Below are 57,671 nucleotides of genomic sequence, written 5' to 3'. Positions count from 1 at the left end.
TTCGCCGACGGCACCTTCTACTTCACCACCGAGTTCTGCACCGGCGGCAGCCTGGACCAGGTGCTCCGGCAGCGGCACGGCCGGCTGCCCGCGGCGCAGGCGGTCCGTATCGCCGTACAGGTCCTCGAAGGTCTGGACCACGCCCATGGCCGGAGCGTGGTGCATCGCGATCTGACCCCGTCCAACATCCTGCTGCAGGAGAACGCCGAAGGCTCCACGACGGCCAAGGTCGCCGATTTCGGTATCGCCAAGGCTTTCGACCAGGCCGGTCTCAGCGGCCTGACCCGTACCGGATCAACTGCGGGCAAACCGCACTTCATGCCCCGTCAGCAGGTCATCAACTTCAAGAAGGCCGCACCGGCCGTGGATGTGTGGGCGCTCGCCGCCTGTCTCTACCACGCGCTCACCGGCCACACGCCGCGGGACTTCCCGCGCGACAGGGACCCGTGGCAGATCGTCCTCCAGGCACCGGCCGTGCCGATCCGGCAACGCGACCCACGCATCGAGCGGCGACTGGCCGAGGTCATCGACCGGGCCCTGACCGAGCAGCCCGCCATCGGCTTCCAGAGCGCGGACGAGCTGCGCCGCGCCCTGCTGCCGCACGCCGGCTGACCGAACCGGGCCTCGCGGGCAACATCGCGGCGCAACTGAGCGACATTGCGGCGTACGTGAGCGACGTAGCGGCGTACCTGAGCGACGTGGCGGAGAAGCGGAGAAAGGGCGGGACTGTGACGCAGTGGCGGATCGGTGAGGTGATCGACGGCCGGTACGAGGTCACCCGCGTGCACGAGCAGGGCGCGATGGGTCTGGTCCACCGGGTACGGCACCTGCGCTGGGACACCGATCTGGCGGTCAAGAGCCCACGCGCCGATGTGTTCCAGGACGCGGCCGGGCGGGCGCGGTTCGTCGCCGAGGCCGAGGCGTGGGTGTCGCTGGGGCTGCATCCGCATGTCTGCGGCTGCTTCTACGTCCGTACGCTGGATGGTGTGCCGCGGGTGTTCGCGGAGTACGTCGACGGGGGCAGCCTGCGTGACCGGATCGTGAACCGGCGCCTGCACGAGGGCGGACCGCGCGCGGCCCTGGCCCGCGTTCTCGACCTCGCGTCGAAGTCAGCCCGGACGGCCGCCACGCCCTCGCGGGCGGAACCAGCGGCACCCTGTATCTGGTGAATCTTGCTGACGGCACCTCGCGCCAACTGCACGGCGGGGAGCACTCGTTCGTGTGGTCGCTGTGCTTCAGCGCCGACGGCAGACGGGCGCTGAGCGGACACAGCAGCTCGATCCACCTGTGGGACCTGGAGTCCGGCAGCACCTGCCTGCGCACGCTCATGGCGCCACTGCACGGTGTCGAATCCCTGGCCATGAGCACGGACGGCCGCTACGCGCTGTCCGGCGGGCAGGACTTCACCGTGCGCTATTGGGACCTGACCAGGGGCTGCTGCGTACGCACCTTCCGCGGGCGGCGCGGAACGGTGAGCGCGGTGTGGCTCTCGCCCGACGGACGCCACGGCATCTCCGCCGCGCAGGACGACACAGTGCGCTCCTGGCAGCTGCCCGGCCACTACACCGCGCCACCCCAGCTCAGCCGCCCGCTGCCGCCCGCCGAGCTGAACACCCTCGGCGGGCAGGTCGACGCCCTGGTGGGCGAGGCCGAACAGGCCCTGGCCGACGGCAACTTGCCGCGCGCCCTGGGCCGGCTCACCCAGGCACGCTCGACCCCCGGCTACGAGCGCGCGCCCCATGCACTCGCCGGCTGGCGGCGCCTGCAGCGGCGGGCCACCCGGGTGGGACTGCGCTCGGGCTGGCTCGCCCGCGAACTGACCGGGCACGCCGGCTACGTCACCCAGCTCGACCTGTCTGCCGACGGCAGGCTCGCCGCGTCCGCGAGCGCCGACCGCACGATTCGGCTGTGGGATGTCGAAAGCGGGGCCTGCACCGGCGTATTGGAGGGTCACACCCACCTGGTGGAGGAGATCAGCCTCAGCCCGGACGGACAACGCCTGCTGTCCCTGGGCCGCGACCGCAGGGCCGGGCTGTGGGACGTCACCGACGGCGCCTGCCTGCGCGAGTTCGACCCGGACGCGTACGGCTCCGCGATCCGTCTCCTGCCGGACGGCCGACATACCCTGATCGGCGGCCCTGGCCACCGGTTGCGACTGTGGGACCTGGAGGCGGACCGGCAGGTGCGCGCCCTGGAGGGCTTCGACCCGGCCATCAACGCGGTGTGGACGGCCGCCGATGGCCGCCTCGCCGTCTCGGGCGGCGACGACAAGAAGGTCCGCCTGTGGGACCTCGACAGCGGCCGCTGTCTGCGCACTATGACCGGGCACGCCCGTGCGGTGAGGTCGGTGTGGCTGAGCCCCGACGGCCGGCACGCCCTGTCCGGCGGCGACCACGAGGAGCGCACCGTACGCCTGTGGGACACCACGACCGGCGCCTGCCTGGGGACGTTCGCGACCTATACGTCGTCCGGTGCCCGCCTCACCGCCGACGGCGCCTTCGTGATGTGCGACAAGTCGGGCGGCATCGAGATCTGGGACGCCCGCACCGGGCAGGGCGCGCTACGCCTCGACGCGAAGGGACAGGGAATCGCGGCGTTCACACCGACGCCCGACGGGCGTCATGTGATCTCCGGGGACTTCGACGGGACGGTACGGGTGTGGGAACTCGACTGGGAGCTGTCCGTCGACGGGCGGGGCTGAGCCGGGGCATCCGCCTGCTGGGCTGTTCCGTCCGTGCCTGGTGCTCCTTCCGTCCAGCTCACCCCGGCCGGCAGCTCGTGACCGGTGACGCGGAGTCTTCCCAGTAGCTCCAGCACATGCTGGGACGCGGGAGACAGGGCCCGTTCGGCACGGATGACGATATCGAGCCTGCGCTCCACGACCGGGTCCCCGATCGGCCGGTGCGTGAGGGCGGCGAAAATCATCAGCGCCTGAACCAGCGCGGGCAACACGGTCACCCCCAGTCCCGCCGCGACCAGCCCGCCGACAGTGGCGACACTGCGGGCCTCGACGACGCCCGCCACCCGTACATCAGCCTGTGCGAACGCCGCGTCGGTGAAGAACCGCACACTGGAGTCGGCCCCGATGGAAACGAACTGCTCACCGGCCAGGTGGGACCAGCGCAGCTCCTGCCGTTCGGCGAGCGGGTGGCCGGGGGGCACCGCGGCAAAGAAGCGGTCTTGAACGAAGGGCCGGGCGACCAGGCCCTCGGGCAGCTGCCGGGGCACGGTGATCGCCAGGTCGGCCTCGCCGGCCATGACATGGTCGAGCACGCCGCGGGCCAGCCCGTCGAGTATGCACACGTTGATCTCCGGGCGCTCGGAGTGCAGCGTCGAGATCACTGGTGGGAGCAGTACGGCCGCCACGGACGGCAGCGTGGCGATCGTGACCGTTCCGCGCTCCCCGGACAGGTAACGGTCGAGCTGTTTCATCTCCGCGCGGTGGGTGGAGAGCACACGTTCCGCGACCGCCAGCAGCTCGGCTCCCTGGGGTGTGAGTGCCACGTTGCGGGTGTCCCGCACCAGCAACTGCACCCGCAGCGTCCGCTCCAGTTCAGCGACCGTCCGGCTCAGCGCGGACTGCGAAACATGCAGCTCACCCGCCGCGGTGGTGAAACTGCCGGCCCGGGCGACCGCCGCGAATGCCTCCATCTGGCGCAACGACAGATCCATGACGCTGGATTGTAGATCAGCCTGGAATTAATGCGGAGGGGTAGCGCAGAGGGCACAGCAGATGCGGAGCACTGGCAGCTCGCCCGCCAGGCCAGTCCCCCTGCCGGTCCCACTTCCATGGAGCCGAGCCGACATGACCTCACGCGGTGCGACAAGCCGGTGCAGATGCTCCCGCGCCTCGACCTGCGCGGGCCGCAACACAGCCCATCATTGATGCACATTGCTCATGTATTGCTGCAATTTTGTTGCTGGACAGGAATTTCTCCCTCTCGGCATGCTGAGGTTCTCCCCAGCTGCGTCCGGGACGCCATGGCGGAGAAGAGAAAGCACAACATTGCCGAGGGAGCGCGTCGTGCCGGATCCGAACACCGCCGGAAGCGGGCAGTTGAGCGGCCTGAAGGTGGTCGAGTTCGCCCATGTGGTCGCCGGCCCCCTGGCAGGCTCGTTGCTTGCCGACCAGGGAGCCGATGTGGTGCACGTCGAGCCACCGACCACCGGGGACGCCGCCCGCGCCATGGGCCCTCGACGTGACGGGGTCTCCCTGTGGTTCAAAGTCGCCGGACGCAACAAGCGCTCGGTCACCCTGGACCTGCATCGAGCGGAGGGTCGGGCCGTCGCGGAGCGGCTCGTCGCCTGGGCCGATGTCGTCATCGTCACGCTGCGCGCCCGTCGGCTGCGGAGCTGGGGACTCGACTGGGAATCGGTGCACCGGATCAACCCGAAGGCCGTGCTCCTGCAGATATCCGGGTTCGGCGCCACCTCGTCACTCGCTGACGCACCCGGCTTCGGGAAGATGGGAGAAGCCCGCAGCGGCGTCGTCCATCTGACCGGGTTCACCGACGGCCCTCCGGTGCACACCGGTTTCTCGCACGGTGACGCGGTGACCGGCCTGATGGGTGCCTACGCCGTGCTCGCGGCCCTGCACCGCCGCGAACGCGACGCCGATTTCGACGGTGAATGGATCGACCTCGCCCTCTTCGAGCCGTTGTTCCGGCTCGTCGAATGGCAGGTCATCATCCACGACCAGCTGGGGAAGGCCCCCGGGCGGTCCGGGAACCAACTGGCGGTCGCGCCGGCAGCCGTCATCAACACCTACCGCTCCAGGGACAACGACTGGATCACCGTGACCTCCGCGACACCGCGCTCGGTGCGCAATGTGGCCGCCCTGCTCGGGTTGCCCGAAGAGGAGTTCACGACGACCGAGCAACAACATGCGCGCCGCCAGGAGCTGGACGAGGGCCTGCGGAGCTGGATCGCGGCGCGGACGACCCCCGAATGCCTGCGAGAGTTCGCCCGCGCCGAGGTCGTGGCCTCCCGGGTGTTCGACGCCGCGGACATCGCCGCCGACCCCATCTACGCCGAACGCGGCGACATCGTGACTGTCGACGACCCCCAGCTCGGACCAGTGCGGATGCAGGCGGTGCTCCCGCACTTCCGGCAGCAGCCCGGGAAGGTGTGGCGGACCGGACCGGCCCTGGGGCAGGACAACCGACTCGTGTACCACGACTGGCTGGGAATCAGCGAGAAGGAACTGACCGACCTGGAGAAGAACGATGTCGTCTGAGGCCCGCGAGCCACTCCCGGTCCGGCCTCCGCTGCGCTCCCTGCTCTTCGTCCCCGGAACCAGGACCGACTGGTTGCCCAAGGCCCAGGCGGCCGGCGCGGATGCGGTGATCTTCGACCTGGAGGACGCGGTACCCGAAGCGGACAAGCCGCTCGCCCGTGCACACGTGTCCGACACTCTCGCCCTCGCCGCGGAGGACCCCGGGCAACGGACGGCGCTTTTCGTACGGATCAACCCGCTCGACGGCTGGGCGCAAGCGGCGGAGCTCCGCACGCTGGCACGCCCCGGGCTCACCGGACTCATCCTGCCGAAGGTACGCTGCGCCCAGGACATACGGATCGCCGACCGGCTGCTCAGCTGGTGCGAACACGAGCAGGACCTGCCCGAGGGCAGCATCGCCCTGGTCCCCCTGCTGGAGACGGCCCGGGGTCTGCGGGAGGCGTACCACATCGCCAGGGCGGCTCGTCGCATCGCGTACCTGGGCGCGCTCGCGACCTCCGGCGGCGACATCGAAGGTGCAGTCGGCTACCGCTGGAGCCCGGAGGGAACCGAGACACTGACGCTGCGCTCCCGCGTCCTGCTCGACGCCCGGGCGGCCGATGTGCCCAACCCGGTCACCGGGCTGTGGACCCGTATCACCGACCTCGCCGGGCTGCGGGAATTCGCCGTCCAGAATCGTGCCCTCGGCTATGAAGGCATGATGGCGGTCCACCCGTCCCATGTCCCGGTGATCAATGAGGTGTTCTCCCCCACACCGGAGGAACTCACCCGCTACGAACGGCTGATAGCCACGGTGGAGGCGGCACAGGCCACCGGATCGGGCGCCGTGCTGTTCGAGGGCGAGATGGTGGACGAGGCCATGGCTGCCACCGCACGCCGCGCCTTGCTGCTCCACCCGCGGAACCGGCCGGACGCAGACCGGAAGCAAGGCGAACGGCGGTAGTCGGTATCGACGATCGGTCTTGGACTGCCGAGATCCGACGTAGGAGTGTTGAGTCCCCACAACCGCACCCAAGAGGAGCCCATCACCCGCCCAGGGACACCCGAGCCAGGGCTTCGCGACCGATCACTCACCACAGGAATCCGAAATGAGCGATATGCCAACTACCATCCGCTATACCAAACATGGCGTACCCCACGTCACCGCCGACTCTCACTTCGAGCTGGGACGTGGTGCCGGCTATGCGTCTGCGGAGCAGAATCTCGGACTCCTGGCGGACAGGTGGATGACTCTTCGTGGCGACCGTTCTCGCGTGTACGGGCCGGATCGGCTGCTCGAACACGGTCCGATCAAGGGCGTCACCAACCTGCAGAGCGATCTCTTCTGGCGCTACCTGCAAGAATCGGGGACACTGCGGCGGATTCTCTCCCCTTCGGTGTCGTCGGGTCCGTCGGAGCCGGTCCGGCAGATGTGCGACGGCTATGCGGCCGGTTACAACCAATACTTGAGGCACGCCGCTGAGCACGGCATCGACGATCCACGGTTCGACCCTCGGACGTGGCTCATCCCGATCGACACCGAGGACGTCTTCAGGCAGGCCCTGCACTGGAACCTCTTCCGGAGCTCGGTCGCACTGATCCCCCAGATCATCGCCGGCACCGAGGGAGACCATGCCGAGTGGCTGAAGGCCGCTCCGCCGACCGACTCCGTTCCCGAGCAGAGCAACATGCTCGCTCTGGGCGGGGAGGTCACCGCGTCGGGCCGAGGCATGCTCTACGCGAATCCGCACTGGTACTGGTCCGGTCCGGACAGCTTCAGGGAGATGCATCTGACGATCCCTGGAGTGCTCGACGTGTACGGCTCAGTCGTGCCGGGCCTGCCGTTCGTCATGACCGGATTCACCCACCACATCGCCTATGCAGGAACCTCCTCGCTGAGCCCCCGATTCTCGGTCTACCGGCTGGACCTCGACCCGCATCGTTCGACCTCGTATCTCTACGACGGCGCCTCGCGACCGATGTCCGAAGTCACCGTCCAATGCCCCGTCGTGCGAGACGGAGCAGAAGACACCGTGCAGCGCACGTTTCTGAGCACGCATCACGGGCCGCTGCTCGGTGGCGAGCAGTATCCGCGAGACCACCGACATGCCTACTGTATGCGCGAGGTCGGGATGAGTGTCCGCTGGCTCGACCAGCAACTCGACCTGATGACCGCCCAGACGGTTCAAGAGGCGGACGAGCGATCGCAGAAACACCTCGGCGTCGGCTGGCGCAACCTCGCCGTGGCCGATCGGAACGGCGACGTGCTCTATGCCGACCGAACCGCGATCCCCAACGTCTCGGACGCTCAGCTGGATCGGTCACCCACGCTCCATGAGGGCTCCATCATGATGAACGGCGTTCCGGTGGCGGTCCTGGACGGTTCGACGTCCGCCGACGAATGGGCAACGGACCCGGATGCTCCGGTCCAGGGCATCATCGGCGTCTCACGACTCCCCAGGCTCTCGCGCCGCGACTACGTAGCGAACGAGAACGACTCGCACTGGACCAACCATGCCCATATCCGTCTGGAGGGCCACCCGAAGATCGTGGGCAACGAGCGACGCGCGCGCACGCTGCGGACGCGCAGCGGGCTCGCGATGATCGAGCGACTGCTGGCTGAGTCCAGCAGGTCGGTGACCCTCGCCGACCTCCACGCGGCAACGGAACGCGACGAGGTGTGGTCGGCCACCTTGTGGCGTGATGCCGTGTGCTCGGCCTGCGAAGAGGACGGCTCCGAGGAACTCGCCGATGCGGCGCGCGTACTTCGGGCATGGGACGGATGCGAACACATCGACAGCCGCGGCGCGATGTTGTGGCGGCGGTTCTACGCGCACTTCGCCGGCGCTGACAGCGTCCCGCCCGAGCAGTGCTTCTCCGTCCCTTTCCGGGTCGACCAGGCCCTGGCCACGCCCAGCGGCATCAACCTGGAGTACGGAATCGGCGTGCTCAAGGCGATGCGCCGGGCGATGACGGACCTCGACGACATCGGTGCGGACATCGCGGTCGGCAGTGCTCAGTACGTCACCAAGAACGGCCGACCGTACCCGGTCCCTGGCGGCCCGGGAGAGCCCGGCCAGTACAACAAGATCGAGACTGCTCATGGCTTCGTCCGCGGACAGGGCTATCCCGATGTGGTGCACGGAACGGGGTTCCGTCTCTGGATTGGGTTCACCACCACCGGTGTTGAGGCGTACAGCATTCTGGCGTACTCGCAGTCCGATGACCCCAGCTCCGCATACCACGCTGATCAGACCGCGATGCTCGCGTCCGGAGACGTGAAGGCCGTGCGGTTCAGCGAAGAAGACGTGGAGGCCGCCACCATCCGTCGGGTCTCGCTGTAGGGAGACGCCAACAGCGCCGCAGACACGCAGCCCATGTGCGGCAGCCGTGAAGCCGGCGGCATGTGTCACCGCCGTGCATGTCTTCAGGTGCCACAAGGACATATCCATGCGCCGCATCTATGGATCTATGCGAGATTGATGTTGGACACGCACTGATGTGCCACTCAAGATAGAACCCCCTTCCACGGACGGTCGGTGGTGTGCCGTTGGCCGACGGAAAACCCCACCCTCATCTCCGTAAGCAGCGACTACAACGCGGATTTCATCCAGCGGTCAGGGCACCCCGAGAACCGGGCGGCCGCCCCCTGCAAGCGGCCACGGGCAAGAAAGCACCACCCACACCCGGCCCCCTGGGCCGCCTCACCATGTACGGAGTAGCCATGACCGCACCGCCGAAGACGCCCCAGTTGGTTGCCCAGCTCAACGCGCGCATCGACCGATTGCCTCGGATGGGGCTGCGGCTCCCCGTCTTCGCCGTGGTCGGGCTGTCGTACTTCTTCGGGTTCTACGAGATCAGCACCTTCGCCTACACGCTGCCCACGATGCGCGAGGTGCTCGGGTTGACCGGAGCGCAGGTGGCCTACCCTGTCGCCGCCAACCTCGCCGGCTATGCCGTCGGCTCCTACTTGCTCGGCAGACTGGCGGACCTCCGGGGACGGCGCGTGGCCATGATGGTCACGGTAGCCGCCGTCGCCGTCTCCGCCCTTTCCACAGCACTGTCCTGGAACGTCTGGTCCTTGACCGCGTTCCGGTTCCTGTCAGGAGTGGCGACCGGGGCGGAGATCATCCTTGCCGCGACCTTGATCTCCGAGCTGGCACCGGCCAAGAAGCGAGGTCGCTATGTGATGCTGAACTATCTCTGGGGAGCGGCGGGACTCGCCGCCACGCCGTTCATCGCGATATGGCTGCTGGGCACCGGTACCGTCGGCTGGCGCCTGGTCTACGGCGTCGGCGCTGTCGCAGCCCTGCTGATCTTCGTGATGCGTGGCCGTTACCTGCCGGAGTCCCCACGCTGGTTGGTCCTCAATGGACGCGGGGCCGAGGCGGAAGCACTGGTGGTGAGCATGGAGGAGCGGTGCCGTACGCAGCTCGGCCGCGACCTGCCACCGGTGCCGGAGATCCCCGCTGAGAAGACCGATGAGCGGGGAAGCGTCTCGGAGCTGTTCCGGCCTCCCTACCTCCGCCGGACCGTGGTGGTGCTCGGTTTCTGGTTTCTGATGTATGTCGCCAACTACATCTACCTCAGCTACTTCCCGGCCATCCTCATCGACGCCGGCCTGCCCGAGCCCAGCGGATTGCTGTACAGCGGGCTGGGACAGCTGGGCCTGCCCCTCGGGGCGCTGATCGCGTTCGCCGTGGCGGACCGGGTGGAGCGCAAGTACTACCTGGTCGTGGCCACGACACTGTATGCGATCGGCTTCGTGGTCGTGGCGGTGAGTTCCAGTGCCGGGCTGATCACCCTTGGCGCGGCGCTGATCTCGATCATGTTCGCGGCGTGCGCGGTCGCCTACGTCTATACCTCCGAGCTCTTCCCGACCCGTATCCGCTCCACCGGTTCCGCGCTCGGCAACGGCGTCGGACACCTGGGCGGTATGGTCAGCCCATTCGTCGCGATTGCCCTGCTGGACGGGCTCGGCGGCCGCAGCACGCTGTGGGTGATGGCGGCGTTCGTTGCGGCTGCGGCGTTGCTTCTGCTCTGGGGCGGCGTCCGGACCAGTGGTAAGGAACTGACCGAGATCGCGAACTGACCACATCGGGGACCGCGATGGTCACCAGGAAGTGTGACTCATGAGCTGACGCGCGCAGGGCATCAACCGAGCCGCACAACCGGTCACACCACTACACGACTGCACGGCGCCACGGTCGTGCACCGATGATTTGAGGGACGGATGTCCGAGCGAACACTGTCTGTGTGTCTCACCTTCGACATGGATGCGATGTCCAGCTGGATCAACAAGGGTCATCGCAGCGTCGCCACGCTCTCCCGTGGCGAGTACAGCGCCTATGTCATACCGCGCATCCTCGACCTTCTCGCGCGCCACGATGTGACCGCGACATTCTTCATCCCGGGGCATTCCGCTCTGGCCTGGCCCGATCTCATCAAGTGCATCCGCGACGCGGGCCACGAAATCGGTCACCACGGATGGGTGCACGAGCGCACAGAGGGATTCAGCCTGCAACAGGAACGCGACGTCCTGTTGCGCGGATTCGACGCACTTGAGAAGGCGGCCGCGGTGCGTCCGGTCGGCTATCGGTCGCCGTCCTCCGGCTTCGGCGTGAACACGATCACTGCGCTGACCGAACTCGGCCTGCTCTACGACTCCACATGCTGCGCCGCTGATTTCGTGCCCTACTACTTGCGACTCGGCGATGCCTGGTCCGCCGATCAGCCGTACCAGTTCGGAGCACCGTGCGACCTGGTCGAGATCCCGTTCACATGGGTGCTCGACGACTACCCGCACTTCGAGTACGTCCCAGGGTCGAGCGGATACCAAGCATCACCAAGCGCGGTGTACGAGATCTGGACAGCCGAGTTCGACTACGCCATGACGAACTACCCCGGCGGCGTTTTTGATCTCTGCATGCATCCGCAAATCATCGGACGTCCGCACCGCATCATGATGCTGGAACGTCTTATCGAGTACATGTCCGAGCGAGACGTTCGATTCGAGTCAGTCGCCGCCTATGCATCGCGGTGGCGAGACGCAAACCCACTCACCGAATGGGTCGCCTCGAAGCCCGTACAAGCCGCTCCCTACGCCATCACCGAACTTTGACAGATCTTTCGGTCGACCTCGCGCTTTCCTGATGCGGGCTGTCCGACAGGCGGTCAGCTCAGCGAAAGGTTCCTCTGACCAGCGAGAACAGCGAAACGGTCCGCCGACTTTGTCGACGGACCGTCACGCAGGATGGCCGCGGGGACAACGCCTTCTGAGACGACCCGGCAGATCGGCGACACCGGTCTTGAGGGACAGGGGTTGCGTTGTCACAGCGATGCCTGCCGTTCTCCACTGGTTCGATGAACAGGCCGGCTCGGACCGGATCAGCCGACGATTTCCGCCGCCGCCCGCTGACCGCTGTCGACCGCGCCGTCCATCAGCGCGAAGTTGTCGTCACAGGTGTGCTCGCCGGCGAAGTGCAGCGGGCCGACCGGGCGTTGGAGGGCTTTCGCATCGTGGTCGCGGCCCGGGACCCGAGTGGAGTAGGCAGCGCGCACCCACGGGTCGTTGTCCCAGGTGGACAGCAGTGCCCGGGCAGGATCGAGATGCAGGTCCGGATGGATCTGTGCAAGGCGCTGCAGCAGGGCCTGCGGCCCCTGGGCGATCGCCAGCGTGGCCAGGGCGGTGTCCGATCCGACGAAGCAGTTCAGCACAGGATCGGGTGTCGTGCGACCGCGGGTGGCCGACCACGTCCAGAGGAAGTCCGGAACCGAGAGGATCGCGCTCGCCGGCAGCGGCTCGGGCAGTTCCACGGCGATCTTGGCCGCGTGGCCGTACTCGACGGCATCGAGAGCGGCGGCCTTCCAGTCCGGCAGCGCCGGGGTGAACTCGATGTTCCGCCACACGGATGCCGGCACGGTGATCACACAGGTGTCGGCCTCCACGGTGCCGTCGGCGGTGTGCACCCGCACCTGATCGCCCTCCCAAGCGATCGCCCGGACCGGCGTGTTCAGCCGGACCCTGTCGCCCAGCTCCTCGGCCAGCCGCAGCGCGATCTGCTGGTTGCCCTGCTCACCGCGCAGCGCCTGGTTGCCCTCGAACGACGCCGCGTGGTGGGTGAGCAGCACCGCCGAGTCGAGCCGTTCGACCGGCTGGGCGAAGGAGATCTGGATGCGGGCCGCCACCGCATCGCGCACACCCTGCTGGAGCGGGGTCGCCTCAAGCACGTCCCGCACGCTGGCGTACGGCTCGACGTTCTCGGGCTTGACCAGTGCTTCGGCACCATCCACGCACTCCCGCAGGGTGACCGGGATGCCGCCGCGGGGCTCCCGTGCCGAGTAACTCATCGTCGTCGGCGCCAGTTTCACGCCGAGCCGGTCCGCGACGCCGCGCACGGCGTGCTGGTCGTACTCGATACATGCTGGAGTCGCTCCACCGGAGCGACGGGTGGGAAGAGGCGGTGCGCTACGACTTCGAACTGCACCAGGCCCTGATCGACACGATGGGCAGCCTGCGGATGAGCAGGATCTACGAAAGTGTCTCGGCCGAAATCCGGTTGGCCCTCACGCAACTGCGCCCCCTCTACACGTCCCCGGCCCAGATCGCGAGCGAACACCGCACCCTGATCGACACCATCCTCTCGAAGGACGTCCGAGCGGCTACCGAGGCGATACAGGAGCACCTCGACTCCTCGGAGCACGTCCTTCTTGACCAACTCATGAAGTCACATGAGGAGAACGTTCAGTCCATTGAAGGGGCAGGGGTAGGTGACCGGGCCGCCCCTGGCCGTGGCGTTTCCCGCCGACGCCGCCAGTGATAGCATCGTTCCTTACAACGGAATTGGACTCGGTCAAGCCACCACCTGGGCTGACCGACCCGTCCATGACCGCCTCATCGCGCGGGAGATGCCTGAAGTGAACGTCGCAGTGGACCACGGCCGCAGCTCCGCGGCCGGTCAGCCCGCACGTGTCAGGGAACCGGTGACCCGGGCCTTGCAGTTGATCACCTTCATGGTCGACGACGGCAAGCAGAGCTATGGCGTCAGGGACATCGCCGAGGGTCTCGGCATGCCCGCCAGCAGCGTCCACCGGTTGCTTCGCCTGTTGCAGCAAGCCGCGATGATCACTCACGACGAACGGGGCACCTACTCGCTCGCGGCCGAGTTCTACCGGTTGGCGTGGAAGGCCACCTCCGGACACGGGTTGCGCGAGGCCGCGATGCCTCATCTGCGGCGGCTCGTCTCCCAGATCGACGAGACGGCCATGCTCGGCTTGTACGACAGCAGCCGGGAGCAGGTGATGCTGGTCGCCTCGGTCGAATCCACCCAGCAGCTTCGTTACGTCACGGAGTTGCACCAGTGGATGCCGTTGACACATGGCTCCACCGGACTGGGCATCTTGTCGTTCCTCCCCGAGCCGACCCGCGAGCAGATCATCTCCGCCGAGCTGGCCGACGCTTCGTCCGAGGAGCTGGCCCAACTGCGCACGGACGTCGATCAGACCCGGCGTCGTGGCTACGCCGTCTACCGGCGCCACCACGAGCCGACGACAGTCGGCATCTCGGTGCCGATCTGGGATTCCACCGCCCATGTGGTCGGCGATGTGTTCGTCGCCATGCCGGCCAGTCGTTACCAGCCCCGCCGCGAGCACACTCTGGCCGAGTCGGTGCAGATCGCGGCGGGGCATGTCACGCGGTCGATCGGCGGGCGGGTCGACGAGGCACTTCCTCTTGGGAGTTCCTCGTGGCGGCCCTACTGCTCGGCGCTGCAGGGCTGACCGTTCTCCGGCCCGCGGGCGGTCAGCCGCGTGAGCGCGACTCGGGCGGCCCGGCGAATTGGCGCAGCTCACCGAAGTAGGCGGCGCCGCCGGGGATCCGGCTCTCGACGGCCATGGCGACGATCTGCTCGGCGTCCAGTGCCAGTTGCTTGAACTCGATCGAGATCGCCTGATCCGTCGCGGTGATCACGGCGTACTCGGCGACGGCCCGGTACTCGCCCGATGCGGCCGCATCGGGAAGGTCGCGGGCATCGGGCAGCCAGGCCGGCCACGGGTACCGGATCGGCGCGCGGCCGACGCTCCCCACGTTGACCAGCGTGATGTCACGGTGCTTGCGCAGCATCTGCTGGTGTGAGTGCCCCGAGGCCAGCACGCTCGCCGAGCTTGCGCCGATCAGCTCGTCGATGTCGCGCGGGCGGGTGTCGGGGAGGATGAAGTCGTAGTTGTGGCGGGGCGAGCCGTGGAAACACAGCAGGCTGTGCCCGGCGGCGAGCGGCAGCTCGGCCGTCAGCGGCAGCCCGCCCAGGTAGGCGAGATCGTCGTCGGAGAGCTGGGCGCGTACCCAGGCCAGCGCTTGCACATGTTGGTCGCGGACGGGCCCCAGCCGCCGATGGCGCAAGGCAGGTTCGCGCTCCACGGCGTGCGGGTCGGCCAGCCACGTGTCACCGTTGCCGGCGACGACGGTCGAGCACACCTCGCGTATGCGCTTCAGTGTCTGCCGTGGGCAGGGGCCGTAGGCGATGTCGCCGAGGCAGGCGATCTGATCGACGCCGTCGGCGCGCAGCGCGTCGATGGTCGCTTCGAGGGCGACCGTGTTGCCGTGGATGTCGGAGATCAGGCCGATCTTGGGCATCTCAGTGCTCCGTCTCACGGGTCGCGACCAGCGCGGCGTCCACCGCGGCGAGGGTGACTTCCAAGTCGTCGGCGGTGTGTGCGCTGGAGGTGTACCACTTGGCGCCGGGGTTGACGAAGACGCCACGGCGGATGAGCTCGATGCCGAACCGTCGGCCGGCGCCAAGATCGGCACGCGTGTAGGAGGCGTAGTCGGTGATCGGGTGCTCGCCGAAGACCGGCTCGATCATCGGGTCGGGGCCGATCACCTGCAGCGGGACCGACCGTCGGCGGGCGATGTCGGCGATGCCGGCCCGCAGCCGGCGTCCGTGCTTGTGCGCCCGGTGCAGCGCGTCGGTGGTGGTGAGCACACGCAGCGTCGCCAGTCCCGCCGCGGCGGCCAGCGGGTTGCCGTTCAGAGTGCCGCTGAGCCAGATACCACCGTGCTCTCTGGCCCGTCCCGGGGCGGCGAGCTCCATGACGTCCTTGCGTCCGGCCACCGCGGCCAGCGGCAGGCCGCCGCCGAGGATCTTGCCGAGGGCGCACAAGTCCGGGGTGACGCCGTAATGCGCCTGCGCCCCGCCGACGCCGAGGCGGAATCCGGTGACCAGCTCGTCGAAAATCAACATCGCCCCGGCCGCGGAGGTGAGCGACTTCAGCTCGGCCAGGAAGCCCGGCGCCGGTTCGACGGCGCGCTGCACCGGCTCGATGATCACCGCCGCGACCTCGTGCTCCGTCAGCAGTCGTGCCACCGCGGCGGCATCGTTGAACGGAGCGATCAGCACCTCGTCGGCGGCGTGGGAGGGGATGCCGGCGGAGTCGGGCTGCGGGATCGGGCTGCCGACCATCTCGGGCTTCATGCTGTGCAGCACTGCGTCGTGGTAGCCGTGAAAGCCGCCCTCGAACTTGATGATCTTGGATCGGCCGGTGAACGAGCGGGCCAGGCGCAGCGCGTAGAACGTGGCCGAACTTCCGTCGCCGAGCAGCTTCACCGACTCGGCGCACGGCACCAGGTGGCAGACGCGCTCAGCAAGCTCGATGGCCGGTTTGTTGAGCACGTACGAGGTCGTGGCCCGCGACACCTGCTCGCGCAGCGCGTCGAGTACCTCGGGATGCCCGTGCCCGAGCACCATCGGCCCGGAAGACAGGACGTGATCGACGAACTCCCGGCCGCCCAGGCTCGTCAGCCGCGACCCTTGCGCGTGATCGAGCACGAAGTCGATGTCGTCGGCGAGCTTGAACGTGCCGAACCCGCCGCCCGCGATGACCGTCCTGGCGTGTGTGAGCTGCTCGCGGTCGAGAGCGGCGGTCTCGACGGCCGCTGCGGCCAGTGAGGTATTCACTCGGTGTCCTTTCAGCCGCGCTGGGCGGCGAGCCGCTTCAGCGCGGGAACGAGATCGTGGGCTGCGGTGCTGAGTTGGTGTTCGATCGACTGCAAGGTCGCGAAACGCAGGATGAGTGTGCGGGCTCCTGCTTCGACGAAGCCTGCGAGCCACTCCAGGCACGCCTGAGCGCTGCCGGCGAAGAAGCCGGGCCGTCGGTGCGCGAGTTCGTCGGGCCGGCAGCCGTAGTAGCGGGCGCAATAGTCCCGCAACTCAGCCTGCTCGCGTGGCGATTCACCGATCAGGAGAGTCGGCACGAACGCCGCCGAGAGCGCGTCGCCGGGTCGGCCGCAACTGGCCGCCTGCTGCTGTATGTCGTCCCACCCGTCCCGGAATCGTGCTGCCTCTTGCAGGTAGGGCATCCAGCCGTCCAGCCGCTGTGCGATCAAGCGGCGTGTGCGGGGGCCGGTGCCACCGATCCAGAACGGCGGGCCGCCGGGTGTTGACGGCCGGGGCTGGAGGTCCAACGGCCCGGACAGGGTGGTGAATCGGCTCTGGGGCAGGACGGCCGAGTCGGCGGCCCACAGTTGGCGGCACACGGTGATCGCGTCCTCCATCCGGGAGAACGGGCGATCGGCCTCCAGGCCCACTGACGCGAACTGCTCGGTCAAGCCCGGGCCGGGTAGCCCGACCCCGGCGCCCAGGGTGAGCCGTCCCGGCGCGAGTCGCTCCAGTGAGGCCAGGGTGTAGGCCAGCAGGACCGGGTGTCGCAGGGCGGGGATCAGCACCGAGGTGCCGAGGTGCATGTGGGGCAGCCGGCCGGCCAGCGCGGCCAGCAGCGACAGGCCGTCGAGTCGTGCGCGGCCGACCGGCGAGTCGCTGACCCACACCGAGTCGTACCTGCTCACCGCGGCCAGATCGGCCAGCGTGAGCAGGCGCTCGGCGCCGAGATCGCCGATCACCGCAAGTTCACGGGACGGCAGGAGGTACCCGATACGCACCAGTTCATCACCGTGCGGTTCGGACGGCGGAAGGTGGGAGGAGACGGCAGCGACTCCTGACGGCAAGGACGACAGAGACATGAAATGTATTCCCTTATACGGAATCTATATCCCGTTTTACGCTAACTATGGCTGACGGCCCAGGGCAACCGGTCCGTCGAGAGATCTGAGAATGACCGCGTGCCGGAAAGCACCTGTGGACCGCGCGGGCCGCAATGCGGCACGGTGGGTCGGCCTTGCCGTAAAGACCCGGCCCGATCCTCAATGAGGCAACGGCTCACCGTTCCCGGACATGTTGATGCCCGGCACCAGGCCCGTTCCGGCGGACGGCAGGTGGGCCAGATCGTTCACACCGTCGATCCACCACACCCCTGCCGCGTGGCTGAGGCTGGTGATCGATGCGTTGTCCAGCCGAAAGGGGTACGGGCCCCACGGCATGCGATCCAGTACCCGGGCGAGCACGGCCTGGACGAACCCGCCATGGCTGACGCAGATGACCCGCTGTCCCGGGTGCCGCGAGACCAGGCGCCGCAGAATCGCGTCCGCCCGTCGGGCGAGTGCCTCGGAGCCCTCGCCCGACGGTGGCAGATCCCAGCGGGGACGCGCCAGCCATTGGGTCCACACCGCGCTGTGTCGCTTGCTCACCTGGTCGGCGGTCAGTCCCTGCCAGTCGCCCATCCCGATCTCGCGCAGGAGCGGCTCGGCCGCGAACTCCACGCCGGTCCGGTCGGCGACAGCAGCCGCCGTCTGCCGCGCTCGGCGCAGATCGCTGACGTACCCGGCATCGAAGTGCTCGGCGCGCAACCGATCCGCCAGAGCCGCGGCCTGGCCGACGCCGAGATCGCTGAGCGGTGGATCCAACTGCCCCTGAAAGCGGGCCTCCCGGTTCCAGACCGTCTCACCGTGGCGCACGAACACCACAACCGTCGGGTCTACCGCCTGATGGAGCGACGAGGCGCTATGCACAGATATTCCTTTCAGGAGAATAGGAGGAGTCAGCGGAGTCAGTCGCGGAGGCCGTTGAAACGTCCCTGGTGATAGAGGAGCGGGCGTCCGTCACCCGGCGGGTCGCCGAGGACGACCTCGGCAAGGATGAGCCGATGGTCCCCGGCCGGTATGCGCCCCACCACGCGGCAGACCAGCCAGGCCAACACGTCGTCCAGGAGGGGAACGCCCTCGGGGCCCTCATGCCAACGGGTCGGCGCCCCGAAACGGTCGGCACCGCTCTTGGCGAACGTGCCGGCCAGGTCCTCCTGTTGCTCGCCGAGTATGTGCACACCGATGTAATCGGCTTTGGAGATGACCGGCCAGCTGGAGGAGCCGACTCCGATGCCGAAGGAGAGAAGCGGGGGCTCCGCGGAGACCGAGGAGAGGGAGGTGGCGGTGAAGCCGACCGGACTGCCGCCTCCTTGGGCGGTGATCACCGCGACTCCCGCCGCGTGCTGCCGGAAAACGGAACGGAGAAGGTCGGGAGAGGTGAGCCGGTGGGTGCCGACGTCGGACACGGCCGTCATGGAATTGTCCTTCTCATGGTTGTCATCGAAGAGTGAGAGGAAGGCGACGAGACCGTTGGTGCTCATCGTGGCACGTCTCATGATCGCCGCGTACCGTGACCGGCCCCACGATGACAGTCACGGCAACCGGATAGTGGGCTGGGGCGTACACCGGTTTTCCGGATGTGAGCTAGACGCGCTGATCTGCAGGTCGGCGAAGACCCAGGTGCTCACGCAGCGTGCTACCGCTGTACGCGCGTCGCAGCAGTCCCCGATCTTGAAGACGAGGGACCACCTCTTCGACGAATTCATCGAGACTGCCGGGCAGGAAAGGCGGCAGAATGGTGAACCCATCGGCCCCACCGGCGTGCAGCCATGTCTCCATGTCATCGCAGAACTGGTCGTAGGTGCCTACGAATTCGCGATGCCCTCGGCCGCCGGACAGAAGTTTCAACACCTGTCGTAGCGTCAGGTTACGCTCTCGGGCCATCTTGACAAAGAAATCGCGACGCGACTTCGTGCCGTTGAAGTCGGAGGAACTCCCAAGGTCAGGAAAGGGCTCGTCGAGTGGATAACCGGTGAGATCGACCCCACCCGAGTTGCTCTTGAGTGCATTGAGCGCGGTCTCGACGTCGGTAACCGCGAACAACTCGTCCCGCAACTCCTGGGCTTGCCGAACCGTCGGCGCGAGAATAGGCACCACGCCAGGCAAGACCTTGACGTCGCGAGCCTCTCGTCCTGCCATTCGGGCCTGCTGCTTCATACGTGTGTAGAACTCACGGGCCGAGTCGAGTTCGGCCTGCGATGTGAATATTACGTCTCCGAACCGGCCGCCGAACCGGATTCCGTCGTCAGAGGATCCTGCCTGTGCGAATACCGGATGGCCCTGGGGAGTCCTTGGCATGGTCAGCGGGCCCCTGACGTTGAACCACTCCCCGCTGTGATCGATCGGCCGGACAGAACCCGGCGCCAAGAACTGTCGGGTGCTCCGATCGGCGACGACGGCGTTGTCGTCCCAGCTGTCCCAAAGACTTGTCATCACCTTCATGAACTCAGTGGCACGTTCGTAGCGCCGGTCGTGCTCCAGATGTTCCGCCTGTCCAAAGTTGTGCGATGCATCCGGCGCGGAGGTGGTGACAATGTTCCACCCGGCACGGCCCCCGCTGATCTGGTCCAGTGAGGCAAGCAGTCGAGCAAGATTGAAGGGCTCATAATACGTCGTGGAAGCGGTCCCGATGAGACCAATACGGGTGGTCGCCGAGGAGATCGCGCTGAGCAAGGTGAACGGCTCGAACGGCACGACGCCGTAGTAACCGTTGGAAGCCAGGTCCGGATAGAGATACGGCGAGTCGGCGATGAAGACCGCGTCGAACATTCCGGATTCCGCGACTTTGGCGAGCTCGATCATGTAATCGATATCGCTGAGACGCTCGGGCTGTGTCTGCCCGAACCTCCAGGCGGCTTCATGGTGACCGGCCCCGGCCAGGTACACGGTCAGATGAACCTGATGCTGATCGGCTGTCATTTCAGTTTCCAGTCCTCTTGCATGTCATTGCTGCGGGGACCCTGCCCCGAACGCGGTTGCCGCTGCTGCGCCTTGGCCGGGTCGTCGCCGTCACGCGGGGGTCTTCTCCGGTGACGACACGTGTGCATGAGTGTGGGGCGAGGGCGAGAGGCGCTCGCCGTGCGAACCGAACAGACACAGGTGCTGCGGTCGGACCCCGAGAGAGATGAATTCGGGCACGGGCAGGTCGGCTGAGACCCGCACCTGCGCGGTCTGCTCGCCGATCAGGACCGACAGCAGCCGTTCCCGGCCGACCAACTCGCTGCTTTCCACGCGGCCGGTGAAGTGGAGCTGCTCGCCGCCGCGTGGGCTGTCGCGCTCGTCGAGTACCGTCCAGTCCTCGGGGCGCACGCCGACGGTGGCGACCGCGGAGGCCGGGTAGCCGTCAGGCAGACGTCCCGAAACCGCCTCGCGCACAGCGGGATCGTGGGTCGGGAGAAGGTTCATGCCGCCGAGGAATCGAGCTACGAACTCGGTCGCCGGACGCCGGAACACACTTTCGGGGTGATCATTCTGAACGATGGTGCCGTCCTGCATGACAACCAGCCGATCGGCCAGCGCGAGCGCCTCGGCCTGGTCGTGGGTGACATAGACCGTGGTCGTGCCCGTCGCGCGCTGCATCGAGCGGATCTCCTTGCGCATCGTCACGCGCAGCTCGGCGTCGAGGTTCGACAGCGGTTCGTCCATGAGCAGCACACCAGGCCGCCGCACCAGAGCCCGTCCGATGCCGACCCGCTGCTTCTGACCACCGGACAGCTGGCCGGGACGCCGGCCGAGGTAGGGCTCCAGCCGCAGCGTCGCCGCGACTTCGGCGACGGCGGCATGGCGTTCGTTCCGCGGCGTCTTGGCCATCCGCAGCGGGAACTCGATGTTGGCGTAGGCGGTCTTGTTGGGATACAGCCCGTAGTTCTGGAAGACCATGGCGATGTCACGATCGCCCGCCGTCGCGGCGGTGACATCCTGCCCGTCCAGCGAGATGGTCCCGGCCGTCGCGTCCTCCAGGCCGGCCAGGCACCGCAGCAGGGTCGTCTTGCCGGAACCGGAGGAGCCCAGCAGAACGACGAACTCACCGGCCTCGCAGGAGAGTTCGATGTCACGCAGCGCCTGCGTGCCGTCGGGATAGATCTTGCTCAGCGCGGTGACGTCGATGCGGCGGCCGCGAGATGTGGGACGGTTCCCGCTCGATGGACGCGGGCTCAGTGCGGGCATGACGGGCGTCTTCCTGTTGTGGTGGTCATCTGATGCAGCGGTGGCATGGTCACGCGGGCAGCAGCGCCGCGCCCGCCTTCGCCGCGTCGTCGAGGGCGGCCTGCGGGCTCTTCTTGCCGAGCAGTGCGGCGGTGATCGCGTCGTTGAGCAGTTTGTTGATCTGGTTGGAGTTGTTGCCGGGGAAGTTCTGCCACGGCACAAGCGTCTTGAGCTGGGCGACGCTCGGCGCCACGAGAGGACTGGACGCGGCTTTCCGCGCCGCGCTGCTGTTGACCGGGAGGTATCCGGTGGTCGTCACCATCAGTCTTTGCGCCCGCTCGCTGAGCAAGGCGGCGACGGCCTTCGCCGCGGCCTGCTGCCTGGCCTTGTCCTTGGTCACGATGATCAACGCGCCGCCGCCCGGTAGGGTCTTGGCCTGGCCACCGTCGGGAATGGGCATGGCCGCCGCGGCCAGTGACGATCCCATCGATGTGCTGATCAGGCTGCGAACCGAGCTGGGGTTGAGCACCATCGCGAGATCTCGCCGCGCCAGCGCGTCGTCGATCTGTTGCAGTGTCCCGGGCATGCTGAGCTTGTCGGCGGCCAGGTCGGCCCAGTACTTGAGCATCTGCACACCGGCCGGATCGTTGAAGGCGATGCGCTTCCCGTCCGGGCTCATCGTGGAACCGCCGTTTGACAGCAGGTAGTTCTGGAAGACCCAGTTGCCCGAGCTTTGGATCAGGCTGGTCGACACGCCGTACCGGGCCGCATGTGAGCTGACGATCTGCTCCGAGAACTGCCGCAGTTGCGAGAAGGTTTTCGGCGGTTGCTCGGGATCAAGCCCAGCTTTGGCGAAAATGTCCTTGTTGTAGTAGAGGGTCATCGTGGAGACACCCCAGGGCGTCCCGACCAGTTGGCCGTCGATGCGCCCGGAGGTCATGATGGCCGGGTCGAAGCTGTTGACGTCGAGGCCGGCCGACGGGAGCAGCTCATCGAGCGGCTGCGCGATCTTGTTGGTGTGGTAGTAGCCGAGCATGTTGATCCCGACCATCACGATGTCGGGCACACGTCCGGCCGTGACGTCCTGCTGAAAACGATTGTCCACATCCGGCCAGCCCGATCCGCTCGCCAGTTCCAGCTGCACCCCGGACAGCCCGGTGACGGCCTTCAGCGCGGCTTGTACCGGCGCGGTCACCGCCGTGTAGTTCGGCAGCAGCACGGTCAGTCTGTTCGACGTGGCCGAACTGTTGCCGCCGCCGCAAGCGGCGAGCAGGGCCGCGGCGGCCCCGGAGGACAGGGTGCCAAGGACGCGGCGCCGACTCAGTCGGCGGGTCGTCGGCTCGGACGCAACGGGTGTCGGATCAACGGACAGGTCGGTGGACATCGGGTCTCCTGGAAAGCGAGCGCTCGACCGGGTCGACGGCCGGGGTGGTGGGATCGGGGAGATTCATTCGCCACCGCTGGTCAGTTGGAGGCCGCGGACCAGGTGCCGCTGCGCTACCAGATAGAGCGCTACCAGCGGCGCGATGGCCATGATCGCGGCGGCCATCTGCTCGCCGTAGTCGGCCGAGCTCTCCGGTCCGGCGTACTGCGCGATGACGTAGGTGACAGTGGCGGCGTGATCGGAGCGGAGCATGACCGACGGCCAGTACAGGTCGTTCCAGTGCAGCACCACGGAGAAGGTGAGGAAGGCCATGATCGCTGGGCGGACGTTGGGCAGCACGATGTGCCACAGCAGCGCCATCGGGCGCGCCTTGTCGATGCGCGCGGCATCGAAGACGCTCTGCGGAATCGACATGATGAACTGCCGCAGCAGGTAGACGGCGAATCCGCTGCCGATCCACGGCAGGATGAGCACCTGGTAGCTGTCGAGCCAGCCGATCCGGGCAAACACATAGAACAAGGGAATCGCGGTGACCTGGGCCGGCACGTTCATGCACGCCATGACCAGCCAGAAGGCGGCGCGTTGACCGCGGAACCGCAGGCGGGCCAGCGCGTAGGCGGCCGGCAGGGCGAGCGCGACCTGCAGCCCGGCGATGAGAAACACCACCACGAAACTGTTGAAGTAGAGACGCTGCCAGTCCAGTGAGCCCCATGCCTGACTGAAGTTGGCGAAGGTCAGCCCTGTTGCCGACAGCGAGCCGGGGCGGGTGTGGGCCGGGTCGGTCAATGACGTCCACAGCATCATGACGAAGGGGAACAGCTGGACGGCGGCCACCACGGTCAGGACAGCGGTGGCGATCAACCGTGCCGGTCGGACCCGGACCCGCCCGCGCCGAGCCGGCGCGGATGTCGGCGCCGCGGTGGGCGCGGTCGTGGCGGTCATCGCGCGGCCGCCGGGGCGGAGAGACGGCTGAGTCGCAACTGCGCCGCTATCGCGACCAGTGTCAACGCGAGGAGCAGCACGCTGATCACCGCGCCCGAGCCGATGTCGAGGTTCTCGACGCCCACCGTGTACTGCAGGTAGGACAGGGTCATGCTGCTGTCGAGCGGGCCGCCCTGGGTCATCACCCGGACCTGGTCGAAAACCCGCAGCGCGTTACCGACGGCGATCACCGTGGCGAAGGTGGCGGCGGGGCGCAGAGCCGGGAAGGTGACGTGCCAGAACCGCTGCCAGGCCGATGCCTTGTCGACGCGCGCCGCGTCCATGGTGGTCAATGGCACCGTCGTCAGCCCCGCGAGAAAGACGATCATGCTGGAGCCGATGCCGAACCAGCATCCGACGATCGCCGCCGCGGGCAGCGACAGTCCGGTGGAGTTCAGCCAGTCGTAGGCGCCGAAGAGACGGCCGACGGTCAGGTCGAACAGGCCCTCGCCCGGATAGAACAGCCACCGCCAGACCACGGCCATCGCCGCGAGGGTGCAGGCTGAAGGCAGGAACAGGACGATCCGCCAGACCGCACCGCCCCGTCCGACCGTGTTGATCAGCACCGCCAGCAGCAGCCCGATGACCACCTGGGCCGGCACGACGAGCACGGCGTACTCGATCGTCCGCAGAAGGGCTCCACGAAGCTGCCCGCCGTCGATCACCGCACGCCAGTTCGCGACACCCGCCCAGTGGATCTGCTGGGTCAGCGGGTCGTAGTGGAAGAACGACAGGGCCAGCACCGCGGCGATCGGCAAGGCGATGAACAGTGTCATGGCCCCGAACGCCGGCGCGAACAACAACCCGGCGACGGCCGAGCCACGGTGCGGCTGGTAGCGCCTCACGCTGCCTCCAATCTATGACGTGTTTCTTTCAAGGGAATTATTGATCCCTTGTAAGAGACATAGAAAGGTGCAGCGAAGGCCGGGGTCAACTGCTGACCATGCCCCCGATCGACTGTTCATTGAGCATTTACTGATCAGACATCGCCCGATTCCGCACACGGCCGGGCCTCGGCGGCGTCGGATGATCATCAGCCGTCTCCCGCGGCGACGCCGAGGCGCGGCAAGTGCCGGGCAGCCCGGTCCGCGAAGTGGCCGGCCGGCTCAGTAGCCCACGGTGAAGCGGCGGTTCAGGTGCTTCGGACGCTCGATCTCGTCAACGAGAGCGACGGCGTAGTCCTCGTAGGAGATGCGGGACTGGCCGTCATCGCCCACCACGGGCCGGTCGAGGCCGGTGCGATAGACGCCGGTACGCTCGCCCGGAGCGAAGTGGACCGGCGGCGGGGAGAGATAGGTCCAGGTGACGTCCTCACCCAGGGCCCGACAGGCGTCGAGGGCCTGGAGCTGGCCGATCGCGTACGGCTTGAACTCCTCGGGAAAACCAGGGGCGTCGAAGAACCGGACACCGTCGTCGTTCAGCAGGCCGGCCCCGCCGCCCATGTGCACGATGCGCGGCCCGCCCGGCCCGACCGATCGTGCCGCCGCGGCGGCCGTGGCGATGGCGTCGGTGTACAGCGCGGCATCCGGCCCGCCGACGGTCAGCACCAGCGCGTCGGCGTCCTCGGCGAGCGCGGCGACGATCTCGGCGTCGGTGACGTCGCCCGCCACCGCCCGTACGCCTTCGGGGAGTTGACCGATCCGGGAGATGTCCCGGGCTACGGCGGTGACCTGGTGGCCGCGGGCGGCGGCCTCGGCGACGACACGGGAACCGGCCTTGCCTGCAGCTCCGAACACAACGATCCTGCTGCTCATCGTGCATCCTTCCGGTGTGTATGCGGGCGGTGGAGTATCAGGCATCCTGAACGCCGAAGAGGTACTGGTTGCCGATGTCGATCAGGAACGGGCTGCCGTAGGACGGATAGCGCTCCAGGATCGCCTTCTTGTACGCCTCACCGTCGTCGCCGAGCAGTTCGCGCGCGTCGGCGAGGTAGCGGCCGAGCTCGGCATAGACGTCGGGTCCGGCGGGCAGACCGTGCCCGGCCAGAATCGTGTCGTACGTCGGTTCCCCCGCGAGGGCGTCGACGGCCTTCTGCCAGCCGACGATGTCGTTGTTGCCGAGGAACAGGTGGGTGGCATGGTAGACGAGGTCCTGGGCCACCAGGACACCCTGCGCGGGCAGCTTGATCACCAGTTCGTCGGTGGCCTCGCCGCCCCTGACGGCCTCGAAGAGGAAGGGCACGCCGTCGATGACCTCGGTGCCCGGGATGATCTCGGCTGTCGGGGTGACATCGGCGATGGGGATGACGGTGCCGGTCGGGTCCTGGCCGTCGCCCTGAACCGCGATCTGGTCACGGACCACGGCGAGTGCATGCACGGGGGCGCCGAAACGCGCCGCCCCGTGGAAGTGGTCCGGGTGGGCGTGGGTGATGATCAGCCGGTCGATCGGCTTGCCCAGGCCCTGCGCGTAGGCGACGACCTCATCGGCGTAGCCGAGCGCGTACTGGGCGTCGACGGCGATCAGCCGGGCCGGGGTCTCGATCAGCTGGGTGGTGACATTCAGACTGTCGTCCGGGGCCATATAGCTATGGACGCGTACCGCGCCCTTGTCGATGACAGTGACCGTGCCGTGCATGATGAAGGCTTCCTTACGTGGTCGGACGACGTCCGGTTGACCGTCCGGTGCTCGTCCCACTCTCGCCCCGGACGTGCGCGCAGGCGAGATACGCTGGAGACTCGTCATGGTCGAAAACAGACATGGGTGAGGCCATCGTGTCAACGCCGGACGCCACCGGACCCGCCGGTGCGGGCAACGGCCCGATCCCCGGTTTCGGCTTCAACGCGCCGACCGGACCGATCTCCGGCTTCGAGGTCACCGACCTGGCCACCCTGCACGAACGACTGAAAGACGGCAGCCTGGAACGCGTCCACCGCGTCGACTTCCACACCGTCACGCTGATCACCGAGGGCAGCGGAGAGCACAGTGCCGATTTCGTCAGGTATCCCTGCCGCCCGGGCACGCTGCTGTGGGTCCGCCCCGGCCAGGTCCAGCACTTCGGCCGCCCCGGCACCATGAACGGCGCCCACATCCTGTTCACCCCCGCCTTCCCGCCCCGACTGCCGAGCACCGATCGGCTGCTCCACGAGTGGTACGGCCCGGTGTGCTGGCAACTGGACGCGGGCCGCGACTACACCGCGGTGTCCACCACGGTGGGCCAGCTGCGGTCCGAGTTCACTCGACCGGATGGCACGGTCTCGCCCGAGATCCTCCAGTTCCTGCTCGCCACCCTGCTGCTGCACATCGGCCGGCTGCCCCGGTGCGGTGAGCACACGGACCCGCACGCCGGCGGCAAGATCTACACCCGCTTCCGCACCGAGCTGGAACGCTCCTACACCACCACCCGCCGCGCCGAGGACTACGCCCGGCGCCTGGGCTACACCGTCAAGACCCTGACCCGCGCCTGCCTGGCCGCCACCGGCCAATCCGTCAAACAGGTGATCGACGCCCGTGTCGCCCTGGAGGCCCAGCGCCTGCTCGCCCACACCGACGAGCCGGTCGCAGGGATCGCTCGTCGCCTCGGCTTCACCGAACCCACCAACTTCGGCAAGTTCTTCACTCGCCACACCGGCGCCACCCCCGGCGACTTCCGCCGCAGCCACCTCTCCCCTCACTGACGCCGGGGCCGCCGCAGGAAGCGAACGAGGCCGGGACGAGGGCCGGGGCGACGTCAGAAAGGAAGCTCGAACCACACGGTTTTTCCGCGGCCGCTGGGCGAATTGCCCCATGCTGAGGCGAGAGCCGAGACGATCATCATCCCCCGGCCGCCTTCCGCCTGGGCCTCCCCGGGACTTCCCACGTTGATGGCGGGGTGGGGGTCACTGTCCCTGACCTCCACGCGCAGATGGTGCGGATACCGCCGGACCCGGAGGTCAACGTCACTGTCGGCATGAACAAGCGCATTGGTCACGACTTCCGACAACAGGAGTTGCGCCTCGTCGTCGAGCTCCTTGAGATACCAGGCCGACAACCACGCCCGCAGAAACAGGCGGGCACGCTGCACTCCCCGCAGATCACGTCGAGGGATCTCCAGACGCTGCACATAATGACGTGCCTGCGCAGAGGGCTCCTCGTAGCGCAGAAGCAACAGCGCCGCATCGTCCGCGGCTCGCGGAACAACGGTCGTGCGTTTCACCACCTCATCACCAATGGCCTCCAATTGCCCGTGGGAGACGGCGTAGGCGGTGTCAATGACACCGGGACCTATCTCATGCTCGGGACCGGCGCAGAGGAAGCCGTCGGTGTAGAAGACCACGAGTGCTCCGGGCTCCAGATGAACGCTGACATCGGTGTATTCGTATTCTCCGTCGACTCCGAGCGGCGGACCCACATCCGGCTGAGGATCGAGATAGTTACCGGATGCCTGCCTGATCAATGGGAATGGGTGGCCCGCTGTCGCAACGCGCATGCGTCCCGTTTCCGGGTCCAGCAATGCACAGCAGCAGGTGGCGAAGAGTTCCGTCCTGAGTTCGCCCAGCAAACGATTGGTACGCCGCAGGAGCGGCCCGGGGCTGAGCCCATCGGTGGCATAAGCCCGAACGGCACTGCGGAGCTGTCCCATCACCACCGTCGCGGCCGTGCTGTGACCTTGCACATCTCCGATGACAGCCGTGACACCACCGGACGGGAGAGGGATCAGGTCATACCAGTCGCCGCCGAGTTCAAGGCCACCACTTGCAGGCACATAGCGGCTGGTGGAGACAAGTCCGGGGATACTCGGCAGCATCCGTGGCAGGAGGGCCTGCTGCAACTGTCGGGCCAGCGCGTATGAGGCGTCCTGAGCCCGAATCCGATCGAACGCCTGGCCCAGAAGCGGTACCAAGGCGTTAAGAGCAGCACGCTCGGCAGCAAACTGACGGCCGTCCGCCGTGAAACAGATAGAGCACGTGCCGAGCACTCGCATGCCCACCAGAAGGGGACTCACTATCCATACGTATTCCTCGGCGTCTGCGCCCACCGCTGCCGACTCGACTCGGTCTTTCGTCTCTCTGTGCGCCGCGTCGAAGAAGAGCTGTCTCTTCTCGGTCATGGCGCGTTCCTCGGGCATTCCGCTACAGGACGAGGAGGCTTCCAGCTGCCGCAAGAATCCCAGCGAGCAACCGGAGGCGCCGACCACCCGCAGCCGCCCGTTTTCCAGCGAAGTAATGGCGGTCGCCCGGGCTTTCAGTCCACCGATGACTCGCTGGTTGATCTCGTGGACGACGTCCTCAAGACTGAGCGCCCGGGGCAGCCTCATGGCCAGCTGCTGAACGTGGTACAGGAAAGGAGCAATCTCCGCGGCCCGAACAGCGTCGCCCCCAACGGTCGGTGAAACGGCATTCATCGCCGTCACCAACGGTATCTCGCCGGCCAGCATCGAGACGCCCGCTGCGGCCAAAGGAACCAACTCACAGGCGATCTCCCGGCCCACAGCGGTAAGTCGGTCCAGTTCGTCCGAACCGATCTGACGGAAAATTCCGGGCCAAAAGGCGGCGATCGCGCCGAACCGCTTACCCGCCGACTCCAGTGGTGCCGATGCGATGGTGAGCGGATAGGGAACAAAGATGGAGAATTCCGGATATTTACCGAGCGTTTCAATGGAGTGCGCGATCTTGGGCACACCTGTTTTGTAGGCAGCAACCGACGGGAAAATCTCATCGTCAATGGGAAGCCGCTCCATCATTCCGACGCCAAGCGGTTCAACGGCGGTGACTGCCGCGGCCAGAAGGGGCTCGCCCCGCATGGGAAGGAACACGGCCACCGAAGAAGCCTGCAGATCACGCAGGGTACGGCGCGCAGCTTCCAGCAGCACGTCGTCGCGGCTCCTGGCGGGACGTACCTCCACTTGCTGGCCCGGCCCGCATGTGTCAGCGTCCATACCGTTCAGCTCCCGGCGCTATCGGACCACCACCTCGAATAGAGCATAAATGTTTATGCTGCTCATCGGCTATTCAGCACCGCGCATTCACGCCGACCGCGATCCGAAACCACTGATCAACGCCCTGGCGGCCACCGGCCCGACCAACGCCGACGGCGAGGCGGCCCGCCGATCCCATGGGGACGGGTCCCTGGTCTCAGTCGGTGCGCTGTCCGACACGGAGAACGCTCAGATAGCGGCGTGATGCTCGGTCGCCCATCCGGGTGCGGATGCGCTCGGCGACGGCATCGAGGAGGGGCTCACGGACGTCGCGGTCGAGTTTCCGATACAGCGACGTCGAGCGAAGGAGATCGGCAAAGCCGTCCCCGTCGAACCACTGGACGGTCGGGTACCAGCGCACGGTCGTCGGGCCGAACAATCCGCCAGGATCGTCGACCTGGCCCCAGCCCTCGTCGGTGGTGCGCACATCGTCCTCCAGCGGCGGATGGCCCCAGTCGGGATTCCCGGGGCAGAACCGCTCGTGGAGATCGGCGGTCTCGGCATAGACTTCCGGCTCTCCAGGCCTGCGGACCACGACGTGGCCGAGCAGTGCCATCCAGCCTCCGGGACCAAGCACGTCGTGCGCTCGCCGCCAGCCAGTCGACGGGTCGACCCAGTGCCACGACGACGCGGCCACGAGGGCATCGAAGCGTCGGCCGCGGTCGTCCCACTCCTCAAACATCGACGTCTCGACATGGACGTTACGGAAAGTAGCGATCCGCCGGCGAGCGAGCGCGGCCATGCCTGCACCCGGCTCGATGGCGGTCACCGAACATCCGAGTGCCGCCAGTGAGCGCGTCGCCTGACCGGTACCGCAGCCCACCTCCAGAACCGAGGACGTTTCGTCCATGCCGGTGATGGCGCCAAGGTCAGCGAACAGTTCGTCGGGGTATCCCGGCCGGACCCGGTCGTAGAGCTCCGGCACCTCGTTGAACACCCGGCCGAGGTCGTGTCGGTTCGGGCGCGCCTTCGGATCGTCAGTCACGAACGCACAAGCTATGTGGCTCGTCCACAAAGACGCCACTGGTTTACCGGCAGCCGGTGACGCGCCGCCACCGGTAGTGCACGTCGACGGCAGCGACTCCAGACGTGTGTAACCGACAGTCGCCGGCCGGAGGTTGGGCATGAACGCCCGCCTTCCGCGAAGGGAGTCCCGGGTATTGACACCTGGCCGTGGCCCTCACCACGATAACGACTCGCCATGCCAAACGATTTGCATCGAAGGATGGGGAGGTCTCAGTGGTCTTCACCAGAGCGGTTCGATGGCTTGCTCTGATGTTGCTCGCCCCGATGGTCGTTGCCCTCACTCCACAGGCCGGGCACGCCGCCGATACCCCTGCGGTTGCGCTCTCGGCGACGACTGTGGGCAACGTCTTCACCGTCGGCCGACTGCCGAACGTCGACGTCACCACGGCAGGCGACACACTCGCGTGGTCGGCCACCGACGCGACCGGCACGGTCGTCGCCAGGGGGCGGCAGACGGTGACCGGCGGGCGGACTGCGCTGCGTCTGCCGATCGACCGCGTCGGCTGGTTCAGTATCGCGGTGACGGCGTCCCGAGCCGGCACCGTGCTCGGCACCGCCACCACCACACTCGCCCGGCTGAACCGACCCGCCCCGGCTACGAACGGAAGCTCACCGTTCGGCGTCTCCGCGCACTACGGCTTCACGGGCACCAGCACGAAGTCCATTCCGCTGCTGGCGAAGGCCGGACTCACCAACGAGCGCGACGAGATGATGTGGGGATCCGTCGAACGCACCAAGGGCAGTTACGTCTTCCCCCACGACGCCTACGCCGATCAGCTCGCCGAGAACGGTGTGTCGCCACTGATCATCCTCGACTACGGCAACCCGAACTACGACGGGGGCAAGGCACCCACATCCGCCGAGGCGATCGCCGCGTTCGCGAAGTACGCCAACGCTCTGGTCGAACACAACGCGGGCAAGGTCTCCAGCTACGAGATCTGGAACGAGTGGAACATCGGCTTCGGTGATACTCCAAGGACCCCGGAGAGTTACCTCGCCCTGCAGAAGGCCACCTACGAGACCGTGAAACCTGAGCATCCGGACATCACCCTGGTGGCGCCGACACTGGCGGGTACGGACATGCAGTGGCTCGAACAGTGGATGAAGCTGGGTGGCTTGCGCTACACGGACGCGATCTCATTGCATCCGTACCTGTTCCCGCAAGCACCCGAGGGGCTAGACGCGGTCCTGGCCCAGTTGCAACACCTGATCAAGCAGTACAACGGTGGCAAGTCCAAGCCGATCTGGATCAGCGAGCAGGGATGGCCCACCGGTACCTCTGTAGTGGCCGGCAGCGAGACACAGCAGGCGGCGAATGTGGCCCGCTCCGCCCTGATCGCACTCGCCGGCGGGGCCGAGCGTTACTTCGCCTACGACTTCGTCAACGACGGTACCGACCCGGGCAACCTTGAGCACAACTTCGGACTGCTGCACAACGCCGCCGATCCCCTCGGCGCCTACACGCCGAAGCCGGCCTACGCCGCCTACGCGGCGCTCACCCGGCAGCTGAGTGGAGCAACGTTCAGCCGTAAGGAGACGGTTGGCACAGGTGTCCATGACCTGGTCTTCGACCGCAACGGAAGGCCGCTGCGGGCCCTTTGGTCGCAGTCCCCGACCGTGGTCAGCCTCCACGCGGACAAGGAACTCGTCGTCACGGACCTGTACGGCAACTCCGAGACCTACGCGCCCGATCACGACGGCGTCATCACCCTCACGCTCACCGGTGACCCGCTGTACGTCACCGGACCGGTCGACGCCGTAACCGCGGGCGGAACCGTCTCGCTGTCGGCACGGCCGGCGTTCGTGGGGGATCCGCTCGTGGTGGACTGGGCGGCGGACAACACAGCCGGTCACAAACCCCTTGCCCTGCGCCTCGAACTGGGGGGCGGCACCTACCGGCTGGACGTGCCCGCGGGGCAGTCCCGTACGCGGGCCATCAGCCTGCCGGCACCGAGTGGCGCGGGCGATCGTGCTCTCGTCGGTGATCTGTACACCGCACACAGGCGCATCGGGCGGATACGGACCGACGTCACCGTGCGCAGCGCCCTGCAACTGCAGGCCAAACATGTGCTGGACAGCAGCGGTGCACAGCAGGTGCGGTTCACGGTGTCGAACCTGTCGGCATCGAGCCACACTCTCGGTTCGCTGAACTGGACTGTCGGGTCCACCGACGGCACGGCGCTTCAGGATGTGACCGTTCCCGGCCATGCCCAGCGCCAGGTCGACGTTCCCCTGACCGCCGGTGCGAAATCCCCGTACACCGCGAGGCTCACCGTGCAGGGACTGCCGGCGGTGGATCTCAGCGGCACGGTGATGCCGGTGGCCGCCGGTGCTTCCGCTCCCGTTCCCCGGCGCACCATAACGGTCGACGGCCGGCTGGACGATCTCACCGGGCTGTCCGCGATCCAGTTGCCCCAGGACGGCAAGGTTCGGATGAGCGGCTACGGTGGCGCATCGGATCTCGGTGGCTCGCTCTGGTTCAGCTACGACCAGCAGAACCTCTATCTGTCCGCCGAGATCACCGATGATGTGCACTCACAGCCGGAGACGGGAAGCAGCATCTGGCAAGGCGACTCCCTCCAGTTCGCCATCGGCAGTGGCGCTCCCGGCGAGCAGACGGCCTGGAGCGAGATCGGCGCTGCGCTCACTCCGTCCGGGCCCCAGTTGTATCGCTGGGTTGCCGATGGTGAGAACTCCGGCGCCATTCCGGGCGCCCAGGTCGCGGTGACCCGGGATGACATGGCGGATCGGACGACGTACGAAGTGGCCATCCCCTGGTCGCGCCTGCAACCGATCGAGCCCGCCGACCGGTTGATCAGCCTGTCGCTGCTCGCCAACGACAACGATGGAAGCGGGCGCAGAGGCTGGATCGAGTGGGGCGGCGGCATCGGCAGCGCCAAGGACTCGGCGCTGTTCAAACCCGCCGAACTCATCGGCTGAGCAACGAGTTCGGAACGAGTCCGGGACCGCTCGCCATGTGTGAGCCGTCCCGGACGTCCCTGCCGAATTCGCCCCTCATCGGCCTACGGTGGGCTGGGTGTTCACCGGGGCCTGGGCTCCAGGGTGCACGTGTCTTCGAGGGTGCAGGTGTCTTCGCCGGTGGCGGTGCGGCTGTATCGGTCGATCAGGGCGGCGACGGCGGCCGCGCAGTAGAAACCCTGGCAGCGTCCGTTCATGACACGGGTTCTGCGGCGCAGTCCCTCCGGGCTGTGCGGGGGCAGTGGTCCGGCGAACGCGTCCCGGATTTCTCCTTCGGTGACGCGTTCGCAGAAGCAGACGATGTGTCCGTAGTCGGGGTCCTTGCTGATGAGTTCGGCGTCCTGGTAGGGCCGCGGGAAGGCCTCGCCCAGGTTGGGCATGCGGGGTGGGGTGGGCAGGTCGTCACGCGGCCGCAGGGGCAGACCGGCGGTGGCGAGGAGGTCCCGGACGTGTTCGGCGATCGCCATGCCGGAGGTCAGTCCGGTGGAGCGGATACCGCCGACGAGCACATAGCGCCGGCGGGGCTCGGGGACGATGAGGTAGTCCCCGTGGTCGATGGCGGCCCGCAGACCCGCGTAGTCGGCGGTGACCTCCTCGTTCAGCAGACGGGGCATGAGCTTCTCGCCCTTGGCCAGGAGGAAGTCGAGGCCGCGCTGGGAGGTGCCGGTGGCGGTGCGGTCGGTGAGGTCCTCCGCGGTGGGGCCGAGCATGACATTGCCGTAGATGGTGGGCGAGATCAGGACGCCCTTGCCGCGTGCCGTGGGGACGGGAAGGACGATCTTCTGCGCCAGGGGGCGGGCGAGTTTGTCGAACACCAGCAGCTCGCCGCGGCGCGGGGTGACGGTGAACCGCTGGTGGCCGAAGAGCCGGTCGATGCTGTCGGCTCCCAGGCCGGCGGCGTTGACCACCCAGCGGGCGTGGACCGGTCCCCTCGGTGTCTCGACGATGGTGGTCCGATCACCGATGCGGATGCCGGTGACGGGGTGCTGGAGGAGAATGCGGGTCCCGCGTTGGGCGGCGTCGGTCGCGAGGGCGAGATTGGTGGTCCAGGTGCAGATGATGGATTCGTCGGGGACGGTCAGGCCGCCGAGAGCACTGGGGCCGAGGGCGGGCACCTGGCGGTAGACCTCGTCGGCGGTCACCGGCTCGCAGTGCTGGTAGCCGTTGCGTTCGGCCTTCTCCTTCAGCCCGGGGAGCGCCTGGAGTTCTTCCTCGGTCCAGGCGACGAGGAGTGCGCCGGTGCGTTCGACGGGGATGCCCGTGGCGTGGGCGTACCCGGAGAGCAGGTGGTAGCCGCGGTGCACCAGGCGCGACTCAAGGGTGCCGGGCTTGGCATCGAATCCGGTGTGCAGGATGGCGGTGTTGGCCTTGCTGGTGCCCTCGCCCACGTCGTCGCGGGCTTCGACGAGTGCCACCGAAAGCCGGTGGCCGGAGATTTCGCGGGCGATGGCGGCGCCGACGATGCCTGCGCCGATGACGACGACGTCGAAGACGTCGCCGGTCCGAGAGGCCGGGGGGAGGGTCATGCGGGGTCTCCGGTGGTGAGGCTGGTGCGCAGCGCGGCCAGGGCGCGGCTCACGGTGGCGGCGACGGTCACGAACGCGCCGGTCAGCTGGTGGAGCAGCCAGGAGTCGACGGTGGTGACCACTGCGTCCTTGGTGACGTTGCGCCGCAGCCAGGTCGACTTGGGTGCCGAGAAGTACGGGTCAGGGGCCAGGCCGGTGCGGTGGGCGGCCCAGTCGCGCTCGGCGCCGAGGCCGGCGCAGATCTGCTCCGCTCGCCGGTCCTGCCACCCGATCGCGGGAGTCAGGGGCTTGCCCGTGCGCCGGTCCCACGCGAGCACGGCCTCGCCCTGATGGGCCGGTGCCACCGCGTCGAGGGGGCGTCGGGCCGAGGCCATCGCGCGGCGACCGGCCGCCAGGAGGGAGTCCAGGAGTCGGCCGGGGTCCTGCTGCACCCGGCCCCCGCTGAGGTAGTACGGACGCAGCGGCTCCTCGACGACGGCGATCGTTCGGTCCGCGTCGTCGGCGACGATCGCCTTGGAGGTGCCCTGGTCGATGGCGAGGATGGTGCTCACAGGGTGCTCCTGTCCGTGGGGCCGGGGCCACCCGTCAGGGCGTCGTCGATCGAGCGCATCTCGGGCATCTGCAGCCCGTGCCGTCCGCGTCTGCGCAGCAGCCACCCGAGGTACGCGAGGCCGCTGCCCGCGGCGACTGCGCAGTACAGCCAGGGATCCGCGAAGGCGGCGTCGCGGAAGATGGACAGCTCGAACAGCAGCCAGATCAGCGCGAAGAGGACCACCGGCAGTTCGAAGCGGCCGAGGCCGAACCCGCGGGCCGCCGGGAGCTTGCGGCGGCGCAGGAGGTAGAGCAGCACGACCGCGGTGTAGATGATCGCCGGTAGCAGGGTCGCGGCGGCGAACAGGTTGAACAGGGCGTGGGTCTGGTGGGCGAAGACACCGAGGATGACTTCGGTGACGACGAGAAACAGCAGGGCGGCATTGCGGGGGGTGTGGGTGGAGGCGTCGATCCGGCGCCAGGCGCGCCAGCCGGGGAAGCGCTCATCACGTGACATCGCCCAGATCAGCCGCACACCGGTGATCATGATCACCAGGCCGCACGCGAAGATCGACAGGGCGACCAGTCCCAGAAGGGCTGTACCGGCCGCACTGCCCAGGACGCCGATGATGACGTCGGCGATGGGCGTGTCCGACCTCGCCAGTGCCACCGGGTTCCCGCCGGCCATGGTCACCGCCACCAGGAACAGGAATCCCAGAACGCCGGAGGCGAGCACGGCCTTCACCATGGCGCGCGGCACCACGGTCTCCGGCTGGTGCGTCTCCTCTGCGAGACTGCAGGCGGACTCGAAGCCGACGATGGTGAACGCCCCGAGCAGGAAGCCCAGCATCCATGGTCCCGCGTGCGCCCAGCTCCCGAAGCCGAAGTAGCCGTGCGCCGCGATCGCCCCGGTGCTGAAAAGATTCCCGGCCGTGAGCCGGTGGCGGATGGCAGCCACCACGAACAGCAGCACCACCAGGGCGACCATGCTCAGCAGCTCCGCGGTGACGGCGGTGTTGTTCACCCGCTCGGACCACTTGGTCGAGTAGGCGACCAGCAGGGCCTGGGCCAGCAGGACGACCGCGGTGATCGCCCAGTCGTTGCCCGTAGTGCTGTGGTAGGCGAACAGGGCCGGCGCTACGCCGGAGGCGATGGTGTAGTCGACGGCGACCGCCACGATGGCCAGGAAGGTGAACGACACCCAGCCCAGCGCCCAGCCGAGGACGGGGTTGGCCAGCCGGGACATCCACTGGTAGGCGTAGCCGGTCACCGGGATGCGGGCGGACAGCGCGCCGAACACCAGCGCCACGGCGAGCTGTCCCACCACCACGATCGGCCAGGTCCAGATACCCATGGGGCCGGAGGAGGACAGCATGGAGCCGTAGGTGGTGAAGATGCCGGTGGCGATGGACACGAAGGCGAAGGCCACCGCGAAGGAGGCGAAGCGGCCGGTGCGGCGCTCCAGCGTCTCCTGATAGCCGAATCTCGTAATGTCCGATTCACCCTGCCCGGCCGCGCCGGAGTGGTGCGTGTCAGGCATGGCGCTCTCCTCCTCTTCGGAGCAGCGCGCGCCCGGGCGTCGGCTTCGGGTGTCGGGCAGGTCGTGACCCACCGGGCGGCTTGGTGCTACCGGTACACGGATCGTTCCCTTCCAAAGTAAGACGGACGACGATCCGGGGCCTCCCAGGAATTCTTGCCCCGGCGACACCCCCTGTCGGCGTCGTCCAAGCGCCCGCCGCCCACATCACAGGCATCGCAGCCGAACATGGTCGACACGGTCTTCCAGTTACCCTACTGAGTAACAGCAAGAGGCCCGGCAACGTTCTGGCCGAGGACCGCGATCACGGACTGCACTGTGTTCTGCTCTCGCTGTGGTCCGCGACACCTCTGATCCATACGGGTCCTCCGAACCAGGGGACATTCCATGAACGAGTCCACGAGCGTGGGTCATCCCAAGCCGAGCCGGAAGCGGTCGGTCGAGCGCATCGACGCGGTGCTGTTCGATATCGGTGGGACGATCTACGACGACGAGCGCTACGTCCAAGCGCTGTATCAGGCGGTCGCCGAGCTGGCCGGCGACGTCGACGACGTCGGATTCTGGACCCAGTACGACAAAAACCGCGAATACTCGGAGATCAGCCTGCGCGCCGCATTCGCCAGCCACTTCGTCCCGGGAGGCGATGCGGAACTACTGCACCGGCACATCGTCAAGCACGAGGAGTATCCGGTCGAGGCGCTCTACCCCGATGTCCGGCCGTTCCTGCACGCTCTGGCGCAGCAGTACCAGCTCGGCATCGTCTCTCTCTCGGCCCCGCAGGTCCGGGAAGCACTGCACCGCGACGGCCTGGAGCCACTGTTCGACGCGATTCTGCTCGGGGGCGAGCCCTTCCAGAAGCCGGATCCCCGCGCCTTCCTCACCGTGCTGGATCAGATGGGAGTGCCCCCTGGCCACGCCGCCTACGTCGGCAACCGGCTCGACGCCGACATCCGGCCCGCAGCACGGCTCGGCATGCGCACCGTGTGGATGCTGCGCGGCGAGGCCCCGCCGGCGCCGACCCGCAGCCAACTCGACGAGCCCGACGCAGTGATCACCTCGCTGACCGGGCTGCCGATGGCTCTCGCCCGGCTGACGAACCGTCCCGCTCCAGCGGCGACCCGCGTGCGGGGCATGTCGACCGCGGCCGTCGACATCACCGGCCAGTACCGCGCCAGGCAGCGGCTGTCCATCGTGAACGCGGCCAGCGCCCGCATCGGCAGCACACTCGACGTGACGCGCACCGCTCAGGAGCTCGCGGACGTTGCCACCGAGCGCTTCGCCGACTTCGTCGGCGTCGACCTGTTCGAGTCCGTCTGCCTCGGCGCCGAGCCACCGGTGAGACCGACCGCCGAACCCATCGTCCTCCGTCGAGCCGCACAGCAGTCCACCTTGCCGGGATGCCCGGAGTCGGTGGTCGAGCCCGGGCATATGGACCGCTACCCCGACGGCTCCCCCATGGGCCGTGCCCTGGCCACCGGAAAGCCGGCGCAGTACTGGGCCGAGGACCCGGTCATCCAACGGTGGCTGGCGCACGATGCCGTGCGCTCCGCCGCCGCGCGCGAACATGGCGTCCACTCGCTGATCGTGGTGCCACTGCTCGCCCGCGGCACCACCCTCGGCCTCGCCCAGTTCCTGCGGCACCGGACGCCGGACGCCTTCGACGGGAACGATCTCCTGCTCGCCGAGGAGATCACGGCCAGAGCATCCCTGGCCATCGACAATGCCCGCCGCTACACCCGTGAGCGCAACACAGCGGTGGCACTGCAACGCAGCATGCTCCCCCGGCAGGCGCCACGACAGACCGCGGTGGAGGTGGCCTCCCGCTATCTGCCGGCCGACTCCACCACAGGCATCGGAGGCGACTGGTTCGACGTCATCCCCCTGTCCGGGGCCCGGGTCGCACTCGTCGTGGGCGATGTCGTCGGCCACGGCATCCAAGCCTCAGCCACCATGGGACGCCTCCGTACGGCCGTCCTCACGCTCGCCGACATCGACATCCCGCCCGACGAGCTGCTCACACAGCTTGACGACCTCGTCCTGCGCCTCGATCGCGAGGCGGATCCGTCCGCCAAGGAGGCCGTCGAGCCGGAAGCCGAGATCGTCGGCGCCACGTGCCTGTACGCGGTCTACGATCCGATCTCCCGCCGCTGCACCCTGGCCCGCGCCGGGCACCCCGCCCCCGCCATCGTCCACCCGGGCGGCACAGTCGACTTCCCCGACCTGCCCGCCGGCCCGCCGCTGGGCCTGGGCGGCCTGCCCTTCGAGTCCGCCGAGCTCGAACTGCCCGAAGGCAGCCTGATCGCCCTGTTCACCGACGGCCTCATCGAGACCGCCGACCGCGACGTGGACATCGGACTGACGCGCCTGCGCCGCGCCCTGAGCGACGCCCCACCGTCCCTCGAAGACACCTGCGACAAGGTGCTGCAATCGCTGCTGCCCACCAACCCCGCCGATGACGTCGCCCTGCTCCTCGCCCGCCCCCAGACCCTCGCGGCCTCACACGTCGCCACCTGGCAGCTTCCCTCCGATCCGGCCATAGTCGCCCACGCACGCCAACTGACCACCGACCAACTCGCCTCGTGGGGACTGGACGAGACATCCTTCATCGCTGAACTGGTGGTCAGCGAACTCGTCACCAACGCCATCCGCTACGGCCAACCACCCATCCAGCTGCGTCTGATCCACGACGTCAATCTCATCTGCGAGGTCTCCGACACCAGCAGCACCTCACCTCATATGCGCCGGGCGCGCGCCTACGACGAAGGCGGACGCGGTCTCCTCCTGGTCGCCCAGCTGACCCAGCGCTGGGGCACCCGCCACACCACGACCGGAAAAACGATCTGGACCGAACTACCCGCGAACACCCCAACCGTTCCATGAGGGCGGTCAGGAAGCCCGTTCCATGAGGGCGGTCAGGAAGCCGGGTGTCCGCGGGAAGCCTGGCAGCACGTTGGGGCATATGCCCGGGAAGGCCCAGGTCCACGGTCCGGTTCACACCAGAATGAACATCAGTGTACGAATAGTCCATGAATGGATTTATCCGTCGAGATCGCCGTCCGTTCCGCCGGGTGCGTCAGAGCGATCACGCCGGATCCCCGCACCCCCCAGATCCCGGCTCGAAACATCCACGGGAATCGGGCCGCGACACCCGTGCGGGGGCGAGACCGCGCTCCCTGCTCTATCTGGGCAGCGCAGCGGGGCAAGTGTTCGTCCCGCAGTTCCTCATGGTGGTGCTGCTGGTCGCGGCCGCGGTGACGGCCCTGGTGCTGTACGCGCAGCAGGCCGCGGTGCGGGAGGCTCGGCAGCAGTCACTGGCCGCGGCGCAGGCGTTTGCGAACTCACCGGGCATGGTGGCGGCGCTGGACAGTCGGGATCCCACGGCGATATTGCAGCCACGTATCGAGGCCGCCTGGAAGCGGGCGGGTGTCGACTGGATCGTCGTCGTGAACAGGCAGGGAATCCGCCTTGCCCATCCCAACCGGAAGGTTCTCGGGACACCGACGAATGTTCCCATCGGCCCCTCGCTGGCGGGTCACACCGTCGTTGAGCAGGCAACTCTTCCGCGAGGCCAGCCGTCCAGCCTGCCCGGGGGAAAGGAGTACATCGAGGCGCGAGTTCCCGTGTTCCGGGCTGATGGTTCGGTCGCCGGGGTGGTGCTCTCGGGGTTGAAGGTCGAAGAGGTGACCGGCTTGGTCCGGCAGCAGCTGCCGATCATCCTCGGCAGTGGTGCGGGCGTTCTCGCCGCGTCCACTGCCGGCACAGTGCTGATCTCCCGACGGCTGCGGAGGCAGACACATGGGCTGCGGCCGGTTGAGATGGCACGGATGTATGAGCACCATGATGCGGTGCTGCACGCGGTCAGGGAGGGTGTGCTGATCATCGGAGCCGATGGGCGGCTGCTGCTGGTCAACGATGAAGCACAGCGACTGCTCGATCTGCCGATGGACGCGGAGGGGCGGGCTGTGGGCGACGTGGGGTTGGACCCCAGGACGGCGGGGCTGCTTGCGTCGGGAGAGCCGGTCACGGATCAGGTGCATCTGGCCGGCGATCGGTTCGTTGCGGTGAACAAGCGGCCCACTGTCCCCTACGGAGGGCCGGCGGGCAGTGTGGTGACGTTGCGGGACACCACGGAGCTTGCGGCGGTGTCGGGGCGGGCGGAACAAGCACGGGAGCGGCTGAAGCTGCTGTACGACGCCGGGGTGAAGATCGGGACCACGCTGGATGTGGTGCGCACGGCGGAGGAACTGACCGAGATGGCGGTGGGGCGATTCGCCGACGTCGTGGTCGTGGACCTCCTGGATGCCGTCGTGCAGGGGGAGGAACCGGCGCGGGAGCCGGGGCGGCAGATGCGGCGCACAGCGGTCAGCGGCCATCTGGACGAGGCTCCCTTGTATCCGGTCGGCGAGCTGATCACCTTCGTTCCGGCGACACCGCAGGCGCGGGCGCTGGAGATGGGACGGGCGCAGCTTGAGCCGGACCTGCGACGGGCCACGGGATGGCAGGAGCAGGATCCCGACCAGGCCCAAAGGATCCTGGAGTACGGATTGCACTCCCTGATCACCGTGCCGTTGCAGGCCAGGGGTGTGGTACTGGGCATGGTGGGCTTCTGGCGTGCACCTGGTGTCCCGGCGTTCGAAGAGGACGATCTGTCGTTCGCGGAGGAACTGGCGACGAGGGCGGCCGTCTGTATCGACAATGCGCGGCGGTACACGCGCGAGCATGGGATGGCCGTGACACTCCAGCGCAGTCTGCTGCCGCGGGGGCTGCCGGAGCAGAACGCCCTGGAAGTAGCCTGGCGCTATCTGCCCGCGGAAGCCGGGGTCGGCGGGGACTGGTTCGACATCATCCCGCTTCCCGGGGCGCGCGTCGCACTGGTGGTGGGTGACGTGGTCGGCCATGGTCTGCATGCCGCGGCAACCATGGGACGGCTACGCACCGCCGTACACAACCTCTCTGCCCTGGACCTGCCGGCCGACGAACTGCTGGGCAGCCTGGATGAGCTGGTGGCGCACATCGACGCCGACGAAGGCGGAGAGGATGCCGGTCAGGAGGTCACGGGGGCCACCTGCCTGTACGCGACCTATGACGCGGTCAGCGGAATGTGCACCATCGCCCGCGCCGGCCACCTGGGCCCCGCCCTGATCCATCCCGACGGCGCCGTCTCGTTCCCCGACACCCCGCTCTCACCGCCTCTCGGCCTCGGTGGTCGTCTCCCGGTCGAAACCGGCACACTGCACCTGCCGGAGGGCAGCCGGCTGGCCCTGTTCACCGACGGACTGATCGAGAACCGCCACCGCGACCTCGACACAGGTCTGGGAATCCTCCAGGAAGTCCTCACCCACCCCTACGCGACCCCGGAACAGACCTGCCAGGCGGTCGTCGACGCCCTGCTGCCCGAGCACCCCGAGGACGATGTCGCCCTGCTCGTCGCCGGCACACGTATCCTGAACCCCGCCCAGGTCCGCCAATGGGACATTCCGTCCGACCCGGCCGTGGTCTCCCGCATCCGCTCCGAAGTCACCCACCAGCTGGACACCTGGGGCCTGGAGCACCTTGCCTTCACCGCTGAGCTGATCACCAGCGAGCTGGTCACCAACGCCATCCGGTACGGCACCCAGCCCATCCGGCTGCGCCTGCTGCACGACCGCAACCTCATCTGCGAGGTCGCCGACGGCTCCAGCACCTCCCCGCATCTGCGCCGGGCCACCACCACCGACGAGGGCGGCCGCGGCCTCTTCCTGATCGCCCAGTTCGCCCAGCGCTGGGGAACCCGACACACCCCACAAGGCAAAATCATCTGGGCGGAGCAGTCCACCCATCACGACGCCACGGCGCCCGGCACCGCGCTGACCGACACCCTTCTGGACCAGTGGGAAGAGTAGACCGCGACAACCCCACCCCGCTCGTACTGTCGAGCAAGCACCGCGAAACCGGCCGCACGTCCCTCGGTCAGCACGTCCCTCGGTCAGAGTGTCACGTCACGGAATCCCCCCATGTTTCCGGCATGCTCCGTGCGGCGCTCCGGCCGGTCGCGCGGTGCCAGAGATCGCCGGTCGCGGTGATGAGCTCGACGATGGCTTCGGCGGTCGCGTGTGCGCCGCGGCGGCCGAGGAAGAAGAAGTGGTTCCCGGGGACGGTACGGGTGAGGATCTCGGGTGCCCGGTGGGCGAGTCGCAGGATCTCCGGCCAGCGGTCGGCCGCCGAGGCCGGGAGGGTCCGGGCGAGTTTCTCCATGGTCACCAGGGGCCAGCGCAGGTGGTTGGTGAGCGAGGAGATCGCATCATGGCGGCTGGTCGGCGCGATGGCCGCGCACAGCGGGAACTCTTCCCATCGCCCGTGGCCGCTGGCCGTTTCGTAGTTGTCGAGGCTGGTCACGCTTGAGGTGCCGTCGAAGATCTGCAACTCGCCCCGCAGACCGACCGAGTGCAGGCCGCAGTAGTAGCGGTGGTATTCCTGTTCGGTCATGATCGGCCCGCCGCCTTCGTCAGGGTCGGTGACCTGGCGGTACCAGGTGCGATACATGGCCTCGCGGGACAGACCGTAACCGCTGTAGTCCCACAGGCCGTCGGCATTGAGCGGGGCGGTGCCGTCGGGGAAGGGTCCGCGGGCCAGCATGGGCGCTGACGCGGCGAGTGCGATGAAGCAGTCGACGTGCAGGCCGAGTTGCCGGGCGGCCGTGGTGAAGGGGTGCGCGGTCCGTCCGCCCATGCTCCAGGCACACACCACCACCTGGCCGCCCAGTCGCTCGTCCGCCGTCACCTGTGCGGTGACCGCGGCCGCTGCCGCCGCCCATTCGCCGATGGTGAGGTCCGGGTGCGCGTGCGGGAACACGTTGTTGGTGCTGGGGTAGGACAGTGCCAGCAGGGGGAATCCCTGTGCTGCCAGTGCGTGGGCGAGGAACTCGGTCGGGTCGGCGCCGGGATGGCCGTAGCAGACACGGGCGAGGTGGCCGCCTCCCGGCAGGAACACGATCAGCGGTCGGTCCGCGGCGCCGGGCTGGAAGTAGGACAGCACCTCACGGCCGCCGACGGATGCCAGCCGCTCCAGCCCGGCGTGCAGCCGCACACCCGGGACTGGCCAGGTCACGGTGGTCGGCTCACCAGGCAAGGGCCACCCCGTCCCGCCGGGGGTCCGCGCCACCGGAGAAGGTACCGGTGTCCTGGTCGCGGCCCACACCGTGGGCGCCGCCGACCGCCCGGCTCCACGGGCCGATGATGTCGACGTCGTGCCCCCACCGTGCCAGCTGGCGCAGTGTGCCGACCGGGAAGCGGTCTTCGACGGCCAGGGTGCGTCCGCCGTAGACCCGGAAGCGGGGCTGTTCGATCGCGGCCTGGATGTCGTGGCCGTCGTCGAGTACGCCCGCCAGCATCTGCGGTGTGGTCTGCAGGATTCCCCAGGATCCCGGGGTGCCCAGTGCCAGCAGCGGGCGCCCGCCTTCGAACACCATGCCCGGGGAGGCCGGTGAGCCCATACGTTTGCCCGGTGCGATCACGTTGGGGCTGGCGGGATCGAGGTCGAACCAGTGCGCCATGTTGTTGAACGGCAGGCCGGTGGTGCCGAACACGACACCGGAACCGAAGCCGCGGACGGGTCCGCCGCCCAGGGAGTAGGTGCACGAGACGGCGTATCCCTCCTCGTCGATCGCGGCGAGGTGGGTGGTGCACTCCCGTGCGCTGTCGGCGAGGCTGCCCGGTTGCACCGACTGGGCGGTTGCGGCGGGGTTGAGCCGCTCGCCTTCGACCGTGGCCGCGCGGACCGGATCCACCAGCGCGGCACGTTCGGCCGCGTACTCGGGTGAGAGCAGCCGGTGCCATGGAGTGTCCGGCCGTGACCCGTAGGCGATGCGGTCGGCGACGGCCAGTTTGAACACCTCGCTCAGCAGGTGGACGCGGGCGGGGTTGTCCTGTTCCAGCGCACTGAGGTCGTGATGTTCCAGCATGGCCAGGGCCAGCAGGTAGCCGAAGCCCTCGCACGGCGGCGGCGGGCAGAACACCCGCCGCCCGCGGTAGGCGACCGACACCGGTTCCTTCCACACCGCTTCATAACGGGAAAGGTCGTCGTGGGTGAGCAGGCCGCCGTTCTCCTGTGAGAAACGGACGATCTCGTCCGCGACCGGCCCGCGGTAGAACACCTCCGCTCCGCCCTCGGCGATCAGGGAGAGGGTGCGGGCCTGGTCCGGCTGCCGGATCAGCTCACCGCGGCGCGGCACGCGCCCGTCCGGCAGGAAGATCTTCGCGGTGGTCGGGTAGGGCAGCAGGTTCCGCCACATGTCGCTGAGCATCTGGTGCTGGACATCGGAGACGGGCACACCGGCCTGGGCGTGGTCGATGGCGGGTGCGAGGACGTCGGCCAGCCCAAGGCGGCCGAAGCGCTCCAGGGCCGCCGCCCAGCCGGCCACCGCACCGGGGACCAGTGCCGCGCGCACCCCGATGTCCCTGGCCGCCGGACCGCTGAAGGCCGCGGGTGTCGCGGCCTGGGGTGCGACCCCCATGAAGTCCAGGACGAGCGGTTCGGGGCGGCCCGGTACGGCGATGGTCATGAACCCGACGCCGCCCGCGCCGGTGGACTGGGGTTCGACGACACTGAGTGTGGCGGCCATGGCGACCGCGGCGTCAACGGCGTTGCCGCCCGCCCGCAGCATGTCCAGGCCCGCCGACGCGGCATACTGATGGGCGCACGAGACGGCTCCGCGCGGCCCGACCGCCAGGGGACGGCTCCCTGCACGCAGAAAGGCACGGGCCACTTCCGGGGGGCTTCCCGCGCTCATCGCAGGGCTGGTGTCAGACACAGAAACCTCACAGAGTGTGCTCGGCCGTCACATCGGCCATGGCATCGAGAAACTCACGGGAACGCTTCGGGCTGCTCAGCGCGACCCCGACGAACAACGTGTCCAGCACGGCCAGACGCGCGAGCCGCGTCGTCATCGCCTCCAGGCGGAAACCCAGATCCGGGCCGCCCGCGACCAGGAGATGATGCGAGCGCGAGGCCAGGGGCGAGCGGAGATGGCTGGTCACCGCCACCACCCGGGCCCCGCGGCTGTGCGCCGCCTCCACCGCGGTCAGCGTCTCCTTGGTCGCACCGGTGTGACTGATCGCGAGCACCGCGTCCCGGCCCTCCAGCGCCCGCGCGATCAGATGCTGGGCAAACGTGTCCAGGGGCGCCTGCACCACCAGCCCCAGCGTCGTCAGCCGGTAGGCGAAGTCCTGCGCGGGCGCGGACGACGTACCGTTGCCCACCACCAGAATCCGCCGCGCCTCGGTCAGCACCGCAAGTGCTCCCTCATACGCGTCCAGATCCAGCGAGCGGGCGACCTCCTGCATGATCACCGCACTGTTGTGCAGCACCTGACGCGGAATCTCCCGCCGCGGAGTCCGCGGACCGATGTCCTCGGCACGCTCAAGGTCGTCACGGTCCCGTTCCTGCATGGCGAGATCACTGGCCAGGGCCAGCTTCAGATCATGGAACCCCTTGAACCCCAGCCTCTGACAGGCCCGGATCACGGTCGACTCCGCGGTCCCCGCCCAGTCCGCCACCTCGGACACCGACGAGGTCAGCGCCCGCGACGGGTCCTGCACGATCGCCTCCACCACCTTCAGCGCACTGGGCACCAGCCCCGTCCGCCCGGCCTGAATCCGGGCCGCGACCTTGCCCGTCCGCAGACGGGGAGGGCTGTTCGTCTTCTCGCTCTTCTTCGCTGTCACGTCAGGGACCATACCTCCCACCAACCCGTAACGGGAGGATAGTTCCTCGGGATTGCCTGAGATTAGGGAGCATTCTTGCTTCGTTAACCGGGCGGACGCCGCCGGGACATTCGGCCTCCTTAGCGTCCCCGGCATGAAAAGACCGAAGCAGGCACGGCGTGAGCACGCCCTGGGCTGGATACTGACCGGCCCGGCAATGCTTCTCATGGGTGTGTTCGTGCTGGTGCCGGTGCTGCTGGTGCTCGTGCTGGCCGTGTTCGACTACAGCCCGTTCACTCAGACATTCCAGTTCGTCGGCCTGCGCAACTTCCAGCGGGTGCTGCCCAGCCACGAGTTGTGGCAGGCGACCGTGAACACGATCGTCTACACCGCGATCACGGTCCCCGTCACGATAGGCAGCGGGCTTGTGATCGCCCTGCTCATCCACGGCCTGACCCGCGGCGCCGGGTTCTGGCGCAGTGTGTACTTCCTGCCGGTCGCCGCGACCCTCACCGCGATGTCAGTGGTGTGGCGATTCCTGTTCTACCCCGACAGCGGGCTCATCGACGCCACCGTGGGCGACTGGTTCGGAGTGCGGGACTGGCTGGACTCGACGACACTCGCCCTGCCCGCGGTGGCCATCGTGGGCAGCTGGGCGGGATTGGGCACCGCGGTCATCCTCTTCCTCGCCGGCCTCTCAGCGGTTCCCGCCCACCTGCACGAGGTCGCGACCCTCGACGGCGCAAGCGCGTGGCACCGGTTCTGGACGGTGACCTGGCCTGCGCTCGGCCCCGCCACCGTGTTCACCCTGGTGCTGACCGTCCGTGACGCGCTGCGGGTGTTCGACCAGGTGCGGGTGATGACCGACGGCGGGCCGCTGAACAGTTCGCAGACGTTGTCGGTGCTGCTGTGGCAGCGCGGCATCAAGTTCCTCGACATCGGAGGCAGCTCGGTGGTCAACCTCGTCCTGCTGGTCATTCTGCTGGGCACCGCGTTGCTGCAGTTGCGTGTCGGGCGTCGCTGGGAAACGGCGGGCACCCGATGACGATGCGCTCGCGTCGGCTGATCGGCCAGCTCGTCCGTCACCTGTTGCTCGCCGTCGGCTCCGTGGTGATGCTGCTGCCGTTCGCCGTCATGCTGCTGACCGCGTTCAGCAGCACCGGCACGACGGTCCACCTGGGGTTCTCCGGGCTCACGGTGGCGAACTTCACCAAGGTGTGGGCGCAGCAGCCGTGGCTGCGGCTGTATGCCAACACCGCTGTGATGACGGCCCTGATCTTCGTCGGGCAGGTGGTGCTGGGGCTGCCTGCCGGGTTTGCTCTGGCCCGGCGCGAGTTCGTCGGGAAGAAGGTGGCGACGGTGCTGGTGATGGCGTGCCTGGTGGTGCCGGCCCAGGTGATCGCCCTGCCCAACTATGTGCTGCTGGCCCGGCTCGGCTGGACGGACAGTCTGGCGGCCCTGGTCGTGCCGTTCACCGGATCGGCGTTCGCCGTCTTCCTCTTCCGCCAGTTCGCCCTCACCCTCCCGCAGAGCCTCTTCGACGCGGCCCGCCTGGACGGGGTCGGCCCCGTCGCGCTCATCTGGCGGACCGCGCTGCCGAACATGCGCCCCGCCCTGGTCACGCTCGGCGTGTTCAGCGTCGTCTCGCACTGGAACGACCTGTTCTGGCCCTCCGTCATGCTGCAGACCGACCGCGCGGCCACCGTGCCCTACGCCGTCGCCACCTACGCAACCACCGAGACTTTCACCGACTACGGGGTACAGATGGCCGCCGCGACCCTGGCCGTACTGCCCCTCCTCCTCGCCTTCCTCGTCACACAACGGCAGTTCGTGCGTGGCATCGCCCTCGCCGTGAACAACGACTGACCCACCAAGGAGCCTTGAGATGCCTGCCACCGTCTCCCGCCGCGCCGCGCTGGCCGCGGGCATGGGCCTGCTCGCCACCGCCTGCAGCGCACGCACAACGACCGCTGGATCCATTGGCCGGTCACCGAACCCGTCCCACCCGATCGACGTCGAACTGGCCTTCATGAACCTGCCCGCCTACACGACGGCGCTGCCCAAGACACTCGGCGCGGACTTCACCCGCCGCACCGGGATCACGGTCAAGCTCAACAACGTCGGCCAGGGCAGCTATGAGGCGGTCGACCAGCGCATCCAGGCGGGGCTGACCGCCGGCAACCCGCCGGATCTGGCGCTGATCGGGCTGAACTCGGTGCGCACCTACGCCGACGCGCACCTCGCGATGCCCCTCGACCCCTACCTGACTCCGGCCAAGGGGTTCACCGCAGCCGACTTCTACCCGTCCTTCCTGGAACTCGGCAAACGGGACGGCAAGACCTGGGCGCTGCCCTACGGCGTGTCGGTCCTGCTGCTGTACTACAACGCCGACATCTTCCGCAAGGCCGGGCTCGATCCCGACCGCCCGCCGGCCACCCTGTCGGAACTGCGGACCGCCGCCCAGCGGATCGTCTCCGCCAAGGCCGCCCGCTACGGGGTCAACCTCTCCGCCGACGGCTCCGGGCTGTGGGGCTACCAGAACCTGATCCTGTCCAACGGCGGCGCACTGATGAACGCCGACGAGACCCGGCTGACCCTCACCGACCCCAAGGTGAGCTCGATCGTCCAGTACTGGGCGGACATCACGAAGTCCGGTCTCGGCCAGCCGCTGGACCGCAAGACGGAAATGGACGCGTTCCTCCGCGGCGACCTCGCCATGTTCGTCCAGGCCAACTCCGGGATCGTGGCACTGACGTCGGCGAAGCACAGCTTCCAGATCCGCACCGCGCCCTTCCCGCTCCCGGACGGCGGCACCCGCAAGGCACCGGCCGCCGGAGGCGGGCTCGTCGTACTCAGCAAGGATGCCGACAAGCAGGCCGCGGCCTGGGCGGTGATCACCGAACTCACCAGCCCGCGCAGCGCGACCAACCTGACCAAGGCCAGCGGCTACCTCACCCCGAACCGGGTCGCCGCCAAGGGCGAGTCGTATCTGGCGCCGTTCTACCGCGAAAACGCCGGCATGGCGGTGGCGCTGTCCGAAGTCCCCGCCGTGGTGCCCTGGTACCAGTTCCCCGGCATTCACGCCACGGAGATCATGACGCTCGTCAGTGACAACTTCCTCGCCGCACGCCGCGGGAGCATGACCGTCACCAAGGCCCTTGCCGACGCGACCAACCGGGCGGAGGGACTGCTCCCATGAATGCCACCGACACCAAAACCGCTCCCCCGCCCGACACCGCCCCGGTCGATGGCGCCGCCGACGTGCACTGCGTCGGCGTCGCCAAGACCTTCGCGGGCGGCACCCCCGCCTTGCGCGAGGTCGACCTGCACTGCCCGCCTGGTGCAATCACCGTGCTGCTGGGACCGTCCGGCTGTGGCAAGACGACGCTGCTGCGCTGCATCGCGGGCCTGGAAACCCCGACATCCGGCAGCATCCGCATCGGTGACCGCGATGTGACCGAGACCGACCCGCGCCGGCGCGGAGTGGCGATGGTCTTCCAGAACTACGGGCTCTACCCCAACAAGACCGCCCACGACAACATCGAGTACCCGCTCCGCATGGCACGTGTGCCCCAACAGGAGCGCCGGGACCGGGTGACCCGCATCGCCGAGCTGCTGCGGATCGACCACCTGCTGGACCGTAAACCGGCACAGCTGTCCGGCGGGCAACGGCAACGGGTCGGAATCGGCCGGGCGTTGGTCCGCGAGCCCGCCGTACTGCTCATGGACGAGCCGCTGTCCAGTCTGGACGCCGAGCTGCGGGTGACCATGCGCAGCGAGATCCGTACCCTGCAACGCAAACTGGGCACGACGATGGTCTACGTCACACATGACCAGACCGAGGCCCTCGGACTCGCCGACCAGCTCGTCGTGCTGCGCGACGGCCGGATCGAGCACTCCGGCGACCCGGAGAACGTCTACGGGGCGCCGGCGACCACGTTCGTGGCCGGATTCCTCGGCGCGATGAACCTCCTCGACGCACAGCCGCTGGGACTGCCGCCCGGCACCATCGGTATCCGCCCCGAGGACCTCCTCCCCGGCGAAGCCCCCGGCGCACTCACCCTCCGCGGCCCGGTCGTCGACGCCGACCTGACCGGCACCGAACGCATCGTGCACTTCCGATGCGGCCAAGAAACCGTGCGGATACGCCTTCGCGCATCCGACCCCGTACCCGAACAGATCACCGCACACGCCCCCGCGGACCGGATCCACCGGTTCGACCCCGAAGGCAACCGAATCGAGGGACAGCCATGACCGAACTCGAACCCTGGCGCGAACTGAGCGCCGGGCTGGTCTCCGACTCGCTGAACCGTTTCCAGGTCATGGACCCCGCACTGCGGCCGCTTGCCGGGACCCGCCTGCTCGGCCGCGCCTGGACCGCACGCACCATGGCCGCCGAAAACTCCACCGTGCACCGGGCGATCGAAACCGCTCCGGCAGGAAGCGTGCTGGTGATCGACGCAGGCGGTTATCCGAGCCGGGCGGTCTGGGGCTCGATCACGACCGCCAAGTCCCTCACCCGCGATCTGGCCGGCGTCGTCCTCGACGGCGCGACCCGCGACATCGAAGCCATCCGGGAGCTCGGCTTCCCCGTGTTCGCCCGGGGGCTGAGCGCCGCCGGCCCGAACAAGGGCTGGGACGGCGAGGTCGGCGGCACCGTCTGCTGCGGTGGTGTGACCGTGCGCTCCGGTGACCTGGTGCTGGCCGACGCCGACGGCATCGTGGTCGTCCCCCGGGAAGTGGAGGACACCGTGCTCGCCACCGCGACCCAGAAGCTCGCCGAAGACCGCCAGCGACTCGCCCGAGCACTCAACCGCCCTGAGTGAACCCACCCCAAGGAGACCCCATGTCCACCGCACTTCCCCTGCACACCCCGTCGGGCGCGACCGACCGCCTCACCGTCCTCTCCCTGCCCCCGCAGCTGCGCGAGCAGGTGTCGTGGCTGGAGCAGTCCTTCACCCCGGCGGACTACCCCGATCCCGCCCGCCAGCAAGCCGCACGGACCCAACTCGCCGACCGCGTTGAGGGTTTGGCCACCGTGCTGGAGCAGGCCGTGTCCGCGGTCCGTGAAGACGACCAGGCCGTCGTGCTCAGGGGACTGCCCGCGGAGTCCACCGCGATGGTGGTCGCGATCGCCTCCGTCATCGGCCCGGTCGTTCCCTCGCGCCCGGACCGCCCGTTGATCGACGACCTCAAGCCGAACCCCGACGAGGGCGAGCAGACCCGCCTCGGCGACCGGCGCGTCGCACTGACCCCGCACACCGACAACTCGTCGGTGTCGGCCCCGCCCGAGATCCTGGTCCTGGCGTTCGTGCACAACGGCACCCCCGACAGCGGCGGGGAATCCACCCTCACCCACGTCGACGACGTCGCGGCGGCCCTCGACGACACCGACGTCGAACTGCTGCAGGAACCCCGCTATCCCAGCCTGAACGTGCCCACCGACACCGGCCGCGTTCCCACGCTCACCAGCGTGTTCGCCCGCCGCGCCGACGGCCGCCTCACCGCGCGCTACCGCGACGAAGCCCTCGACGCCGGAATCGCCTCGGACCTGGCACCCGAGACCCCCAGCCCCGCACACCTCAGCGCGCTGCACCGGTTCACCGCCACCGTCCGCGAGCCCGCCAGGCAGACCCGCGCCCGCCTCGACACCGGCGACCTGCTCATCATCGACAACGCCCGATTCCTCCATGGACGCACCGAGATCAAGGCGAACGCGGTCCGACACCTCAAGCGGCTCTACACCAAGCTCAACCCGGCGTAGCACCCGCTCGGGCTGTCCCCCGGGTCCTTCACTTGAGTTCCGTCGGTCGGCTCATGGCGTTCAGCCGCGTGCCGCCAGTGCCTTGAGGAAGCGCGCCGCGTCGGTCACGGCTGCCGCGGCCCGGTGAACCGTGCGGGTCCGGCTGCCGAAACCGTGAATCAGACCCGCGTAGCGGCGGACGTCGACGTGGACGCCCGCCGTTGACATCCGCTCGGCCATGCGCAGTTGCTCGTCACGCAGGACATCCAGTTCCGCTATGCCGAACCAGGCCGGTGGGAGTCCCTGCACATCGGAGCGCAACGGCCACAGGTACGGCTCGTCGGCGCTGGTGCCGTCCGGGACATAGGCGCGCAGGTAGCCTGCCATGCGCTCCCGGGACAGTCCGAATGTGCCGTCGCCGAACTGCCGGTAGCTCGGCGTGTCGAGATCGCAGTCGTAGACGCCGTAGAACAGGGCCAGTCCCTCGGGCAGCGGGCGTGCCTGGTCGCGTTCTCTGAGCGTCGCGGCCAGGGCGAGGTTCGCACCTGCCGACCCGCCGGACAGGAACACCCGTCCGTGGCTGACGCCGTAGTCGTCGGTGACACCGGGATCGCGGAGAGCGTCGAGGGTGGCGACGACGTCGTCGAGTGCCGCGGGGAAGGGATGTTCCGGCGCGAGCCGGTAGTCGAGGGACAGTACGGCGAGGCCACTGGCCGAGGCGAGCAGGCGACAGTGCGAGTCGCATGTGTCGGGGTTTCCGCGTACCCAGCCGCCGCCGTGCAGGAACACGACGACGGGTACGGGGTCGGCCACCGGCCGGTACAGCCGGGCCGGTCGTGGCCCCGCCGGGGTTTCGACCTGGACCGTCCGTACGCTCGCGACGGGCGCCGCGTCTTCGTTCCAGTACCGGGACACCCGGACGTATTGCGCTCGGTTGTCGGCGACCGTAGCGGTGGGTCCACCGTCGGCGGCCACGAGTTCGGCTGCTCTGGCCATCGCGGCGGCCATGGCGGGATCGATGAGACCGGGGGACGCCACGGGGGTGCGGTCTTGTTCAGCCACGTCGAACTCCTTGCCGGGAAACGGTTTCGAGCACGTTCACCACGGTGGTCAACGCCTCGGTCAGCTGACTTTGCGTGCGCGGGTTGCCCAGGCCGATACGGATGGCGGCGGGCGCGGTCTGCTCGTCGACGGTGTACAGGCCCGCGTCTGCGACGACGACGCCCGCGGCGCGGGTCGCGCTGGACACCGCGGCGCCGGGCATATCGCCCGGCAAGGTGAGCCAGGTGTGCAGGCATGCCTCGGCCGAGGCGACGTCGAACCCGTCGAGGGTCCGCAGCGCGAGCGCGCGCCGCTCTTCGCTCTCCGCACGCACCTGCGCGAGGAGCCGGTCGAGTCCCCCGTTGTGGATCATCGTGGACGCGAGCCCGGCGATCATCGGTGCGGCCATCCACTGGGTCATCCGGACGCCGGGCCAGAAGTGCCGCGCCGCCTCGCCGGCGGAGGGGGCCACCAGGTAGCCGAGCCGCATGCCCGGGCCCACGCTCTTCGACAGCCCCATCACATACCAGGTGAGCTCCGGTGCCAGGGTGGCCAGCGGTGGTGGTGCTTCGGGCGAGAGCAGGCTGTAGATGTCGTCCTCGATGAGGGTCACCCGGTGTCGGCGGGCGATGTCCGCGATCGCCTGGCGCCGCTCCGACGGCATGGTGCCGGTGGTGGGGTTGTGGTGTGTCGGCACGATGAACACCGCGTCCGGCCGGTCGGACGCGCACAGAGCCGCCAGTGGGTCGGGCAGCATCCCGTCGGCGTCCATGGGCAGTCCCACGACCCGGCAGCCGAGTTGCCTGGCCAGCAGGCGGATACCGGGGTAGGTCAGCTGTTCCACGGCGAGCAGCCCGCCGCGTCCGACGATGCCCTGGCAGATCATGGCCAGCCCACTGCTGACTCCGTTGGTGACCACAATCCGGCCCTCGTCCGGCCGCGCCCCCAGGCGACGCGCCAGCAAGGCGGCGGCCGCCGCCCGGTCCTGCTCCGCACCGTTGTAACCGTGCACGCCGACGAGGCGGCCCGGCGGCACACGATCGAGCGTCGCCGCTACGGCACGCCGGTACTCCTCATCGAGGACCGCCGGGACCGGTGGGGGACTGTTGTGGCTGAGGTCCAGTACGGCGTTGCCGCTCTCCATCGACTACTCCTCCGCCCCAGGCTTGTCACTTCAGAATGGTGATCTGTAGTTACAAGTTGGGGAACGTGCTCGGTACGTCCCATGAATCCATCCGGGGTGACACCGGATGGCCAGGCAGGGTCAGCCGTCGGGCGGCATCGCAGGGGGCACCCACCTCCCCCAGCGAGATGGCCACCCGGAACCTGTAGTAGCAACTTATTAATCTGATAGTTCATCTTTGTTAGCTGGTGGAGCCGCGGAACAGTTTGTAACGTCAGATCCGTGAACGCGATGCTGTTCGGCCCGGAGCCGCCGCAGGTGTGACTGCGGCCGCCCGAGGGGCAGTCAGGCTCGGTTCTCACGACGCGCGTCCTCGGCGTCGGAACACCACCCACCCCGTCGGCTCCAACACGGGCCGGACACGATCCGCCACGTCTACCAGCACTGAATCAGAAGGGACAGACGATGCCCAAGCTCCTCACGGACGAGCAGGTCCGCTGCTACGAGGACAACGGCTATGTGTGCCCGGTGCGCGCATTCGGCCCGGACGAAGCCGCCGACCATCTCGACCGGATGGACCGGCTTGAGGCGAGCCGACCGGACCTGTGGTCGTCCGCCAAGATCAAGCCCCACCTGCTCATGACCTGGCTGAACGACCTCATGCGGCATCCGCGGATCCTCGACGCGGTCGAGGACGTGCTCGGCCCCGACATCCTCGCCTGGGCGACCGGACACTTCGACAAGAAGCCGCACGACCCCGGCTATCTCGCCTGGCACCAGGATGCGACGTACTGGGGCCTGTCCGAGCCGAGTGTGGTGACCGCCTGGGTGGCGCTGACCCCCAGCACCCGCCAGAACGGCTGTGTGCGTGTCATTCCCGGCACCCACAAGGAAGGCCAGTTGCAGCACGAGGACACCTTCGCCTCACACAACATGGCCAGCCGCGGACAGGAGATCAAGGTCGACGTGGACGAGAGCAAGGCCGTCGAGTTCGAACTCCAACCCGGCGAGTTCTCCCTGCATCACACCATGCTCGTGCACGGCTCGCTGCCGAACCACTCCGACCTGCGGCGTTGCGGCATCACCATCCGCTACATCGCCGCGCACGTACGGCAGACGACCGGATTCAAGGACAGCGCGACGCTGGTCCGAGGGCAGGACACCCACGGGAACTTCCTTCCCGAGCCGCGCCCGGCAACCGACTTCGACCCCACGGCGGTCGCCTTCTACGACGGGATCGTCGCCGAGATCCGCAAGCGCAAGGAGTCGATCGCGACCGGAAACGCCGAGCGATGAAGGCACCTTCACCAACCTCGACCGACGCCGGGCCAGGGCCCGAACCACCGGCCATCGGCGTTACGGGGGCTGCTGGCACCGCGGTCCGCCGCCTCGGCGTCGGCAAGACGTTCGGCCGCTACGGCACCCGCGTGCCAAGGCGTCTCCGGTCGAGTGAGTCCGGCGTGACCGCGGTGTTGCTGGGGCCGGCTTTCGCCTTCCTGGTCGCGTTCGTCGTGCTGCCCGTCCTGGCCGTGGGTGCGCTGGCGCTGCTGAACTTCGATCCGCTCAGCCAGGAGACGAGTTTCGCCGGCCTGGACAACTGGCGCCGGGTGCTGGGCAGCCGGGAGTTGTGGCAGGCGACCGGGAACACGCTCCTCTACACCGCGCTGACCGTGCCCGCCGAGGTCGGTATCGGCCTGCTGATCGCGCTCGCCATCCGGGCTGCGGGCCGCGGCGCCGGGCTGTGGCGGACCGCCTACTTCGCACCGACAGCAGCCACCCTGGCCGCGATGTCGGTTGTCTGGCGGTGGCTCTTCTACCCGCACGTGGGTGTTTTCGACTCGACGCTGGGTGGGCTCTTCGGGCACGACGACTGGCTCGGGTCGACGACGCTGGCGCTGCCCGCGGTCGCGATCGTCGGCAGCTGGGCAGGGATCGGATCGTGCGTGGTGATGTTTCTCGCCGGCCTGTCGAACGTGCCCGCCCATCTGGAGGACGCCGCCCGCATCGACCGGGCCGGAGCCTGGCAGCGGTTCTGGTCGGTGATCTGGCCCGCGATCGGACCGGCCACGACATTCGCGCTGGTCATCACGACACGTGACTCGCTGCGCGTGTACGACCAGGTCCGGGTGATGACCAACGGGGGGCCGTTGGAGAGCACGAGCACCCTGTCGTTCCTCGCCTGGCAGCGAGGTGTGAGCTATCTCGACATCGGCGGCGGCTCGGTGGTCAACGCCGTGCTGCTGGTGCTGGTCCTGATCACGGTGGCGGTGCAGCTGCGCCTCGGCGGGCGCCGCTGGGACAAGGACGGCAGCCGATGAGCGCGGCAACGATGCCCCGCGAGGGCCTGCGGCCCGCCCGCCGCCGGGCCGGTGACCGTCGCGGCATATGGGTTCGCTGGAGTCTGCGCGCCGGGCTCGCCGCGGGAGCGGTGTTCATGCTGGCCCCGTTCCTGCTCATGGCACTGGCCGCGGTCACCCCGAACAAGCGGCTCAAGCCCGGGTCGGTGAGCCTGTCGGGCTTCACCCTGGACAACTTCCGGCAGGCATGGCACGACGTGGACTGGCCCGGTCTGTATCTGCACACGACCCTGGTCGTCGCCCTGGTGTTCGTGGCGCAGGTGCTGACCTCGCTGCCCGCCGGGTATGCGCTGGCCCGGCTGCGGTTCCGCAACCGCAGGCTGTCGTTCTGGACAGTGATGCTGTGTCTGGCGATACCGCCGCAGGTGACCGGGATCCCGGTGTTCTACGCCCTGTCCAAGGTGAACCTGCTGGACAGCTACACCGCGCTGGTGCTGCCGAGCGTGGGCAGCGCCTTCGGAATCTTCCTGTTCCGCCA

Annotated in this window: 47 protein-coding genes (1 of these 47 running past the window's edge); 23 read left to right on the top strand and 24 right to left on the bottom strand. The window is 68.3% G+C overall.

Going from position 1 to position 57,671, the window contains the following annotated elements; translation table 11 throughout:
• The 3 genes in view from ACWEKM_RS19995 to ACWEKM_RS19985 are tightly spaced (at most 56 nt apart) and all read left to right on the top strand, a layout consistent with a single transcriptional unit that may run on beyond the window.
• Positions 1-612 carry the final stretch of a protein kinase domain-containing protein gene (locus tag ACWEKM_RS19995; RefSeq protein WP_451622514.1) on the top strand. Its footprint begins 750 nt before the window's first position, so 612 of the gene's 1,362 nt are visible here — the last part of the coding sequence; its start codon lies beyond the left edge, outside the window; its stop codon occupies positions 610-612.
• Positions 613-668: 56 nt separating this feature from the next.
• Positions 669-1,169 (top strand): hypothetical protein, encoded by a 501-nt coding sequence (locus ACWEKM_RS19990; protein WP_451622513.1) that lies wholly within the window; start codon positions 669-671, stop codon positions 1,167-1,169.
• The gene (locus ACWEKM_RS19985) at positions 1,166-2,701 is read left to right on the top strand and encodes a WD40 repeat domain-containing protein (protein WP_451622512.1); all 1,536 of its coding nucleotides are present in this window, start codon (positions 1,166-1,168) and stop codon (positions 2,699-2,701) included. Before ACWEKM_RS19990 ends, ACWEKM_RS19985 begins: the two co-directional genes overlap by 4 nt.
• On the opposite strand, the gene ACWEKM_RS19980 is transcribed toward ACWEKM_RS19985, so the two are convergent.
• Positions 2,620-3,672: a LysR family transcriptional regulator gene (locus ACWEKM_RS19980; protein WP_451622511.1), complete on the bottom strand. Its 1,053-nt coding sequence runs from the start codon at positions 3,670-3,672 to the stop codon at positions 2,620-2,622. The two genes, ACWEKM_RS19985 and ACWEKM_RS19980, sit on opposite strands and share 82 nt — an antisense overlap.
• Before the next feature lie 352 nt (positions 3,673-4,024).
• On the opposite strand from ACWEKM_RS19980, the gene ACWEKM_RS19975 reads away from it, so the two are divergent.
• The 5 genes from ACWEKM_RS19975 (at position 4,025) to ACWEKM_RS19955 (ending at position 11,336) form a co-directional block, all read left to right on the top strand.
• Entirely contained in the window at positions 4,025-5,236 is a 1,212-nt protein-coding gene (locus tag ACWEKM_RS19975) for a CaiB/BaiF CoA transferase family protein (protein ID WP_451622510.1), read from the top strand.
• Entirely contained in the window at positions 5,226-6,179 is a 954-nt protein-coding gene (locus ACWEKM_RS19970) for an HpcH/HpaI aldolase/citrate lyase family protein (protein ID WP_451622509.1), read from the top strand. Before ACWEKM_RS19975 ends, ACWEKM_RS19970 begins: the two co-directional genes overlap by 11 nt.
• A gap of 145 nt (positions 6,180-6,324) precedes the next feature.
• Positions 6,325-8,559, top strand: a complete 2,235-nt coding sequence (locus ACWEKM_RS19965; protein WP_451622508.1) for a penicillin acylase family protein — start codon at positions 6,325-6,327, stop codon at positions 8,557-8,559.
• A 380-nt stretch (positions 8,560-8,939) separates the two neighbouring features.
• Entirely contained in the window at positions 8,940-10,307 is a 1,368-nt protein-coding gene (locus tag ACWEKM_RS19960) for an MFS transporter (RefSeq protein ID WP_451622507.1), read from the top strand.
• Between the two features lie 180 nt (positions 10,308-10,487).
• Complete coding sequence (locus tag ACWEKM_RS19955) at positions 10,488-11,336, top strand: polysaccharide deacetylase family protein (RefSeq protein ID WP_451622506.1); 849 nt, start codon at positions 10,488-10,490, stop codon at positions 11,334-11,336.
• A 266-nt stretch (positions 11,337-11,602) separates the two neighbouring features.
• Here the strand turns inward: ACWEKM_RS19955 and ACWEKM_RS19950 are convergent, their stop codons facing one another.
• Positions 11,603-12,613 carry a flavin monoamine oxidase family protein gene (locus ACWEKM_RS19950; protein WP_451622505.1) on the bottom strand — a complete coding sequence of 337 codons (1,011 nt, stop codon included), beginning with the start codon at positions 12,611-12,613 and terminating at the stop codon, positions 11,603-11,605.
• A gap of 23 nt (positions 12,614-12,636) precedes the next feature.
• Here ACWEKM_RS19950 and ACWEKM_RS19945 point away from each other — a divergent pair, with 23 nt between their 5' ends.
• Positions 12,637-13,035, top strand: coding sequence for an FCD domain-containing protein (locus ACWEKM_RS19945; RefSeq protein ID WP_451622504.1), 399 nt, complete (start codon positions 12,637-12,639; stop codon positions 13,033-13,035).
• 97 nt (positions 13,036-13,132) lie between these two features.
• Complete coding sequence (locus ACWEKM_RS19940) at positions 13,133-13,993, top strand: IclR family transcriptional regulator (protein ID WP_451622503.1); 861 nt, start codon at positions 13,133-13,135, stop codon at positions 13,991-13,993.
• A gap of 22 nt (positions 13,994-14,015) precedes the next feature.
• Here the strand turns inward: ACWEKM_RS19940 and ACWEKM_RS19935 are convergent, their stop codons facing one another.
• The 12 genes from ACWEKM_RS19935 to ACWEKM_RS19880 form a co-directional block, all read right to left on the bottom strand.
• Complete coding sequence (locus tag ACWEKM_RS19935; RefSeq protein WP_451622502.1) at positions 14,016-14,846, bottom strand: metallophosphoesterase family protein; 831 nt, start codon at positions 14,844-14,846, stop codon at positions 14,016-14,018.
• A gap of 1 nt (position 14,847) precedes the next feature.
• Positions 14,848-16,167, bottom strand: coding sequence for an aspartate aminotransferase family protein (locus ACWEKM_RS19930; protein ID WP_451622501.1), 1,320 nt, complete (start codon positions 16,165-16,167; stop codon positions 14,848-14,850).
• Between the two features lie 11 nt (positions 16,168-16,178).
• The gene (locus tag ACWEKM_RS19925; RefSeq protein ID WP_451622500.1) at positions 16,179-17,228 is read right to left on the bottom strand and encodes an LLM class flavin-dependent oxidoreductase; all 1,050 of its coding nucleotides are present in this window, start codon (positions 17,226-17,228) and stop codon (positions 16,179-16,181) included.
• Between the two features lie 180 nt (positions 17,229-17,408).
• On the bottom strand, positions 17,409-18,113 hold the full coding sequence (locus ACWEKM_RS19920; protein ID WP_451622499.1) for a histidine phosphatase family protein: 705 nt from the start codon (positions 18,111-18,113) through the stop codon (positions 17,409-17,411).
• A 38-nt stretch (positions 18,114-18,151) separates the two neighbouring features.
• The gene (locus tag ACWEKM_RS19915; protein ID WP_451622522.1) at positions 18,152-18,661 is read right to left on the bottom strand and encodes a flavin reductase family protein; all 510 of its coding nucleotides are present in this window, start codon (positions 18,659-18,661) and stop codon (positions 18,152-18,154) included.
• Between the two features lie 169 nt (positions 18,662-18,830).
• The gene (locus tag ACWEKM_RS19910; RefSeq protein WP_451622498.1) at positions 18,831-20,165 is read right to left on the bottom strand and encodes an LLM class flavin-dependent oxidoreductase; all 1,335 of its coding nucleotides are present in this window, start codon (positions 20,163-20,165) and stop codon (positions 18,831-18,833) included.
• Between the two features lie 90 nt (positions 20,166-20,255).
• Positions 20,256-21,413 carry an ABC transporter ATP-binding protein gene (locus ACWEKM_RS19905; protein ID WP_451622497.1) on the bottom strand — a complete coding sequence of 386 codons (1,158 nt, stop codon included), beginning with the start codon at positions 21,411-21,413 and terminating at the stop codon, positions 20,256-20,258.
• 49 nt (positions 21,414-21,462) lie between these two features.
• On the bottom strand, positions 21,463-22,611 hold the full coding sequence (locus ACWEKM_RS19900; protein WP_451622496.1) for an extracellular solute-binding protein: 1,149 nt from the start codon (positions 22,609-22,611) through the stop codon (positions 21,463-21,465).
• 228 nt (positions 22,612-22,839) lie between these two features.
• A complete protein-coding gene (locus tag ACWEKM_RS19895) occupies positions 22,840-23,637 on the bottom strand; it encodes a carbohydrate ABC transporter permease (protein WP_451622495.1) in 798 nt (265 codons plus the stop codon).
• A gap of 77 nt (positions 23,638-23,714) precedes the next feature.
• Positions 23,715-24,602: a carbohydrate ABC transporter permease gene (locus tag ACWEKM_RS19890; RefSeq protein WP_451622494.1), complete on the bottom strand. Its 888-nt coding sequence runs from the start codon at positions 24,600-24,602 to the stop codon at positions 23,715-23,717.
• A gap of 261 nt (positions 24,603-24,863) precedes the next feature.
• Positions 24,864-25,511: an NAD(P)-dependent oxidoreductase gene (locus ACWEKM_RS19885; protein ID WP_451622493.1), complete on the bottom strand. Its 648-nt coding sequence runs from the start codon at positions 25,509-25,511 to the stop codon at positions 24,864-24,866.
• 37 nt (positions 25,512-25,548) lie between these two features.
• Positions 25,549-26,331 carry an MBL fold metallo-hydrolase gene (locus tag ACWEKM_RS19880; protein ID WP_451622492.1) on the bottom strand — a complete coding sequence of 261 codons (783 nt, stop codon included), beginning with the start codon at positions 26,329-26,331 and terminating at the stop codon, positions 25,549-25,551.
• 122 nt (positions 26,332-26,453) lie between these two features.
• On the opposite strand from ACWEKM_RS19880, the gene ACWEKM_RS19875 reads away from it, so the two are divergent.
• Positions 26,454-27,371 (top strand): helix-turn-helix domain-containing protein, encoded by a 918-nt coding sequence (locus tag ACWEKM_RS19875; RefSeq protein ID WP_451622491.1) that lies wholly within the window; start codon positions 26,454-26,456, stop codon positions 27,369-27,371.
• A 53-nt stretch (positions 27,372-27,424) separates the two neighbouring features.
• Here the strand turns inward: ACWEKM_RS19875 and ACWEKM_RS19870 are convergent, their stop codons facing one another.
• The gene (locus ACWEKM_RS19870; RefSeq protein WP_451622490.1) at positions 27,425-29,545 is read right to left on the bottom strand and encodes an ATP-binding SpoIIE family protein phosphatase; all 2,121 of its coding nucleotides are present in this window, start codon (positions 29,543-29,545) and stop codon (positions 27,425-27,427) included.
• Positions 29,546-29,807: 262 nt separating this feature from the next.
• On the bottom strand, positions 29,808-30,635 hold the full coding sequence (locus ACWEKM_RS19865) for a class I SAM-dependent methyltransferase (RefSeq protein WP_451622489.1): 828 nt from the start codon (positions 30,633-30,635) through the stop codon (positions 29,808-29,810).
• Positions 30,636-30,925: 290 nt separating this feature from the next.
• Here ACWEKM_RS19865 and ACWEKM_RS19860 point away from each other — a divergent pair, with 290 nt between their 5' ends.
• On the top strand, positions 30,926-33,616 hold the full coding sequence (locus ACWEKM_RS19860; protein WP_451622488.1) for a sugar-binding protein: 2,691 nt from the start codon (positions 30,926-30,928) through the stop codon (positions 33,614-33,616).
• A gap of 101 nt (positions 33,617-33,717) precedes the next feature.
• On the opposite strand, the gene ACWEKM_RS19855 is transcribed toward ACWEKM_RS19860, so the two are convergent.
• From ACWEKM_RS19855 to ACWEKM_RS19845, 3 genes are read right to left on the bottom strand one after another with little or no spacing between them, the layout of a single operon-like run.
• Complete coding sequence (locus ACWEKM_RS19855) at positions 33,718-35,181, bottom strand: FAD-dependent oxidoreductase (protein ID WP_451622487.1); 1,464 nt, start codon at positions 35,179-35,181, stop codon at positions 33,718-33,720.
• Positions 35,178-35,732, bottom strand: coding sequence for an FGGY family carbohydrate kinase (locus ACWEKM_RS19850; protein WP_451622486.1), 555 nt, complete (start codon positions 35,730-35,732; stop codon positions 35,178-35,180). Before ACWEKM_RS19850 ends, ACWEKM_RS19855 begins: the two co-directional genes overlap by 4 nt.
• A complete protein-coding gene (locus ACWEKM_RS19845; RefSeq protein WP_451622485.1) occupies positions 35,729-37,252 on the bottom strand; it encodes an amino acid permease in 1,524 nt (507 codons plus the stop codon). The genes ACWEKM_RS19850 and ACWEKM_RS19845 overlap by 4 nt, the downstream gene beginning before the upstream one ends.
• Before the next feature lie 384 nt (positions 37,253-37,636).
• Here ACWEKM_RS19845 and ACWEKM_RS19840 point away from each other — a divergent pair, with 384 nt between their 5' ends.
• Both ACWEKM_RS19840 and ACWEKM_RS19835 read left to right on the top strand, forming a co-directional pair.
• The gene (locus tag ACWEKM_RS19840; protein WP_451622484.1) at positions 37,637-40,129 is read left to right on the top strand and encodes an HAD-IA family hydrolase; all 2,493 of its coding nucleotides are present in this window, start codon (positions 37,637-37,639) and stop codon (positions 40,127-40,129) included.
• A gap of 344 nt (positions 40,130-40,473) precedes the next feature.
• Entirely contained in the window at positions 40,474-43,131 is a 2,658-nt protein-coding gene (locus ACWEKM_RS19835; protein WP_451622521.1) for a SpoIIE family protein phosphatase, read from the top strand.
• Positions 43,132-43,222: 91 nt separating this feature from the next.
• Here ACWEKM_RS19835 and ACWEKM_RS19830 read toward each other — a convergent pair whose 3' ends face one another.
• From ACWEKM_RS19830 to ACWEKM_RS19820, 3 genes are read right to left on the bottom strand one after another with little or no spacing between them, the layout of a single operon-like run.
• On the bottom strand, positions 43,223-44,335 hold the full coding sequence (locus ACWEKM_RS19830; protein WP_451622483.1) for a hypothetical protein: 1,113 nt from the start codon (positions 44,333-44,335) through the stop codon (positions 43,223-43,225).
• A 10-nt stretch (positions 44,336-44,345) separates the two neighbouring features.
• Positions 44,346-46,016 (bottom strand): gamma-glutamyltransferase family protein, encoded by a 1,671-nt coding sequence (locus ACWEKM_RS19825; protein WP_451622482.1) that lies wholly within the window; start codon positions 46,014-46,016, stop codon positions 44,346-44,348.
• 28 nt (positions 46,017-46,044) lie between these two features.
• The gene (locus tag ACWEKM_RS19820; RefSeq protein ID WP_451622481.1) at positions 46,045-46,950 is read right to left on the bottom strand and encodes a MurR/RpiR family transcriptional regulator; all 906 of its coding nucleotides are present in this window, start codon (positions 46,948-46,950) and stop codon (positions 46,045-46,047) included.
• Positions 46,951-47,083: 133 nt separating this feature from the next.
• On the opposite strand from ACWEKM_RS19820, the gene ACWEKM_RS19815 reads away from it, so the two are divergent.
• Genes ACWEKM_RS19815 through ACWEKM_RS19790 form a run of 6 tightly spaced genes read left to right on the top strand, consistent with a single transcriptional unit; the run spans position 47,084 to position 52,693 of the window.
• Positions 47,084-47,974 carry a carbohydrate ABC transporter permease gene (locus tag ACWEKM_RS19815; RefSeq protein ID WP_451622480.1) on the top strand — a complete coding sequence of 297 codons (891 nt, stop codon included), beginning with the start codon at positions 47,084-47,086 and terminating at the stop codon, positions 47,972-47,974.
• Positions 47,971-48,795: a carbohydrate ABC transporter permease gene (locus ACWEKM_RS19810; RefSeq protein ID WP_451622479.1), complete on the top strand. Its 825-nt coding sequence runs from the start codon at positions 47,971-47,973 to the stop codon at positions 48,793-48,795. Before ACWEKM_RS19815 ends, ACWEKM_RS19810 begins: the two co-directional genes overlap by 4 nt.
• A gap of 19 nt (positions 48,796-48,814) precedes the next feature.
• Positions 48,815-50,128 carry an ABC transporter substrate-binding protein gene (locus ACWEKM_RS19805; protein ID WP_451622478.1) on the top strand — a complete coding sequence of 438 codons (1,314 nt, stop codon included), beginning with the start codon at positions 48,815-48,817 and terminating at the stop codon, positions 50,126-50,128.
• Positions 50,125-51,183, top strand: a complete 1,059-nt coding sequence (locus ACWEKM_RS19800) for an ABC transporter ATP-binding protein (RefSeq protein WP_451622477.1) — start codon at positions 50,125-50,127, stop codon at positions 51,181-51,183. The genes ACWEKM_RS19805 and ACWEKM_RS19800 overlap by 4 nt, the downstream gene beginning before the upstream one ends.
• Positions 51,180-51,755: an RraA family protein gene (locus tag ACWEKM_RS19795; RefSeq protein ID WP_451622476.1), complete on the top strand. Its 576-nt coding sequence runs from the start codon at positions 51,180-51,182 to the stop codon at positions 51,753-51,755. The genes ACWEKM_RS19800 and ACWEKM_RS19795 overlap by 4 nt, the downstream gene beginning before the upstream one ends.
• A gap of 20 nt (positions 51,756-51,775) precedes the next feature.
• Positions 51,776-52,693, top strand: coding sequence for a TauD/TfdA family dioxygenase (locus ACWEKM_RS19790; protein ID WP_451622475.1), 918 nt, complete (start codon positions 51,776-51,778; stop codon positions 52,691-52,693).
• A 60-nt stretch (positions 52,694-52,753) separates the two neighbouring features.
• Here the strand turns inward: ACWEKM_RS19790 and ACWEKM_RS19785 are convergent, their stop codons facing one another.
• Both ACWEKM_RS19785 and ACWEKM_RS19780 read right to left on the bottom strand, forming a co-directional pair.
• The gene (locus ACWEKM_RS19785) at positions 52,754-53,734 is read right to left on the bottom strand and encodes an alpha/beta hydrolase (protein ID WP_451622474.1); all 981 of its coding nucleotides are present in this window, start codon (positions 53,732-53,734) and stop codon (positions 52,754-52,756) included.
• Positions 53,727-54,857, bottom strand: a complete 1,131-nt coding sequence (locus ACWEKM_RS19780; RefSeq protein ID WP_451622473.1) for an aminotransferase-like domain-containing protein — start codon at positions 54,855-54,857, stop codon at positions 53,727-53,729. The genes ACWEKM_RS19785 and ACWEKM_RS19780 overlap by 8 nt, the downstream gene beginning before the upstream one ends.
• 444 nt (positions 54,858-55,301) lie before the next feature.
• Between ACWEKM_RS19780 and ACWEKM_RS19775 the strand changes: the two genes are divergently transcribed.
• The 3 genes from ACWEKM_RS19775 to ACWEKM_RS19765 form a co-directional block, all read left to right on the top strand.
• Positions 55,302-56,132, top strand: a complete 831-nt coding sequence (locus ACWEKM_RS19775; RefSeq protein ID WP_451622472.1) for a phytanoyl-CoA dioxygenase family protein — start codon at positions 55,302-55,304, stop codon at positions 56,130-56,132.
• Between the two features lie 164 nt (positions 56,133-56,296).
• Positions 56,297-57,154: a carbohydrate ABC transporter permease gene (locus ACWEKM_RS19770; protein WP_451622471.1), complete on the top strand. Its 858-nt coding sequence runs from the start codon at positions 56,297-56,299 to the stop codon at positions 57,152-57,154.
• Positions 57,151-57,671: carbohydrate ABC transporter permease (locus tag ACWEKM_RS19765; protein ID WP_451622470.1), on the top strand; the 521-nt coding region annotated here is incomplete at its 3' end. The genes ACWEKM_RS19770 and ACWEKM_RS19765, both read left to right, overlap by 4 nt.

Source organism: Streptomyces sp. NPDC004752 (assembly GCF_053601275.1).
This window is presented reverse-complemented; position numbering and strand designations above follow the sequence as displayed.

Bases quoted from the DNA above. Each gene is read 5' to 3' on its own strand.
- ACWEKM_RS19780 (WP_451622473.1), bottom strand. From the start codon at position 54,857: ATGGAGAGCGGCAACGCCGTACTGGACCTCAGCCACAACAGTCCCCCA.
- ACWEKM_RS19955 (WP_451622506.1), top strand. From the start codon at position 10,488: ATGGATGCGATGTCCAGCTGGATCAACAAGGGTCATCGCAGCGTCGCC.
- ACWEKM_RS19815 (WP_451622480.1), top strand. From the start codon at position 47,084: ATGAAAAGACCGAAGCAGGCACGGCGTGAGCACGCCCTGGGCTGGATA.
- ACWEKM_RS19800 (WP_451622477.1), top strand. From the start codon at position 50,125: ATGAATGCCACCGACACCAAAACCGCTCCCCCGCCCGACACCGCCCCG.
- ACWEKM_RS19980 (WP_451622511.1), bottom strand. From the start codon at position 3,672: ATGGATCTGTCGTTGCGCCAGATGGAGGCATTCGCGGCGGTCGCCCGG.
- ACWEKM_RS19795 (WP_451622476.1), top strand. From the start codon at position 51,180: ATGACCGAACTCGAACCCTGGCGCGAACTGAGCGCCGGGCTGGTCTCC.
- ACWEKM_RS19885 (WP_451622493.1), bottom strand. From the start codon at position 25,511: ATGAGCAGCAGGATCGTTGTGTTCGGAGCTGCAGGCAAGGCCGGTTCC.
- ACWEKM_RS19880 (WP_451622492.1), bottom strand. From the start codon at position 26,331: ATGCACGGCACGGTCACTGTCATCGACAAGGGCGCGGTACGCGTCCAT.
- ACWEKM_RS19835 (WP_451622521.1), top strand. From the start codon at position 40,474: ATGGTGGTGCTGCTGGTCGCGGCCGCGGTGACGGCCCTGGTGCTGTAC.
- ACWEKM_RS19845 (WP_451622485.1), bottom strand. From the start codon at position 37,252: ATGCCTGACACGCACCACTCCGGCGCGGCCGGGCAGGGTGAATCGGAC.
- ACWEKM_RS19860 (WP_451622488.1), top strand. From the start codon at position 30,926: ATGTTGCTCGCCCCGATGGTCGTTGCCCTCACTCCACAGGCCGGGCAC.
- ACWEKM_RS19970 (WP_451622509.1), top strand. From the start codon at position 5,226: ATGTCGTCTGAGGCCCGCGAGCCACTCCCGGTCCGGCCTCCGCTGCGC.
- ACWEKM_RS19775 (WP_451622472.1), top strand. From the start codon at position 55,302: ATGCCCAAGCTCCTCACGGACGAGCAGGTCCGCTGCTACGAGGACAAC.
- ACWEKM_RS19960 (WP_451622507.1), top strand. From the start codon at position 8,940: ATGACCGCACCGCCGAAGACGCCCCAGTTGGTTGCCCAGCTCAACGCG.
- ACWEKM_RS19965 (WP_451622508.1), top strand. From the start codon at position 6,325: ATGAGCGATATGCCAACTACCATCCGCTATACCAAACATGGCGTACCC.
- ACWEKM_RS19915 (WP_451622522.1), bottom strand. From the start codon at position 18,661: ATGACGGCCGTGTCCGACGTCGGCACCCACCGGCTCACCTCTCCCGAC.
- ACWEKM_RS19875 (WP_451622491.1), top strand. From the start codon at position 26,454: ATGGGTGAGGCCATCGTGTCAACGCCGGACGCCACCGGACCCGCCGGT.
- ACWEKM_RS19945 (WP_451622504.1), top strand. From the start codon at position 12,637: ATGCTGGAGTCGCTCCACCGGAGCGACGGGTGGGAAGAGGCGGTGCGC.
- ACWEKM_RS19790 (WP_451622475.1), top strand. From the start codon at position 51,776: ATGTCCACCGCACTTCCCCTGCACACCCCGTCGGGCGCGACCGACCGC.
- ACWEKM_RS19810 (WP_451622479.1), top strand. From the start codon at position 47,971: ATGACGATGCGCTCGCGTCGGCTGATCGGCCAGCTCGTCCGTCACCTG.
- ACWEKM_RS19825 (WP_451622482.1), bottom strand. From the start codon at position 46,016: ATGAGCGCGGGAAGCCCCCCGGAAGTGGCCCGTGCCTTTCTGCGTGCA.
- ACWEKM_RS19910 (WP_451622498.1), bottom strand. From the start codon at position 20,165: ATGACAGCCGATCAGCATCAGGTTCATCTGACCGTGTACCTGGCCGGG.
- ACWEKM_RS19925 (WP_451622500.1), bottom strand. From the start codon at position 17,228: ATGTCTCTGTCGTCCTTGCCGTCAGGAGTCGCTGCCGTCTCCTCCCAC.
- ACWEKM_RS19935 (WP_451622502.1), bottom strand. From the start codon at position 14,846: ATGCCCAAGATCGGCCTGATCTCCGACATCCACGGCAACACGGTCGCC.
- ACWEKM_RS19805 (WP_451622478.1), top strand. From the start codon at position 48,815: ATGCCTGCCACCGTCTCCCGCCGCGCCGCGCTGGCCGCGGGCATGGGC.
- ACWEKM_RS19855 (WP_451622487.1), bottom strand. From the start codon at position 35,181: ATGACCCTCCCCCCGGCCTCTCGGACCGGCGACGTCTTCGACGTCGTC.
- ACWEKM_RS19905 (WP_451622497.1), bottom strand. From the start codon at position 21,413: ATGCCCGCACTGAGCCCGCGTCCATCGAGCGGGAACCGTCCCACATCT.
- ACWEKM_RS19840 (WP_451622484.1), top strand. From the start codon at position 37,637: ATGAACGAGTCCACGAGCGTGGGTCATCCCAAGCCGAGCCGGAAGCGG.